General features: G+C 72.5%; 47 protein-coding genes, 1 tRNA gene and 2 pseudogenes (1 of these 50 running past the window's edge). 18 read left to right on the top strand and 32 right to left on the bottom strand.

Going from position 1 to position 50,668, the window contains the following annotated elements; all coding sequences use genetic code 11:
* Positions 1–69 carry the 5' end (the start) of an acetyl-CoA C-acetyltransferase gene (locus BM242_RS23960; protein WP_093841001.1) on the bottom strand. The gene continues 1,119 nt to the left of window position 1, outside the view, so 69 of the gene's 1,188 nt are visible here — the first part of the coding sequence; the start codon lies at positions 67–69; its stop codon lies beyond the left edge, outside the window.
* Positions 70–204: 135 nt separating this feature from the next.
* On the opposite strand from BM242_RS23960, the gene mce reads away from it, so the two are divergent.
* The 6 genes from mce (at position 205) to BM242_RS23995 (ending at position 8,232) form a co-directional block, all read left to right on the top strand.
* Positions 205–657 (top strand): methylmalonyl-CoA epimerase, encoded by a 453-nt coding sequence (gene mce / locus BM242_RS23965; protein WP_093841002.1) that lies wholly within the window; start codon positions 205–207, stop codon positions 655–657.
* 223 nt (positions 658–880) lie between these two features.
* Positions 881–4,210: a hypothetical protein gene (locus BM242_RS23970; RefSeq protein ID WP_175541553.1), complete on the top strand. Its 3,330-nt coding sequence runs from the start codon at positions 881–883 to the stop codon at positions 4,208–4,210.
* Between the two features lie 363 nt (positions 4,211–4,573).
* The gene (locus BM242_RS23975) at positions 4,574–5,521 is read left to right on the top strand and encodes a coiled-coil domain-containing protein (RefSeq protein WP_093841003.1); all 948 of its coding nucleotides are present in this window, start codon (positions 4,574–4,576) and stop codon (positions 5,519–5,521) included.
* Between the two features lie 99 nt (positions 5,522–5,620).
* Positions 5,621–5,923, top strand: coding sequence for a DUF6191 domain-containing protein (locus BM242_RS23980; protein WP_093841004.1), 303 nt, complete (start codon positions 5,621–5,623; stop codon positions 5,921–5,923).
* 154 nt (positions 5,924–6,077) lie between these two features.
* Positions 6,078–7,217, top strand: coding sequence for an ABC transporter ATP-binding protein (locus BM242_RS23985; protein WP_093841005.1), 1,140 nt, complete (start codon positions 6,078–6,080; stop codon positions 7,215–7,217).
* Positions 7,218–7,230: 13 nt separating this feature from the next.
* Positions 7,231–8,232, top strand: coding sequence for an ABC transporter permease subunit (locus BM242_RS23995; RefSeq protein WP_175541554.1), 1,002 nt, complete (start codon positions 7,231–7,233; stop codon positions 8,230–8,232).
* A 35-nt stretch (positions 8,233–8,267) separates the two neighbouring features.
* On the opposite strand, the gene BM242_RS24000 is transcribed toward BM242_RS23995, so the two are convergent.
* Positions 8,268–8,600 (bottom strand): ATP/GTP-binding protein, encoded by a 333-nt coding sequence (locus BM242_RS24000; protein WP_093841007.1) that lies wholly within the window; start codon positions 8,598–8,600, stop codon positions 8,268–8,270.
* A gap of 289 nt (positions 8,601–8,889) precedes the next feature.
* On the opposite strand from BM242_RS24000, the gene BM242_RS24005 reads away from it, so the two are divergent.
* On the top strand, positions 8,890–10,056 hold the full coding sequence (locus BM242_RS24005; protein ID WP_093841008.1) for an LLM class flavin-dependent oxidoreductase: 1,167 nt from the start codon (positions 8,890–8,892) through the stop codon (positions 10,054–10,056).
* Here BM242_RS24005 and BM242_RS24010 read toward each other — a convergent pair.
* Entirely contained in the window at positions 10,025–10,417 is a 393-nt protein-coding gene (locus BM242_RS24010) for an SCO5389 family protein (RefSeq protein WP_093841009.1), read from the bottom strand. The two genes, BM242_RS24005 and BM242_RS24010, sit on opposite strands and share 32 nt — an antisense overlap.
* Positions 10,418–10,681: 264 nt before the next feature.
* On the opposite strand from BM242_RS24010, the gene nucS reads away from it, so the two are divergent.
* A complete protein-coding gene (nucS, locus tag BM242_RS24015; RefSeq protein WP_093841010.1) occupies positions 10,682–11,374 on the top strand; it encodes an endonuclease NucS in 693 nt (230 codons plus the stop codon).
* Between the two features lie 22 nt (positions 11,375–11,396).
* Here the strand turns inward: nucS and BM242_RS24020 are convergent, their stop codons facing one another.
* The 3 genes from BM242_RS24020 to BM242_RS24030 all read right to left on the bottom strand — a co-directional run bounded on the left by BM242_RS24020 (position 11,397) and on the right by BM242_RS24030 (position 15,463).
* Entirely contained in the window at positions 11,397–13,994 is a 2,598-nt protein-coding gene (locus tag BM242_RS24020) for an ATP-binding protein (RefSeq protein ID WP_093841011.1), read from the bottom strand.
* Positions 13,995–14,112: 118 nt separating this feature from the next.
* Complete coding sequence (locus BM242_RS24025) at positions 14,113–14,406, bottom strand: STAS domain-containing protein (protein ID WP_093841012.1); 294 nt, start codon at positions 14,404–14,406, stop codon at positions 14,113–14,115.
* Between the two features lie 193 nt (positions 14,407–14,599).
* Entirely contained in the window at positions 14,600–15,463 is an 864-nt protein-coding gene (locus BM242_RS24030) for a 3-hydroxyacyl-CoA dehydrogenase family protein (RefSeq protein WP_093841013.1), read from the bottom strand.
* Positions 15,464–15,711: 248 nt separating this feature from the next.
* Between BM242_RS24030 and BM242_RS24035 the strand changes: the two genes are divergently transcribed.
* A complete protein-coding gene (locus BM242_RS24035) occupies positions 15,712–16,284 on the top strand; it encodes a cob(I)yrinic acid a,c-diamide adenosyltransferase (RefSeq protein ID WP_093841014.1) in 573 nt (190 codons plus the stop codon).
* Between the two features lie 33 nt (positions 16,285–16,317).
* Here BM242_RS24035 and BM242_RS24040 read toward each other — a convergent pair whose 3' ends face one another.
* Complete coding sequence (locus tag BM242_RS24040) at positions 16,318–16,920, bottom strand: hypothetical protein (protein WP_245834468.1); 603 nt, start codon at positions 16,918–16,920, stop codon at positions 16,318–16,320.
* On the opposite strand from BM242_RS24040, the pseudogene BM242_RS24045 reads away from it, so the two are divergent.
* Together BM242_RS24045 and BM242_RS24050 are read left to right on the top strand one after the other, a co-directional pair.
* Positions 16,861–17,448 (top strand): annotated as a pseudogene (locus BM242_RS24045) (LuxR C-terminal-related transcriptional regulator); the annotation flags it as partial. The gene BM242_RS24040 and the pseudogene BM242_RS24045 overlap by 60 nt on opposite strands.
* Before the next feature lie 132 nt (positions 17,449–17,580).
* The gene (locus tag BM242_RS24050) at positions 17,581–18,081 is read left to right on the top strand and encodes a rhodanese-like domain-containing protein (protein ID WP_217652580.1); all 501 of its coding nucleotides are present in this window, start codon (positions 17,581–17,583) and stop codon (positions 18,079–18,081) included.
* On the opposite strand, the gene BM242_RS24055 is transcribed toward BM242_RS24050, so the two are convergent.
* Positions 18,078–18,761 (bottom strand): TetR/AcrR family transcriptional regulator, encoded by a 684-nt coding sequence (locus BM242_RS24055; RefSeq protein WP_093841016.1) that lies wholly within the window; start codon positions 18,759–18,761, stop codon positions 18,078–18,080. The two genes, BM242_RS24050 and BM242_RS24055, sit on opposite strands and share 4 nt — an antisense overlap.
* 83 nt (positions 18,762–18,844) lie before the next feature.
* On the opposite strand from BM242_RS24055, the gene BM242_RS24060 reads away from it, so the two are divergent.
* The 5 genes from BM242_RS24060 (at position 18,845) to BM242_RS24080 (ending at position 24,781) form a co-directional block, all read left to right on the top strand.
* Positions 18,845–19,582: an SDR family NAD(P)-dependent oxidoreductase gene (locus BM242_RS24060; protein WP_093841017.1), complete on the top strand. Its 738-nt coding sequence runs from the start codon at positions 18,845–18,847 to the stop codon at positions 19,580–19,582.
* Positions 19,583–19,884: 302 nt separating this feature from the next.
* Positions 19,885–21,510, top strand: a complete 1,626-nt coding sequence (locus tag BM242_RS24065; protein ID WP_425443925.1) for a glycosyl hydrolase family 18 protein — start codon at positions 19,885–19,887, stop codon at positions 21,508–21,510.
* 162 nt (positions 21,511–21,672) lie between these two features.
* Complete coding sequence (locus BM242_RS24070) at positions 21,673–22,407, top strand: SDR family NAD(P)-dependent oxidoreductase (protein ID WP_093841019.1); 735 nt, start codon at positions 21,673–21,675, stop codon at positions 22,405–22,407.
* Between the two features lie 101 nt (positions 22,408–22,508).
* Positions 22,509–22,877, top strand: a complete 369-nt coding sequence (locus tag BM242_RS24075) for a hypothetical protein (protein ID WP_093841020.1) — start codon at positions 22,509–22,511, stop codon at positions 22,875–22,877.
* Between the two features lie 290 nt (positions 22,878–23,167).
* Positions 23,168–24,781: a glycosyl hydrolase family 18 protein gene (locus BM242_RS24080; RefSeq protein ID WP_425443926.1), complete on the top strand. Its 1,614-nt coding sequence runs from the start codon at positions 23,168–23,170 to the stop codon at positions 24,779–24,781.
* Between the two features lie 89 nt (positions 24,782–24,870).
* On the opposite strand, the gene BM242_RS24085 is transcribed toward BM242_RS24080, so the two are convergent.
* From BM242_RS24085 to BM242_RS24195, 23 genes are all read right to left on the bottom strand, one after another.
* On the bottom strand, positions 24,871–25,317 hold the full coding sequence (locus tag BM242_RS24085) for a DUF2550 domain-containing protein (protein ID WP_093841021.1): 447 nt from the start codon (positions 25,315–25,317) through the stop codon (positions 24,871–24,873).
* A 188-nt stretch (positions 25,318–25,505) separates the two neighbouring features.
* Positions 25,506–25,889, bottom strand: coding sequence for a F0F1 ATP synthase subunit epsilon (locus BM242_RS24090; RefSeq protein WP_093841022.1), 384 nt, complete (start codon positions 25,887–25,889; stop codon positions 25,506–25,508).
* Between the two features lie 116 nt (positions 25,890–26,005).
* Positions 26,006–27,448 (bottom strand): F0F1 ATP synthase subunit beta, encoded by a 1,443-nt coding sequence (atpD, locus tag BM242_RS24095; RefSeq protein WP_093841023.1) that lies wholly within the window; start codon positions 27,446–27,448, stop codon positions 26,006–26,008.
* Between the two features lie 3 nt (positions 27,449–27,451).
* Positions 27,452–28,381, bottom strand: a complete 930-nt coding sequence (locus BM242_RS24100; RefSeq protein WP_093841024.1) for a F0F1 ATP synthase subunit gamma — start codon at positions 28,379–28,381, stop codon at positions 27,452–27,454.
* Between the two features lie 4 nt (positions 28,382–28,385).
* Positions 28,386–29,957 (bottom strand): F0F1 ATP synthase subunit alpha, encoded by a 1,572-nt coding sequence (gene atpA / locus BM242_RS24105; protein WP_093841025.1) that lies wholly within the window; start codon positions 29,955–29,957, stop codon positions 28,386–28,388.
* A 113-nt stretch (positions 29,958–30,070) separates the two neighbouring features.
* Entirely contained in the window at positions 30,071–30,901 is an 831-nt protein-coding gene (locus tag BM242_RS24110; protein WP_093841026.1) for a F0F1 ATP synthase subunit delta, read from the bottom strand.
* The gene (locus BM242_RS24115) at positions 30,898–31,443 is read right to left on the bottom strand and encodes a F0F1 ATP synthase subunit B (protein WP_093841052.1); all 546 of its coding nucleotides are present in this window, start codon (positions 31,441–31,443) and stop codon (positions 30,898–30,900) included. The genes BM242_RS24110 and BM242_RS24115 overlap by 4 nt, the downstream gene beginning before the upstream one ends.
* Before the next feature lie 64 nt (positions 31,444–31,507).
* Complete coding sequence (gene atpE / locus BM242_RS24120) at positions 31,508–31,738, bottom strand: ATP synthase F0 subunit C (RefSeq protein ID WP_093841027.1); 231 nt, start codon at positions 31,736–31,738, stop codon at positions 31,508–31,510.
* A 114-nt stretch (positions 31,739–31,852) separates the two neighbouring features.
* On the bottom strand, positions 31,853–32,662 hold the full coding sequence (gene atpB / locus BM242_RS24125; RefSeq protein ID WP_245834470.1) for a F0F1 ATP synthase subunit A: 810 nt from the start codon (positions 32,660–32,662) through the stop codon (positions 31,853–31,855).
* Positions 32,663–32,915: 253 nt separating this feature from the next.
* Positions 32,916–33,431 (bottom strand): Cg1360 family ATP-synthase-associated protein, encoded by a 516-nt coding sequence (locus tag BM242_RS24130; protein ID WP_139238427.1) that lies wholly within the window; start codon positions 33,429–33,431, stop codon positions 32,916–32,918.
* 236 nt (positions 33,432–33,667) lie between these two features.
* Positions 33,668–35,026, bottom strand: coding sequence for an MraY family glycosyltransferase (locus tag BM242_RS24135; protein ID WP_093841030.1), 1,359 nt, complete (start codon positions 35,024–35,026; stop codon positions 33,668–33,670).
* 156 nt (positions 35,027–35,182) lie between these two features.
* Positions 35,183–35,833, bottom strand: coding sequence for an arsenate reductase/protein-tyrosine-phosphatase family protein (locus BM242_RS24140; RefSeq protein ID WP_093841053.1), 651 nt, complete (start codon positions 35,831–35,833; stop codon positions 35,183–35,185).
* Between the two features lie 59 nt (positions 35,834–35,892).
* Positions 35,893–36,540 (bottom strand): L-threonylcarbamoyladenylate synthase, encoded by a 648-nt coding sequence (locus BM242_RS24145; protein WP_093841031.1) that lies wholly within the window; start codon positions 36,538–36,540, stop codon positions 35,893–35,895.
* A gap of 104 nt (positions 36,541–36,644) precedes the next feature.
* Positions 36,645–37,526, bottom strand: coding sequence for a peptide chain release factor N(5)-glutamine methyltransferase (prmC, locus tag BM242_RS24150; protein WP_093841032.1), 882 nt, complete (start codon positions 37,524–37,526; stop codon positions 36,645–36,647).
* 65 nt (positions 37,527–37,591) lie between these two features.
* Positions 37,592–38,662: a peptide chain release factor 1 gene (gene prfA / locus BM242_RS24155; protein WP_093841033.1), complete on the bottom strand. Its 1,071-nt coding sequence runs from the start codon at positions 38,660–38,662 to the stop codon at positions 37,592–37,594.
* 164 nt (positions 38,663–38,826) lie between these two features.
* The gene (rpmE, locus tag BM242_RS24160; RefSeq protein ID WP_093841034.1) at positions 38,827–39,042 is read right to left on the bottom strand and encodes a 50S ribosomal protein L31; all 216 of its coding nucleotides are present in this window, start codon (positions 39,040–39,042) and stop codon (positions 38,827–38,829) included.
* A gap of 123 nt (positions 39,043–39,165) precedes the next feature.
* Positions 39,166–40,278, bottom strand: coding sequence for an LCP family protein (locus BM242_RS24165; protein ID WP_093841035.1), 1,113 nt, complete (start codon positions 40,276–40,278; stop codon positions 39,166–39,168).
* Positions 40,279–40,494: 216 nt separating this feature from the next.
* Positions 40,495–42,477, bottom strand: coding sequence for a transcription termination factor Rho (gene rho / locus BM242_RS24170; protein WP_093841036.1), 1,983 nt, complete (start codon positions 42,475–42,477; stop codon positions 40,495–40,497).
* A 515-nt stretch (positions 42,478–42,992) separates the two neighbouring features.
* Positions 42,993–43,937, bottom strand: a complete 945-nt coding sequence (gene thrB / locus BM242_RS24175) for a homoserine kinase (protein ID WP_093841037.1) — start codon at positions 43,935–43,937, stop codon at positions 42,993–42,995.
* 312 nt (positions 43,938–44,249) lie between these two features.
* Positions 44,250–45,341, bottom strand: a complete 1,092-nt coding sequence (gene thrC / locus BM242_RS24180) for a threonine synthase (RefSeq protein WP_093841054.1) — start codon at positions 45,339–45,341, stop codon at positions 44,250–44,252.
* A gap of 46 nt (positions 45,342–45,387) precedes the next feature.
* Positions 45,388–46,680, bottom strand: coding sequence for a homoserine dehydrogenase (locus BM242_RS24185; protein WP_093841038.1), 1,293 nt, complete (start codon positions 46,678–46,680; stop codon positions 45,388–45,390).
* Positions 46,681–46,814: 134 nt separating this feature from the next.
* Positions 46,815–48,206, bottom strand: a complete 1,392-nt coding sequence (gene lysA / locus BM242_RS24190) for a diaminopimelate decarboxylase (RefSeq protein WP_093841039.1) — start codon at positions 48,204–48,206, stop codon at positions 46,815–46,817.
* A 39-nt stretch (positions 48,207–48,245) separates the two neighbouring features.
* Entirely contained in the window at positions 48,246–49,040 is a 795-nt protein-coding gene (locus BM242_RS24195) for a DALR anticodon-binding domain-containing protein (protein ID WP_093841040.1), read from the bottom strand.
* A gap of 157 nt (positions 49,041–49,197) precedes the next feature.
* Here BM242_RS24195 and BM242_RS24200 point away from each other — a divergent pair.
* Both BM242_RS24200 and BM242_RS31240 read left to right on the top strand, forming a co-directional pair.
* Positions 49,198–49,269: transfer RNA gene (locus BM242_RS24200), tRNA-Arg, on the top strand.
* Positions 49,270–50,079: 810 nt separating this feature from the next.
* Positions 50,080–50,268, top strand: a complete 189-nt coding sequence (locus BM242_RS31240) for an HNH endonuclease (protein WP_175541555.1) — start codon at positions 50,080–50,082, stop codon at positions 50,266–50,268.
* 25 nt (positions 50,269–50,293) lie between these two features.
* On the opposite strand, the pseudogene BM242_RS24205 reads toward BM242_RS31240, so the two are convergent.
* Positions 50,294–50,668: pseudogene (locus tag BM242_RS24205) on the bottom strand (tyrosine-type recombinase/integrase); the annotation flags it as partial.

The following is a 50,668-nucleotide window of genomic DNA, read 5'->3' on the forward strand; positions in this document are numbered from 1 at the left end:
GGGCTTCAGCGAGCCGAGCAGCCGGCCCATCGGGGTCCGCGCGCCCGAGACGATCACTGAGGTAGTCATGGTGCGGCTCCTTGGGACTAAGGAGTGAACGAGGGTTCACCCGAGGGTACTGACCGGTCGGCAGGCGGTCATCCGCGCAGAACTGTGACAGTGGGCACGTTGCGCCATCACCGACTGTGGCGCTGCACTGGTCTCATGCTGACGCGAATCGATCACATCGGAATCGCCTGCTTCGATCTCGACGCCACCGTCGAGTTCTACCGTGCCACCTACGGCTTCGAGGTGTTCCACACCGAGACCAATGAGGAGCAGGGCATCCGCGAGGCCATGCTCCGCATCAACGGGACCGACGACGGCGGCGCCTCCTACCTCCAGCTGCTGGAGCCCACCAGGGAGGACTCCACCGTGGCCAAATGGCTGGCCAGAAACGGCGAGGGGGTGCACCACATCGCCTTCGGCACCGCCGACGTGGACGGCGAGGCCGAACAGATCCGCGGCAAGGGGATCCGGGTGCTCTACGACGAGCCGCGGATCGGCTCCATGGGCTCGCGCATCACCTTTCTCCACCCCAAGGACTGCCACGGTGTCCTCACCGAACTCGTCACCTCCGCCCCCGCGGACGGGACGGGTGAGGGCCAAGGCCACTGACGCGGGCTGCCCCGGCCGGTAGAGTGGCACGGCCGGGGCACGGGGCTTCTCTGCGTCCCGCGCTTGGCCGATGATCCGATAAGCGGGAGGTGCGTGCTGACGACGCACCCGACCGACCATGCCCGACGGGGCTCCCCGGTGCCGGACCGGGGGTTCCGCCGGGAGCCCGCCGGGGCTCATCGGATCATCACCGGAACAACCAGGGGACGGATGGGACCGCAAGGTGCGGGAAGTCGACCGCAGCGAGCGCACCGAGGCTGACGACGCCCTGACCCAGCTCGAAGCCGAGATGAAGCGGCTGCAGAAGGAGCGGGACAAGGCCGTCGACCACGCCGATGACCTCGGTTACCAGATCGAGGTTCTGCGTTCCAAGCTGCACCAGGCGCGGCGCGCGCTCTCCCTGCGGCCTGCCTACGGGGACGCCACCAGCCACGTCGAGCAATTGCTGCGCGCCGCCCAGCACCAGGCCGACCAGATGCGGGGCGACGCCGAGCGGGAGCTCCGCCAGGCCCGCGCCCAGACCCAGCATCTCCTCCAGGAGTACGCCGAGCGCCGCGGCCGGATGGAGGCCGAGCTGCACGCCGAGGCGGTCGGCCGGCGCCAGCAGCTCGACCAGGAACTCGCCCAGCGCCGGGCCACGGTCGAGCAGCACGTCAACGAGAACGTCGCCTGGGCCGAGCAGTTGCGCGCCCGCACCGAGGCCCAGGCCCGCCGCCTGCTGGAGGAGACCCGCACCGAGGCCGAGCAGACCCTGCGCCAGGCCCGTGCCGAGGCGCAGCGGGCGGCCGAGGAGACCCGGCAGCGGCTGGCCGCCGAGGCGCAGGCCGCCCGCACCGAGACCGAGGAGCTGCTGCGCCGGGCCCGCGCCGAGGCCGAGCGGCTGCTGTCCAGCGCCGCGGGGCAGGCCCAGGAGGCCACCGAGCACGCCGAGCGGCTGCGCGCCACGGTCGGCGCCGAGGCCGAGGCCGCCCGCCGGGAGGCCGCGACCGCCCAGCGCGAGGCCGAGGAGCGGCGCGCCGAGGCCGAGGAGCTGCTGACCGGCGCCCGGGCCGAGGCCGAGCGGCTGACCACCGAGGCCGGCGAGGAGGCAGAGCGCCGCCGGGCCGCCGGCGAGGCCGAGTACCAGCAGCGGTCGGCCACCGCCAAGTCGGAGATCGCCCGCATGGTGGCCGAGGCCACCAAGGAGGCCGAGCAGGCGCGCAGCGAGGCCGAGCAGGCGCTGGCGGACGCCCGGAGCGAGGCCGAGCAGGTGCTGGCCAAGGCCGCCGAGGAGGCCCGCAACCGCTCCGCCGAGGAGTCCGCCAACCAGCTGGCCGAGGCGGCCCGCACCGCCGAGGAAGTGATCAACAAGGCGGTGGCCAAGGCCCGGACCACCACCCGGGCCGCGGCCGAGGAGGCCGAGCGGCTGCGCACCGAGGCCACCGAAGAGGCCGAACGGCTGATCGCGGAGGCACACGACACCGCCGAGCAGCTCAAGGGCGCCGCCCAGGACGACACCAAGGAGTACCGGGCCAAGACCGCCCAGTTGCAGGAGGAGGCCCGGCGGCTGCGCGGCGAGGCCGAGCAGTCCCGCGCCGAGGCCCAGGCCGAGGGCGAGCGGATCCGCAGCGAGGCGCGCCGCGAGGCCGTCCAGCAGATCGAGGAGGCCGCGGCCAGCGCCGAGGAGCTGCTGGCCAAGGCCAAGGCGGACGCCGAGGAGACCCGCACCGCCGCGGTGGCCGAAGGCGAGAAGGTCCGCACCGAGGCCATCGAGCGGGCGACCGGGCTGCGCGCCCAGGCCGAGGAGGCGCTGCGCAAGGCCCGCACCGAGGCCGAGGAGACGGTCGCCGAGGCCGCCCAGCGGGCCGACCGGATGACCGCCGACGGCGAGCGGGAGGCCCAGCGGCTGCGCGAGGAGGCCCGGGAGGCGGCGCGCGCCGAGCGGGAGGCCGCCGCCGCCGAGCTGGAGCGGCTGCGCACCGAGGCCGAGCAGCGGGTCACCACCGCCGAGGAGGCGCTGTCCGCCGCCCGGGCCGAGGCCGAGCGGCTGCGCACCGAGGCCACCGGGGACGCCGAGCGGCTGCGCGCCGAGGCCACCGACCGCATCCGGGCCATGCTGGAGGCCGCCGAGGAGGAGGCCTCCCGGGTCCGCGAGCAGGCCGCCTCCGACGCCGCCCGCACCCGGGCGGAGGGCGACGAGGCCGCCGTCCGGCTGCGCGGCGAGGCCGCCGCCGAGTCCGAGCGGGTGCGCACCGAGGCCCGTGGCGCGGCCGACCGCATCCGGGCCGACGCCGCCGCCGCCGCGGAACGCACCGCGGCCGAGGCGGCGGACGCCCTGGCCGCCGCCCAGGAGGAGGCCGCCCGGCTGCGCCGGGAGGCCGACACCCTGCTCAACGACGCCCGCGAGGCCGCCCATCTCGAACGCTCCCGGGCGCACGAGCAGAGCGAGGAACTGCTCACCGCGGCCCGGGCCACCGTGGAGGACTCCGAGCGGCGGGCCGAGGAACTGCTCTCGGCGGCCGAGCGCCGCGCCCAGGAGATCCACAACTCGGTGGCCGGGCTGCGGGAGGACGCGGAACGGGAGATCGCCGCGCTGCGCGCGGACACCGATCTGGCCGTCGCCCGGATGCGCCGCCACGCCTCCGAGGAGAAGGAGGCCGCGGCGGCGCTGGCCGAGCGCACCATGACCGACGCGCTGCGGGAGTCCGAGCGGATGCGCGCCGCCGCCCAGGAGGAGCTGGACCGGGCGCAGGCCGAGGCCCAGGCCATCCGGGAGTCCGCCCGCCAGGAGGCGTCCCGGCGGCGCGGCGAGGCCGCCGCCCAGGCCGACGAGCTGCTGGCCAAGGCGCAGGAGGAGGCGACGCGCACCACCGCGGCGGCCGAGGAGCGGTCCGACGGCATGGTGGGCGCGGCCCGGCGGGAGGCCGCCCGGGTGCTGGCCGACGCGCAGGCCGAGGGCCGGCAGATCGTGGAGGCGTCCCGCGCGGACGCCGACAACACCCTGGAGGAGGCGCGGCGGGACGCCATCGCCATCCGGGAACGCGCCGCCGAGGTGCGCTCCCGGGTGGACGCCGAGGTGCAGGCGCTGCACGAGCGCGCCCGGCGGGAGGCGGCCGAGCTGGCCAAGGCGGCCGGGGAGCGCGTGGACCGGCTGGTCCGGGCGGCCGAGGAGCAGCGCGAGGAGGCCAGGGCCGAGGCCGAGAAGCGGGTCGCGGAGGCCACCGCCGAGGCGAGCAAGGTGCGGGTCGCGGCGGTGCGCAAGGCCGAGGGGCTGCTCAAGGAGGCGGAGGCCAAGCGGGTGCAGGCGCTGCGCGAGGCCGAGCGGATCCGGGCCGAGGCCGACCACGACACCCGCAAGCTGCGCGAGGACACCGACCAGGAGATCCGCCGCAAGGTGGAGGAGAGCAAGCGGGAGCTGGACCATCTCTCCCGCCGCCGGGCGGACATCAACGCGGAGATCTCCCGGGTGCAGGACGTGCTGGAGGCGCTGGAGTCGTTCTCGGCGCCGCGCGGCGGCAAGGGCGGGCCGGACGGAAAGGCGGTCGGCGCGGGCGCCGGCAAGCCGGGCGGCTGACCCGTGGCGCGGCGCCGCGCACCGTTAAGGCAACGATTCCGGCACAACTCCCGCGCGACCGCCCGGTATCGGCCCGTGACGGCCCGCCGGGGCTGTACTCCTGAGGCGGGAGCGCGCATGATGGCAGCCCGAACGGCTGGTCCGCATGCGGTGGCCGTCCCCGGCGGGCTCGGCCGAGCGGAACGTCAAGCCGCTCGTTTGAGCGCACGGGAGCGTACATTCTCCACACAGAACGTGGATCTGCTCGAAGACACGCCGGGTAGCCCCATAGGATTCCCCCCGAGGGCAATCCGAGTGTGTTCCGGCCGGACGCACTCTGACACCACCCCCGTCTACTCACCCGTCTGAGACGACAGGAACCCCATGAGCGACACTTCCTCCCCCTTCGGCTTCGACCTCGTGCGGCGTGGCTATGACAAGAGTCAGGTGGACGAGCGCATCGCGAGGCTGATCGCCGACCGAGAAAGCGCGGAGACGCGCATCGCGGCGCTGGAGAAGCGGATCGAGGAGCTGCATCTCGAAACGCAGACCGCCCAGGCCCAGGTCGCCGACGCCGAGCCCTCGTACGCCGGACTCGGCGCCCGCGTCGAGAAGATCCTCCGCCTCGCCGAGGAGGAGGCCAAGGATCTGCGCGAGGAGGCCCGCCGGGCCGCCGAGCAGATGCGGGAACTGGCCGAGGGCCAGGCCCAGCAGGTCCGGGACGACGCCGAGAACTACGCCGCCGACCGCAAGGCCAAGGCCGAGGACGACGGCGCCCGGATCGTCGACAAGGCCAAGGGCGAAGCGGCCCAGCTCCGCGCCGACGCCGAGAAGGACGCGCTCTCCAAGCGCGAGGAGGCCGACGCCCTCTTCGAGGAGACCCGCGCCAAGGCCGCCCAGGCCGCCGCCGACTTCGAGACCAACCTGGCCAAGCGCCGCGAGCAGTCCGAGCGCGACCTGGCGGCCCGTCAGGCCAAGGCCGAGAAGCGCCTCGCCGAGATCGAGCACCGCGCCGAGCAGCTCCGTCTGGAGGCCGAGAAGCTGCGCACCGACGCCGAGCGCCGGGCCCGCCAGACGGTGGAGACCGCGCAGCGCCAGGCCGAGGACATCGTGGCGGACGCCAACGCCAAGGCCGAGCGGATCCGCAGCGAGTCCGAGCGCGAGCTGGCGGCCCTCACCAACCGCCGCGACTCCATCAACGCCCAGCTCACCAACGTCCGCGAGATGCTGGCCACCCTCACCGGTGCCCAGGTCGCGGCTGCCGCGCTGGGCGACGCGGACGACGACGACAACAGCCTGACCAAGTCGGTGCCCGTCCAGCAGTCCCGCTGAAGGACCGCCCGGCGGCAGCGCCGCACCGCGCGTCCGCTCCACGCCCCCGGCCCCTTTTGGGCCGGGGGCGTTCCGGCTGTCGTACCGCAGACTCGGGGCATGGAGTTTCTCGTCTTCATGACCCTGCCGGGCCTGGTGATCGCGCTCACCGCGGTCGCGTTCGCCGACCAGATGCTGCTGCGGGCCGGCCGCCGGGGCCTGCTGCCCTGGCGGGACGGCCGGGTCTCCGCCACCGGCTTCGAATCCCTGCACGCCAGTCTGCTGCCCGGCAAGGAGCACGAGCTGCGGCAGCGGGAGACCGTCGCCCTGCTGCGGGACGAGGAGGGGGACGGAGCCCCGCCGCGCTCCCGGGTGGACCTGGCCGCCGGCACCGCCCTGATCCGGCTGTCCGGCGACGGCTGAGACCGGCTGCCCGGGCGGACGGGCATTGCTGCGGCCTGGTCACAAGGCCAGGCACCGGCTGGGAGACCGGCCGGGGGAGCGGCTAGGGTCTGGGGACGACGGGGGACGGGCACATCAGCCGCAGGCGTCCCCGCGACCGACCGCAGGGGCTGAGATGATCGAGGCAATCGGCCTGACCAAGAGCTACGGCTCGAAGACGGCCGTGTACAACTTGCACTTCCGGGTGCAGCCGGGGAAGGTGACCGGCTTCCTGGGCCCGAACGGCGCCGGGAAGTCCACCACCATGCGGATGATCCTGGGGCTGGACCAGCCGTCCGCGGGCAGCGTCACCGTCAACGGCCACCCGTACCGGAGCCTCCCCAACGCACCGCGCCTGGTGGGCGCGCTGCTGGACGCCGGCGCCCGGCACGGCGGGCGCAGCGCCCGGGCGCATCTGATGTGCCTGGCCCAGCTCTCCGGCATACCCGCGCGCCGGGTGGACGAGGTGCTGGGCGTGGTGGGCCTCCAGGAGGTCGCCCGCAAGCGCAGCAAGAGCTTCTCGCTGGGCATGGGGCAGCGGCTGGGCATCGCCGCGGCGCTGCTCGGCGATCCGCAGGTGCTGCTGTTCGACGAACCGGTCAACGGCCTGGACCCGGAGGGCATCCTCTGGGTGCGGAACCTGATGAAGAGGCTCGCTTCCGAGGGGCGCACGGTCTTCGTCTCCAGCCATCTGATGAGCGAGATGGCGCTCACCGCCGACCATCTGATCGTCATCGGCCGCGGCCAGTTGATGGCGGACATGCCGGTGCAGGACTTCATCGCGCAGAACTCCACCGGCTTCGCGCGGGTGCGGGTGGCGGGGGACGACGCGGAGCGGCGGGAGAAGCTGGCCTCGGCGCTGGCCGCCGCGGGCGGCCAGGTGCAGCCGGAGCCGGACGGCGCGCTCAAGATCACCGGCCTGGAGCTGCCGCGGATCAGCGATCTGGCGCACGAGGCGGACATCCGGCTGTGGGAACTGTCGCCGCACCACGCCTCGCTGGAGGAGGCGTATATGCGGATGACCCAGGGCGCGGTCGACTTCCGTTCCGTCCAGGACCCGCGGACGGGCCTGGCGGCGGCACCGCCGCACGGCCTGCCGCCGGGGCATCCGGGCCATCCGGGCCATCCGGGGCACCCCGGCGGCTGGGGCGGCCCCTATGCCCAGCCCCAGCCCGGCATGGGCGCGCCGCCCGGGGCCCCCTATGCGCCGCCGCCCGGCTACGGCCAGGCGCCGCCGGTCCCGCCCCAGTCCCAGCCCCAGCAGCCCGCCCAGTAGCAGGAGCCCCGCGATGACCACCCCGCCGCCGCATCCGCCGCAGACACCGGAAGCCGCGCCCCCGCCCGCCCAGCCGCCGCAGGGCCCGCCGGCCCCGGCCGCCGCCCCGGCCGCCCCGGCCGCCGCGGTGCCCCAGCCCGCCGGGCCGCCGCCGCAGGCACAGCCGCAACCGCAGCCACAACCGCCGCAGTCCGCGCCGGGCTACGCCGCGGCCCCGTCCTATGCCTCGCCGATCCCGGTGCAGCGCACCCATCTCGGTCACGCGCTGGCCTCGGAGTGGACCAAGATCCGCACCGTGCGCTCCACCATCTGGACCCTGGTGATCATGTTCCTGGTGGTGATCGGCCTGTCGCTGATCATCAACGCCGCGGTGAGCAGCGCCGACGACGACTCCATGCCGCCGCTCTTCCCCGGCTTCCTGGGCATCCTGTTCGGCCAGATCGCCATCCTCACCTTCGGGGTGCTGGTGGCCTCCACGGAGTACACCACCGGCATGATCCGCCCCACCCTGACCGCCAGTCCGCGGCGCGGGCGCATCCTCACCGCCAAGGTGATCGTCTTCGGGCTGATCGCGTTCACCTCGGTGGCCGTCGCCCTGGGGCTGTCCCTGCTGCTCAGCCTGGCCATCCAGGGCGAGGGCCAGGGAATCGACGAGATGCCGGGCGACGCCTGGCTGTCCGGTGTCCTGGGCACCGCCCTGTATGTCACCGTGCTGGGCCTGTTCGGGCTGGGGCTCGGGGTGCTGCTGCGCAGCTCGGCCGGTTCCATCACCCTGATGGTGGGGCTGATCCTGGTGCCGCCGATCGCCGCCTCGCTGCTGGGCATCGCCGAGAGCCTGCGGGACTTCGCCGAGAAGCTCGCCGAGTATTCCGCGCCCGCCACCCTGGCGGCGCTGTCCTTCGGCTACACCGACACCGAACTGTCCTCCGGCTGGGCGCAGGTGGGGGTGGCCGGCGCACTCGCCGCCGTCGCCCTGGCCGGCGCCTACGCCCGCCTCGGTCTCTCCGACGCCTGACGCCCGAAGGGCCCGCCGGCAGGCGGCCGGGCCGCTCAGAACCGCGGCGCGTTACGGGACCGCAGGGGCTTGGCGCTCCTGCGGTCCCGCGCGTTCCAGCACGCCTGGTGCCAGTGCCGGCGGTCGTCCACCGCGCCCTGCTGCTGCCAGGCCACCACATGCGGCACCCCGGGCGGGATCTCCTGGTCGCAGCCCGGGCAGCGGTAGTGCTTGACCGCCGCGCCGCCGCCGACCCGGCGGACCACCCAGTCCTCGCCCCGCCAGAACTCGGTCTCCTCCAGGCCGAAGCGGCCGGCCGGCCGGTCCTCCGTCTCCTGCCGCCGCCACTGCTTGCCTCGGCCACGCGGTTGATTGCGCCGGGGGGACACCTGACACCTCGGTTCGGTCGTGCGGCCGGGCGGGCCGGGCGGGCAACGGCGGTTTCCCGGGCCGTCCCGCGGCCGTGGCGGGCCGGGCGGAAGGACCTGCGGGAGAAAACGGTCGATCCAAGCCTACGCACCCATCCGCGGGAGCGGAAAACCGCAAAGCGGTGCGGAATGACCCGATCATCGGAAAAACTTTGCTTCAGGCGCGTGCCTTTGGCACGTGTCATCCGTTAATGCCAGTGAAACGCCCGGCGCAAGGTGGCGGCGGGCGGCGGAGAGAGGCAAAGGGGCCATGCACGCTGAGGCGTTCCGGGTCGGGACCTTCATACTCGCCGGACAGTTCCCGGATCAGGGACACGAGGAGGCGCTGGAGCGGGCCGTCGCCGCCGCCCTGGCCACGGAGGAGGCGGGCCTGGACGCGGTATGGCTGGCCGAGCACCACTTCGTGCCGTACGGGACCTGCCCCTCGGGGGTGACGCTGGCCGGCTATCTGCTCGGCCGCACCCGCCGGATCGGCGTCGGCACCGCCATCAGCGTGCTGCCCAACACCCATCCGGTGGCCCTCGGCGAGCAGGCCGCCCTGCTGCATCTCGCCTCGCGCGGACGCTTCACCCTGGGCGTGGGCCGCGGCGGCCCCTGGATCGACCTGGAGGTCTTCGGCGGCGGGCTGGACGCCCTGGAGAAGCACTTCCCCGAATCGCTGGACCTGCTGCTGCGCTGGCTGCGCGAGCCCGAGGTGGGCGCCGAGGGCGAGCGGTACCGCTTCCGCCCGGTGGCCGTGGTGCCGCGCGCCGCGGAGTGCGGCGCACCGCCCCCGGTCATCGTCGCCTGCACCTCCCCCGCCACGGTCCGGCACGCCGCCCGGCGCGGTCTGCCCATGCTGCTGGGCATGCACGTCGGCGACCGGGAGAAGGCGGAGATGGTCGCGCTGTGGCGGACGGCGGCGCTGGAGGCCGGGGTCTCCCCGGACCGCGTGGAGACCATCGGCCATGTGTCGGCCGGGGTGGTGCAGATCGCCGACAGCCAGAGCGAGGCGGTGGAGACGCTGCGCCGGTCGCTGCCCGGCTGGCTGCGGCTCGGCCTGGGCGCGCACCGCACGGTGGACGGCCGGGCGCGCACCATGCGCGATCCGCTCGCCTACACCGAACAGCTCTGCGAGCTGCATCCGGTGGGGCCGCCGCGGCTGTGCGCGGACCGGCTGGCCGCCACGGCCGAGCGCACCGGCATCCGGCGCTTCGCCCTGCTGGCCGAGGGCTCCGGCCACCGGGAGGTCACCGAGGACAATGTCCGCCGCCTGGGGCTGGAGGTCATGCCGCTGCTCGCCGGCGGCCGGGCGGGCGAAGCGGGCGGCGGCAGCGCGAAGGTCCCGGGGATGTCCGCCCCGGGACCCTCAGTAGAACGTAGGACACAAGCGGCGGCTGCCGTGCTCAGCAGTCACGCAGCTCCGGTGACTGGTTGAGAAGCTGGCTGCGCACCGACCGGAAACGGGCCAAGGTGGCATCGACCGAGGCATCCGGCGGGAAAACAGCGACGCGGTGGCAATTCTGGAACGCCAGGCGGACCCCGAAGTGCCGCTCCAGCGCGCCCCGGATGGCATCACTGGCCATGGCACGCAGCAACTGGCCACGGGCCTGCTCGTCCGGGGGCGGGACCGTGTTGTCGGCGAAATCTCCGCCGTCCACCTTCAACTGGGCCACCAGGGAGCTGATCATGTCCCAGGCGAAGGGCAGGGAGGTTCGGACACAATCGACAAAAGCCGTGTCATCGACTTCACCTCGCTCGGCCTGCTCCAGGAGGGCCGGTGAGACGTCGAGCGACATGGAGTTCTCCTCTCGGACCCCCGCCACGGGGGTCTGACGGACGGGATCGGCATCGCCGCCTGCCACCGCGTCATCGCGTGAACCCGGTCGGCGACACCCGGACCAACGGTAAGTGCGGCCCGGTCGCGATGTCAGTGGAATGGGCACATAACTCGCCAGCTTTGAATCACGCCAATCCCAGCCATATCCCTGACCACCGGGGCAACGGCCGGACCGGGGTCCGGCGTCGCGCCCCGGGGCACTCGTCCAGTAGCGTGATCCATCATGCGTCTTGTCATCGCCCGCTGTTCCGTCGACTACGCCGGCCGGCTCACCGCCCATCTGCCCATGGCGCCCCGTCTGATCTTGGTGAAGGCCGATCAGTCGGTGTCCATCCATGCCGACGACCGCGCCTACAAGCCACTCAACTGGATGTCCCCGCCGTGCACCCTGAAGGTGGCGGAGCCCGCGGGGGGCGACGGCGGCGGCCCCGAACCGGTGGTGTGGACGGTGGAGAACAAAGCGGGCGAAAAATTGATCATCACAATGGCGGAGGTCCTGCACGACTCCACGCACGAGCTGGGCGTGGACCCGGGCCTGGTGAAGGACGGCGTGGAGGCCCATCTCCAGGAACTGCTGGCCGACCGGATGGAGACGCTGGGCGACGGCTACACGCTGATCCGGCGCGAGTACCCCACGGCCATCGGCCCGGTGGACATCCTGGGCAAGGACGCCGAGGGCGGCACAGTGGCGGTGGAGATCAAGCGCCGCGGCGAGATCGACGGAGTGGAGCAGCTCACCCGCTATCTGGAGCTGCTGAACCGCGATCCCCGTCTGGCGCCGGTGCAGGGGGTGTTCGCCGCTCAGGAGATCAAGCCGCAGGCCCGGGTACTGGCCCACGACCGCGGCATCCGCTGCGTCACCCTCGACTACGACGCCCTCCGCGGCATCGAGGACGACAAACTCCGCCTCTTCTGAGCCCGCCGCTCCAGGCGCGGATTCAGACGAGCGCCGGCTCGCCGCTGTCCGTCGGGTCCGGGGACGGGCCGGACGAGACGGTGGTGCCGCCCTCGCTCCCCTCGTCGGTCCCGCCGTCAGCACCGCCATCCGCGCCCTCGTCGGTCCCGCCGTCCGCGCCCTCGTCGGTCCCGCCGTCGGCACCGGCGTCCGTGCCGCCATCGGCACCGGCGTCCGTGCCCCCGCCCGCGCCCTCATCGGTTCCGCCGTCCGCGCCCTCGTCGGTCCCGCCGTCCGCACCGGCGTCCGTGCCGCCATCGGAACCCGTGCCGGTGCCTCCCGGATCACCGGAGCCGCCCGTGGTGGTCGGACTGCCCGTGGTCGGGGTTCCGGGAGGGGTGGGTGTGCTGGTGGAGCCGGAGTCCGAGCCGCCGGAGGTGGACGAGGAGGAACCCGCCGTCGACGACGAGCCGCCGTCGGTGGAGCCGCCGCCGGTGCCACCCGAGGTACCGGATGTGCCGGTGGTTGCCGTGCCGCCGTCGCTGTCGTCGGAGCCGGCGGTCTCGCCGTCCGTCGTCTCTTCGCTTTCGCTCGGTTCGGCGGTGTCGGAGGGCGGGCGGCTGGTGGAGCTGTCGGAGGCGTCGCCGGTCATGCCGTCGTCCTGGGCGTCGTCGTCCGGATCGGTGAGCGTCGGGCCGGGCAGCGTGTCGTCGGTCGGGGCCTCGGCGTCCTGCGAGGTCAGGCCCAGGGTGACCACCGCGCCCAGGACCGCGAGCAGCAGTGCTCCGGCACCGGCCGCCGCCGCGTTGCGCCGGGTGCCGGTGACCGCCAGGCCCTTCAGGCCCGGGCGGCGCCCGCCGTCCGCCGCGTCCGGGTCCGCGTCGGGGCCGGGGAACGGGCCGTGCACCGGCTCCAGCAGTTCGGTGACGTCCTCCGCGCCGGGTGTCCCGCCCGTCGGCTCCGCGCCGGGGGCGGCGCCGTCCGCCCCGCCGGTGCCGGGCGGCAGCGCTGCCGGCCGGGCGGCGCCGGACGTCCCGGCCGGCAGCGCCGGCCGGGACAGGTCCTCGGCGAGCACCAGCGCGCGGCGCCCGGCGTGCACGCCGCCGTTGTCCGCCAGGACACTGCGCAGCGCGATGGAGGCCTCCAGCTCCGCCCGTGCCCGGTCCGGCTGCCCCTGGCAGATGGCCAGCACACCCAGCTCGTGGTGGAAATAGGCCTGGTCGGCGACGAGTCCGGCCGCCCGGGCGGCCTCCTGGCCGGTGCGCAGCACCCGCTCCCAGGCACTCCAGCGCAGTGTGGCGGCGAGCAGTCCGGCGGCGGTACGGGCCAGTGCGGAGACCGCCGAGCCGTGGCCGGCCCGCTGGGCGGCCTGCACCACGGCCAGCAGCACCCCCGTCTCGGCGGCGATCTCGGCGGCCACTCCCCCGCCGTCCTCGCCGCTGTCGTCGCGGGCGGCGACCGCGGCCGGGGAGAGCTGTCCCAGCCACCAGGTGTAGTGCTGGGCGGCGGTGAGCGCACGGCCGGCGGCGCCCTCGGCGAAGCCGGCACCCGCCAGGTCCTCGGCGACGCCCGCGGCCAGCCGGTAGTTGTCCCCGGAGCGGGTGATCAGGCCGGCGTCGGCCAGCAGGGCCTGTGCGGTGGCGGCGTCGTTGTCCGCGGTGAGCGCGGGCAGCTGGTTCAGACCGGGCAGTTCGCCGCCGAGCGCGAAGGCGACCCGCAGCATCTCGCGGGCGGCCTCGGTGAGGCCGCCGTCGGTGACCAGGGACAGCGCCGGGGAGCGGATCGTGGCGAGAGCGGGCGCGTCCAGTCCGCCGATCTGATGGTCGCGCTGGCGCAGAAGCGTTCCGGCTTGGACGAAACGCAGCGGCAGCCCCTCGCAGGCGAACCACAGATCCGCCGCCCAGTCGGCCTCGGCGTCGGTGAGCGGGCGCTCCACAAGCTGTTCCAGCAGCTCCAGGCAGCCGGTGCGGCTGATGCCCGCGAGGAAGACCTCTTCCATCCGGGACTCGCCGGCCGGCGCCGGCGTCCCCGGGGTGGCGGAGATCAGATAGGCGCACTCGGGGGTGGCGTCCAGCAGTTCGTCCAGGGCGCTGCCGCCGAACTCAATGTCGTCGACGATCACCACCGCGCCGATTTCGCGCAGCGCGGTGTGCAGTTCGGCCGGGCCCGGGCGGTAGCCGCCGGCCAGATGGATGGCCGCGTAGAGTTCGTGCTTGAGGTCGGTGAGCGTGCGGCGGTGGCCGCTGAGGCGGATCACGCCGTCGGGCGCCAGATCACCGCACTCGCGGGCCACGGCGGCCAGCAGGGCGGTGCGGCCGGTGCCGGAGGGGCCGGTGAGCCGGACGGAGCGGCCCCGGCCGATCAGCCGGGTGAGACGTTCCCGCTCCTCCTCGCGTTCCAGCAGCGGGGGGTGCGCGGGGCCGGAGAAGACGTCCGCTATCTCGGGGAAGCGGCGCGGGGATATCGGGCGCCGGCTGGGCGGACAGGGTTCTATCTGGCTGCCGTCGACCGGGTTGAGGGTGAGCAGGAAATCCCCCGCCACCAGCTCGACCACGCGCTCGGCGGCACCCTCGGTCTCCTCCGGGGCGTCCTGCGCTCCGGACCGGCCCCGGGACTGCGGGGACGAGTGGTTGGCGTCCATCCTGTCTATCCCTACTCACCAAGAACAACGCGACGGTGGATGTGCGGTGCGGGTGGAACAGTCATCAGTCGTATCACCACACACCCCCGCCGGGGCCGGGGGGAACCCCCTTACAGCCTCACGGCGCGATGGTGAGGATACGGTGCAGGCGGGTGGCGACCAGGACCCGCCGCATCTGCGGCGGCACCTCCCGGAGCACCAGCCGCCGCCCGCAGCGGCCGGCGCGGCGGTGCGCGCCCATGATCACCCCGAGGCCGGTGGCGTCCCAGGAGTCCAGCTCCCCCAGATCCAGCACCAGATCGCCCTGGCCCGCGTCCAGGGCGTTGTGGAGCGCCATGCGGGCGTCCGCGGCATTGCGCACGTCCAGGCGTCCCCCGACGACCAGCTCGGCGTGGTCGCCCTTGATGTGCATATCGCGCTCCCCAGACTGCTCGTGCCGCACCGCTCCACGTCCGTTTGTGTCGTCTAGTTGTGACGGAGTCCTTGGCGGAAAAGTTGCCCCATGTGGCTGATCCGATATCAGATTCACTCTTCCGTGTGATATCCAGACCGGAGCCGCACGGTGTGCGGTGTCTCTTCCGGCCGGCCCCGCTCCGTCGTCCCGGTCAGTCGTACGGGTAGAAGCCGCGTCCGCTCTTGCGGCCGATGTCGCCCGCGTCCACCATGCGGCGCATCAGCTCCGGAGGGGCGAACTTCTCGTCCTGGGATTCGGTGTAGATGTTCTCCGCCGCGTGCAGCAGGATGTCCACGCCGGTCAGATCGGCGGTGGCCAGCGGGCCCATGGCGTGGCCGAAGCCCAGCTTGCAGGCCAGATCGATGTCCTCGGCGGTGGCCACCCCCGACTCGTAGAGCCTGGTGGCCTCCACCACCAGGGCGGAGATCAGCCGGGTGGTGACGAACCCCGCCACATCACGGTTGACGACGATGCAGGTTTTGCCGGTGGACTCGGCGAACTCCCGGGCGGCGGCCAGGGCTTCGTCGCCGGTCCGCAGTCCGCGCACCAGCTCGCACAGGGTCATCATCGGCACCGGGGAGAAGAAGTGGGTGCCCACCACCCGCTCCGGACGGCTGGTCGCCGCGGCGATCTTGGTGATCGGGATGGCGGAGGTGTTGGTGGCCAGCACGGCCTCGTCCTTGACCAGCCGGTCAAGGGCGCGGAACACCTCCTGCTTGATGTCGAGCCGCTCGAAGACGGCCTCCACCACGATGTCCGCGTCGGCCGCGGCCTCCAGTTCGGTGGTGGTGGTGATCCGGCCCACGGCGGCCTCGGCGTCGGCCGTCCCGAGGGTGCCCTTGGCGGTGAAGCGCTCCAGGGAGCGCTCGATGCCCGCCCGGCCGCGGGCCAGGGCGTCCCCGGTGACATCGCGCAGCACCACATCCCAGCCCGCCTGGGCGGCGACCTGCGCGATGCCGGACCCCATGAGTCCGGCCCCGATGACGGCGAGCTTCCTACCCCTGGCCACGTACATCCCCTTTTCTCCGGGTTCTGCTCCGGGTTCTTCGGTGCATTCGTCGCAACGGCCCCTGCCCGGCCCGGACGCGCGCGTCCGGGCCGCAAAGGCGCGGATGTTCACGCTCGCACAGCGACCGCCTCCCGGCGGGAATCTATCGGCCGTGAGCCCTCCATGGGGAGAGATGGAGACACGCGTCACGTCTCACATCCTGGACAGCCGAAGGGTGCTGTCATGTCCCCGGGCCGCGCTCTAGGCTTCCGCGCATGGTCAATCTCACCCGCATCTACACCCGGACCGGCGATCAGGGCACCACGGCGCTGGGCGACATGAGCCGCACCGACAAGACCGATCTGCGGATCGCCGCCTATGCCGACGTCAACGAGGGCAATGCGGTGATCGGCACCGCGCTGGCCCTGGGCGAGCTGCCCGAGGAGGTGCGGACCGTACTGGTCCGGATCCAGAACGACCTCTTCGACGTGGGCGCGGACCTGGCCACCCCGGTGACCGAGAACCCCGAATACCCGCCGCTGCGGGTGGCACAGAGCTATATCGACAAACTGGAGGCGGACTGCGACCGCTTCCTGGCGGACCTGGAAAAACTGCGCAGCTTCATCCTGCCGGGCGGGACCCCGGGGGCCGCGCTGCTGCATCAGGCGACCACGGTGATCCGCCGCGCCGAGCGGTCCACCTGGGCCGCGCTTCAGGAGCACGGCGAGACCATGAACCAGCTCACCGCCACCTATCTCAACCGCCTCTCCGACCTGCTGTTCATCCTGGCCCGCACGGCCAACAAGGAGCACGGCGACGTGCTGTGGGTGCCCGGCGAGAACCGCTGAGCCCGGGCCGCCCGCACGGCCGCCGCCCCGGGCTCAGCCGGCCCGGTCGGCGGTCTTCGGCGCCTGCTTGGGGAAGACCGCATAGCTGAGCGCGATCAGCCCGTGCACCACCAGGGCCACCAGCGCCCGCGCCTGCCAGCCGCGCAGCACCTCCGCCCCGCCGTCCGCCCCGCCGGAGTCCGCCGTGACCAGGATCAGCCCCTCCAGCACGGGCAGCGCGATCGCCACCGCGCCCAGGGTCAGCAGCCACAGCCGCGCCTCGTGCCGGGCGCGGGCCAGACCGTACTTCGGCGGCCCGGGCGGCGGCGGGCCGCCCGCGAAACGGTACGCGAACCGGGCGTCGGCCCAGGCGATCACGGTGTGCCCGTAGGCCACCGTGAAACCGAGGTAGAGCGCGGCCAGCCCGTGCCCGGCCGAGGGCTCGGCACCGTGCGCCAGATCGACGGCGGTGGCGGTGAGCAGCAGCAGATCGATCAGCGGCAGCGAGTACAGCAGCACCCGGCCGGCCCGCTCCCGCCGCAGCACGTAGCGCACGGTCAGCCCGGCGGCCAGCACCACCCAGAATCCGGTCTCCGCCGCAGCGCCGGGGACATCGAGGTGGTCGCCGAGGCCGCGGACGGCGAGGAGGCGCTGCACGCCGCGCGGGAACACCGCCCGGACGTGCTGCTGATGGACATTCAGATGCCGCGGCTGGACGGCCTGACCGCGACCCGACGGGCGGTGGCCGGGCGGCTCGCCGACGTCCTGGTGCTGACCACCTTTGATCTGGACGAGTATGTCTTCGGTGCGCTGCGGGCCGGTGCGTCGGGCTTTCTGCTCAAGGACACCGAGGCGGACGCCCTCATCGACGCCGTCCGCACGGTGGCCGCCGGGGACGGCCTGATCTCACCGGCCGTCACCCGCCGTCTGATCGCCGAGTTCGCCCGCCGCCCGGATCCGGGCGCGCCGCGGCCCGCGGCCCCGGCCGCGGCCCTGGCCCCGCTCACCCCGCGGGAGCGGGAGGTGCTGGCCCTGGTCGGCGCGGGCCTGTCCAACGCCGAGATCGCCGCCCGTCTGGGCATGGCCGAGGCCACCGTGAAGACGCACGCCAGCCGGCTGCTGCGCAAGCTGGGCCTGCGCAGCCGGGTGCAGGCCGCCATCCTGGCCCAGGATCTCGGCCTGTGAGCGCCCATGCTGCCGGACCGCCGGGGAAACTCCGGCCGCGGGCCCCGAGTACCGGTCGATCCCTGGCCTTCCCGCCGGATGTCCGGGGTTCTTTTCTTCCGCCGGCCGACTACTCAGCGTAGCGTCTTCCCCATGACCGAGACCTTCGCCTCCGCCGCTGCTTCCGGCCCTTCGGTGAGCCCCGCCCTGCGGGTGCCGGCCGCCGGGCCGGCCGAGGCCGCCGCGTTCTTCCTCTCCCGGCTGACGTTCCAGGCCGATGTCAGCGATGTGCACCTGTCGCTGGAATCCGGGGCGCCGGGCTTTGTGCTGGCCGACTCGCGCTCGTCCGCGAGCTGGGCGCAGGGCCGCATCCCGGGCGCCGTGCACCTGCCGACCGCGGACATCCCGGCACGCGCCGGGGACCTGCTGGACCCCGCCGTGCCGGTGATCACCTACTGCTGGGGGCCGGCCTGTGACGGCGCGACCCGCGCCGCGCTGGCGCTCGCCCGCCTCGGCTACCGGGTGAAGGAGATGATCGGCGGGATGGAGTACTGGATCCGCGAGGGCCTCCCGGTGGCGACCGACACCGGCACCGAGCGCCGTGCCGCGGACCCGCTCACCGCTCCGGTCGCCGCGGTGACGTGCGGCTGCTAGGCACTGCCCGGCGGGTCATGTGGCCGTGAGGGCCCCACGTTGGTTCGTGCGGGCCGGTCTGCGTCCGGCGGCGAGGCGTTTCGGCCCTTCGGGCGGGGCAGGACCGCCAGTGCGGTGTCTGCGATGTTCCGCAGCGTCTCCGGGGCCAGACCGGCCTTGCCCACCGCCTCGATACCGCGGACCACGGTCAGCAGCAGTGCCGCCAGCCGCTCCGGATCCGCAGTGCTGTCGATGTCGCCGTGGCGCTGGGCGGCGCTGATCTCCATCCGCAGCAGGGTCAGCAGTGCCGTCATGGTCTCGGCCGACCGTCCGGCGACCGTCGGATCGTGCTGGGCCAGTTCCGCCGTCCCCTTGGCCAGCAGGCACCCGCGGCGCTCGGTGTCGGAGGCGGTGTTCGCCGCCATGAGGTGCAGGTATCCCGACAGCCGGGCCAGGGCCTCGGCGTCCGGGCCGCCGGTCAGCCGCCCTTCGGCCACCTCGACGACTGCGGTGCACCAGTCGTCGAACACCCGGTGGAACAGCCTGCCCTTGTCGCCGAATGCGCCGTACAGGCTGCCCTTGCCCAGACCGGTCGCCCGGGCGATGTCGTCCATCCGGGTTCCCGCATAGCCGGTCGCCCAGAACTGTTCCCTGGCCCGCTCCAGGGCCTGGCGTTCGTCGAATGCGCGTGGTCTCGGCATGGCCTCAGCCTAGTCATTCTTGACTCGATCGTCCATTACCGCCTACGTTATGGACGATCCATTCCACAATCGAAGGGTTCGACATGCCAGGCGTGCTGCAGGAGAAGGTGGCCGTGATCACCGGCGGGAGCAGCGGGATCGGGCTGGCCATCGCCCACCGCTTCGCCGGGGAGGGTGCACGGGTCTTCGTGACCGGCCGGGACATCGACCGCCTCGAAGCGGCGGTCAAGGAGATGGGCCCGGCGGCCACCGGCGTACGATCCGATGTCTCGGTCCTGGCCGACCTGGACGCGCTCTACGCGCGAGTCCGCGAGGAGGCCGGACGCATCGACGTGCTGGTGGCCAACGCGGGAGTCGTCGCGGACGCCGCGCTCGGCGCCCACACCGAGGCGAACGTCGACCTGACGCTCGCCGTCAACGTCAAGGGCCCGCTGTTCACCGTCCAGAAGGCACTCCCGCTCCTGGCGGAGAGCGCCTCCATCCTGGTCATCGGCTCCAGCAACAGCGTGCGCCCCAATGAACAGCTCGAGGTCTACAGCGCCTCGAAGGCGGCATTGAGCAACCTCGTGCACAACTGGGCCCGGCAGTCACGACAGCGCCGGTTCCGGGTCAACGTGCTCAGCCCGGGACCCACGCGGACCCCCGGCCTGCTGCGCGCCGCGGGGCCGGACGCCGACCGGTTCGCCGAGGCCGTCGTGCCACTGGGACGGCTGGCCGACGCCACGGAAATCGCCGACGCCGCCCTCTTCCTGGCTTCGGACGCCTCGTCGTTCGTCACCGGCGCCGAACTCTTCGCCGACGGCGGCTACATCCGGGCCTGAACGACGGCCGGTGGCGCGCATCCGGTTCCCCCGCAGCGATGGGGCGCACTCCCGGCAAGGAGAGCGTGGCCGCGGGCTTCCCGGCGGTTCCGGAATTCTTAACCGAGCCTTATGCCCGCCTCAAGAGAGGTCCAGACCCTTGCCCAGTGGTCTGGACCTCTCTACTGTCCGGTGGCGTCGGACGGCGTTCGCACCGGTAACGCCGCTTCCTTTCGCATCATCCGGACACAGGAGCACCGTTGAGCAAGGGCACACGGGCCAGGAGCAGACTCAAGGCGAGACTTGTCGCCGTCGCCGCGGCACTGGCCGTACCACTGGGCGGCATCGTCGTCCTGGCAGGCAACGCGGGCGCGGCGGGCGAGGTCACCGCCGCATACGCCAAGGGATCGGCCTGGGACACCGGCTTCAACGGCCAGTGGATCATCGAGAACGGCACCGACACGCCCACCGAGGGCTGGACCCTGGAGTGGGACTTCCCCTCCGGCACCGAGGTCACCTCCCTGTGGAACGGGGTCATGACCCGGGACGGCGACCACTACACCGTCACCCATGAGAGCTGGAACGGGACGCTGGCCCCGGGCGCCACGGCCACCGTGGGCTTCGGCGCCACCGGCGACGGCGAGCCGCTGAACTGCACCATCAACGGCCGCCCCTGCGCGGGCGACCCGGTGGACCCCGACCCGACCGGGGGCACCACCGACGGCGGCACCACCGACGGCGGCGGCTCGGCGGACGGCGGGACCACCGACGGCGGGACCGACTCGGGCGGCACCACCGGCGGCACGGACCCCGACCCCGACCCGGTCGAACCGGGCGCCCATGTCAACCTCGGCTACTTCACCGAGTGGGGCATCTACCAGCGCGACTACCAGGTCAGGAACATCGCGGCCTCCGGCTCCGCCGAGAAGCTCACCCACATCAACTACGCCTTCGGCAACGTCCAGGGCGGCAAGTGCGTGATGGGCGACGCCTACGCCGCCACCGACAAGGCGTTCACCGCGGCCGAGAGCGTGGACGGCGTCGCCGACACCTGGGACCAGCCGCTGCGCGGCAACTTCAACCAGCTCAAGAAGCTGAAGGAGCAGTACCCGCATCTGAAGGTCCTCTGGTCCTTCGGCGGCTGGACCTGGTCCGGCGGCTTCGGCGAGGCCATGCAGAACCCGGCGGCGTTCGCCCGGTCCTGCTACGAGCTGGTCAACGACCCGCGCTGGGACGGCGTCTTCGACGGCATCGACCTGGACTGGGAATACCCCAACGCCTGCGGCGAGAAGTGCGACACCAGCGGCCCGCGCGCCTTCGGCGACATGATGAAGGCGTTCCGCGCCGCCTTCGGCGATCAGCTCGTCACCGCCGCCATCACCGCCGACGCCTCGGCCGGCGGCAAGATCGACGCCTCCGACTACGGCTACGGAGCCGAGTACGCCGACTACATCTCGGTCATGGCCTACGACTTCTTCGGCGCCTGGGCGGCCCAGGGCCCGACCGCCCCGCACTCCCCGCTCACCCCGTACGACGGCATCCCGCAGGACGGCTTCACCGCCGACCAGGCCATCCAGAAGCTCAAGGCGCAGGGCGTGCCCGCCAGAAAGCTGCTGCTGGGCATCGGCTTCTACGGCCGCGGCTGGACCGGCGTCGGCCAGGCCGAGCCCGGCGGCTCCGCCACCGGCCCGGCGCCCGGCACCTATGAGCAGGGCATCGAGGACTACAAGGTCCTGGCCGCCCGCTGCCCGGCCACCGGTACCATCGCGGGCACCGCCTACGCCAAGTGCGGCAGCGAATGGTGGAGCTACGACACCCCGGAGACCATCCGCGCCAAGATGGCCTATGCCAGGCAGCAGGGCCTGGGCGGCGCCTTCTTCTGGGAGCTGAACGGCGACACCGCCGACGGCGAGCTCATCACCGCCATGCACACCGGCCTGACGCAGTGAACCGGTAGCGGCACGGCACAGCCCACGCATGCACCGGACCCCGGGACGGCAGCCGCCGGCCGCCCGGGGTCCGGGCCTGTCCGGGCCCGCCCGCCGAACCGTACTCCCCCGGGCCGCGTGTCATGATCACACCGCCGTTCGTCCCACACCGAGGAGGCCGTTGTGAGCCAGGAGCGAGTGACCGTCGTCAGCGGCGGAAGCCGGGGCATCGGGGCGGCGATCTGCCGCCGGCTGGCGGCCGACGGACACCATCTGGTGATCGGCTACCGTGCCGACCACGCCTCCGCCGAGGCCGTCGCCTCCGACGTCCGGCAGGCCGGCCGCAGGTGCCTGACCGTGCCGATGGACGTCGCCGACGAGGCCGCCGTCGACCGCCTCTTCGACACCGCCGCCGGGCTCGGCCCGGTCACCGGCCTGGTCAACAACGCGGGCGTCAGCGGCCCCAACGGCCGCCTCGCCGACGCCGACGCCGAGGGCATGCGCCGCGCCCTGGAGGTGAACGTGCTCGGCTATCTGCTCTGCGCCCGCCGCGCGATCCGCGACATGAACCGCAACGGCACAGGCGGTGCCATCGTCAGCATCTCCTCCACCGCCGCCACCCTCGGCAGCCCGGGCCAGTATGTGCACTATGCCGCCGCCAAGGCCGCCGTGGACGCCATGACGACCGGGCTGGCCAAGGAGGTCGCGGCCGAGGGCATCCGGGTCAACTGCGTGGCCCCCGGCACCGTCTGGACGGCCTTCCACGAGGACCCCGAGCGCCCCGCCAAGGTCGCCAGGATCATCCCCATGGGCCGCGCCGGCCGGCCCGAGGAGATCGCCGGCGCCGTCTCCTGGCTGCTCTCCGACGACGCCTCCTACACCACCGGTGCCGTCCTCCGCGTCTCCGGCGGCCTGTAGCACCGGCGACGGACGCCTCCGGCGGCCGGGAGTCCCAGACCCGGATGCCCGCCGGAGCTCCGCCGAGGCCGGAAACCGGACAGTTCCGGGAGACTGGCGGTGTGGAGGATACGGAAGCGGCGCTGTGGACGGCGCGGGCACTGGTACTGGCGGATCTGCGGGCCTGCGGGCTGGACCGGGCCGAGGTGGTGTCCAGGCTGGACGCGGCCCTGGCCCACCGGCGCTGGTGGGTGGGCCAGTGGCCGGAAGGCGCCGCCTTTGTGCCCGGTCTGCTGGCCCAGGACATACAGGACGCGCTGCTGGAGACGGCCGGGCGGTGGCCCGCGTGCCCGCGCTGCACGGTGCACGGCCAGGAGACCCCGCACTGCCTTGATGTGCAGCCGGAACTCGGGCCCGACCCGCACTGGACCTGCCCGGCGACGGGGGCCGTGCTGGCACCGGTCGGCCGGCTCGGCGAGGCGCTGACCTGACGCCGCGACCATTTTGGTCCAGACCTCTTGACCACTGGTCCAGACCTCTTTACGCTCCCGGATATCTGCTGTGAGCGCGCCATGACAACAATGCCTGCCGCGCGCTCACGGGCGGCGCAGATTCCCCCAGATCTGTCCGACCGACTCCGGGAGTTCCCTTGAAATCAAGGATCTCAGCACGGCTTCCCGTCCTGTGGCGCAGAGCCCCCCACACCCCACCGCACGGCCCGCGGATCCGGCGCCGGCTGGTCGCGCTGCTGGCCGTGCTCGCGCTGCCGGTCACCGGCCTGGTGCTGCTGGCCAGTCCGGCCCAGGCGGCCACCGCCTCCGCGACCTTCGCCAAGGTGTCGGAGTGGGACACCGGCTTCACCGGGCAATGGACCATCACCAACACCGGCGGCTCCTCGCTCGACGGCTGGACCCTGGAGTGGGACTTCCCCTCCGGCACCAGCGTCGGCTCACTCTGGAACGGGGTGCTGACCACCAGCGGCAACCACTACACGGTCACCAACGCGAGCTGGAACGGCACCCTGGCACCGGGCCAGTCCGCCACCGTCGGCTTCTCCGGCAGCGGCAACGGCAACCCGAGCGGCTGCACCATCAACGGCGAGCCCTGTGACGGCGGGGGCGGCACGGACGGCGGCACCACCAACGGCGGCACCACCGACGGAGGAACGACGGACGGAGGAACGACCGACGGCGGCACCACCGACGGAGGAACGACCGACGGCGGCACCACGGACGGCGGGACCACGGACGGCGGCACCACCGGGGGCAACGGCGAGCCGCCGACCGACCAGGTCAATGTCGGCTACTTCACCGAGTGGGGCGTCTACGGCCGCAACTACCACGTCAAGAACATCGACACCTCCGGCTCGGCGGCCAAGCTGACCCACATCAACTACGCCTTCGGCAATGTGACCAACGGGCGCTGCGTCATGGGCGACTCCTATGCCGCCATCGACAAGGCGTACACCGCGGCCGACAGCGTGGACGGCGTCGCCGACACCTGGGACCAGCCGCTGCGCGGCAACTTCAACCAGCTCATGAAGCTCAAGGAGAAGCACCCGCATCTGAAGATCGTGTGGTCCTTCGGCGGCTGGACCTGGTCCGGCGGCTTCGGCGAGGCCATGCAGAACCCGGCCGCGTTCGCCCGGTCCTGCTACGACCTGGTGCACGACCCGCGCTGGGACGGCCTGTTCGACGGCATCGACCTCGACTGGGAGTACCCCAACGCCTGCGGCCTGTCCTGCGACACCAGCGGGCCGGAGGTCTTCGAGGACATGATGCGGGCCTTCCGCCAGGTCTTCGGCAATGAGCTGGTCACCGCCGCGATCACCGCGGACGCCTCCTCCGGCGGCAAGATCGACGCCGCCGACTACGCGGGCGGCGCCCAGTACGCGGACTATCTGCACGTCATGACCTACGACTTCTTCGGCGCCTGGGCCGCCCAGGGCCCGACCGCCCCGCACTCCCCGCTGCACTCCTACAGCGGCATTCCGCAGGCCGGGTTCAACGCCGACGCCGCCATCCAGAAGCTCAAGGCCAAGGGCGTCCCGGCGGCCAAGCTCACGCTCGGCATCGGCTTCTACGGCCGCGGCTGGACCGGCGTCACCCAGTCCGCCCCCGGCGGCACCGCCACCGGCCCGGCGCCCGGCACCTATGAGCAGGGCATCGAGGACTACAAGGTGCTCAGGAACTCCTGCCCCGCCACCGGGCTGATCGCCGGCACCGCCTACGCCCACTGCGGCTCCAACTGGTGGAGCTACGACACCCCGCAGACCATCGCCGGAAAGATGGACTACGTCCAGCAGCAGGGCCTGGCCGGCGCCATGTTCTGGGAACTCAGCGGCGACACCGCCAACGGCGAACTCATCACCGCCATCAACAACGGCCTCGACTGACCGGCCCCGGCAGCACCACAGGCCGCAGCCGGGGAGACGGACCCGCCCGCCGTCTCCCCGGCTGCTCCATGCCCGCCGGGGGAAGCTGCTCAGGCGACGTTGACCCGGTGGCCCGGCGGGGCGGCCTCCAGCCAGGCGAGGAAACCGGTGAGGGCGTCCTCGCTCATGGCGAGCTCCAGATCCCGGGTGTCGTGACGGCAGGTGAGGACCATGGCGCCGGGCAGCAGGGCGAGTTCCTCGTCACCGTGCGGGCGACGGCGCTCCCGGACCTGGATCAGATCGCGCTCCAGCACCATCCGGGGGCGGAAGGCGTAGGAGAACACCCGGAACCACTCGATGTGGTCGCCGTTGTAGCGGGCCACGCCGTAGATCCAGCCCTTGCCCGTGGACTCGCCCGCCACCGGCGCCTTCCAGCGCGCCGAGCAGTCGAAGGTGCCGCCCGCCCGCTGGATCACGCGCCGGCGCACGCCGAAGGCGAGCAGGCCCAGAAGTATCAGCGCCAGGGCCGCGCCGCACACCGTCAGAGCGAGGACCATCCCGCCGACCTCCTCGCCTCCGTTGCGCCGCCCGCGCCGTCACCCGTGGTGCCGGATGGGCCGGACGGCAGACCGTCAGATGTGTTCCCTCGATAATGGGGGACGGATGACCATGAGCGCCGCTCCACATGATGTTGCACGCATCACGCGTCACGGCGCTCCCCGGGCATCTGTTCTCCGGGTGGTCCTCAGCGGGCGACGGCAGCCGCCTCCAGGCGGACCGCCGCGCGCCGCTCGGCGGAGGCGTCGGTCTCGGCCCTGGCCTCCTCCAGCGCCCGTTCCGCGCGCGCGACATCGATCTCGTCCGCCAGCTCGGCGGTCTCCGCCAGCAGCGACAGCTTACCGTCCGTGTAGGACAGGAAACCGCCGTGCACCGCGGCGACCACCGTGCCCTCACCGGTCTCACCCGTCGTCCGGATGGTCACCGGCCCGGTCTCCAGCACACCCAGGTACGGCTGGTGGCCCGGCATGATCCCGATGTCGCCGGCCGTGGTGCGCGCGACGACCAGGCCGGCCTCGCCCGACCACACCTTGCGGTCCGCGGCGACCAGCTCGACGTGCAGCTCAGCCACGATGGTTCCTCTCGGCTAGGGATGGCGGCGGGTGCGGGGCACGCACGGCGCACGGTCCGGCATCCCGGCCGCAACCGGCCGGATGCCCCGCGCCCGCCGGGGGTTCGGTGGCGCCGTCAGGAGACGCCGAGCCGCTTGGCCGCGGCCTTCAGGTCGTCCAGACCGCCGCACATGAAGAACGCCTGCTCCGGGAAGTGGTCGAACTCGCCGTCCGCGATCGCGTTGAACGCGGCGATCGACTCGTCCAGCGGCACATCGGAGCCGTCCAGACCGGTGAACTGCTTCGCCGCGTGGGTGTTCTGCGACAGGAAGCGCTCGATCCGGCGGGCCCGGCTCACCGTGAGCTTGTCCTCTTCCGAGAGCTCGTCGATACCGAGAATGGCGATGATGTCCTGGAGGTCCTTGTACTTCTGCAGGATCCCCTTCACCCGGGTGGCGCACTGGTAGTGGTCCTCGGAGATGAACCGCGGGTCCAGGATCCGGGAGGTGGAGTCCAGCGGGTCCACCGCCGGGTAGATGCCCTTCTCCGAGATCGGCCGGGACAGCACCGTGGTGGCGTCCAGGTGGGCGAAGGTGGTGGCCGGCGCCGGGTCGGTCAGGTCGTCCGCGGGCACATAGATCGCCTGCATGGAGGTGATGGAGTGACCGCGGGTGGAGGTGATCCGCTCCTGGAGCTGACCCATCTCGTCCGCCAGGTTCGGCTGGTAGCCCACCGCGGAGGGCATGCGGCCCAGCAGGGTGGACACCTCGGAACCGGCCTGGGTGAAGCGGAAGATGTTGTCGATGAAGAACAGCACGTCCTGCTTCTGGACGTCCCGGAAGTACTCGGCCATGGTCAGGCCGGCCAGGGCGATGCGCAGCCGGGTCCCCGGGGGCTCGTCCATCTGGCCGAAGACCAGGGCGGTCTGCGGGAGCACCCCGGAGTCCGCCATCTCGTGGATCAGGTCGTTGCCCTCACGGGTCCGCTCGCCCACACCGGCGAACACCGACACGCCCTCGTGCAGCCGGGCCACCCGGATGATCATCTCCTGGATGAGCACCGTCTTGCCCACTCCGGCGCCGCCGAACAGGCCGATCTTGCCGCCCTTGACGTACGGGGTGAGCAGGTCCACGACCTTCAGGCCGGTCTCGAACATCTCGGTCTTGGACTCGAGCTGGTCGAAGGCCGGGGCCTGGCGGTGGATCTCCCAGCGCTCGGTGATCTCGCTCTCGGCCTCGGGCTCGTTGAGCACCTTGCCGAGCACGTTGAACACCCGGCCCTTGGTGACATCGCCGACCGGCACCGAGATGCCCTTGCCGCTGTCGGTCACCGGGGCCTGGCGGACCAGGCCGTCGGTGGGCTCCATGGCGATGGCGCGCACCAGGCCCTCACCGAGGTGCTGGGCGACCTCCAGGGTCAGCGTCTTGGTCTCGCCCTCGGCGGCCGGGTCCGGGACCTGGACCGTCAGGGCGTTGTACATGTCGGGCATCGCGTCGACGGGGAACTCCACGTCGACGACCGGACCGATGACCCGGGCGACGCGGCCCGCCGCCGTGGCCGTCTCAGTAGCAGTAGTCATGGATTACCTGTCACTCCCCGCGGTCGCGTCGGCCAGGGCGTTGGCGCCACCGACGATCTCGCTGATTTCCTGGGTGATGTCGGCCTGACGGGCCTGGTTGGCAAGGCGCGTCAGGGTCCGGATGAGCTCCTCGGCGTTGTCGGTGGCCGACTTCATCGCCCGGCGGGTGGCAGCGTGCTTGGAGGCCGCCGACTGCAGCAGGGCGTTGTAGATCCGGCTCTCGACATAGCGCGGCAGCAGCGCGTTCAGCACCTGCTCCGGGCTCGGCTCGAACTCGTAGAGCGGGTGCGCCTCGCGTCCCTTCACAAAGGTCTCGGCCGACTCCTCGGCCGAGGTGCTGAAGGTCAGCGGCAGCAGCCGGAGCTGCTCCGGACGCTGGGTGAGCATGGAGACGAACTCGGTGTAGACGATGTGGATCTCGTCCACCCCGCCGTCCTCGGTCTTCTTCTCCACGGCGGCGAGCAGCGGCGCGGCCACCGCCTTGGCGTCGGCGTACTCCGGGCTGTCGGAGAAGCCCGTCCAGGACTCGGCGATCGGCCGCTCCCGGAAGTTGTAGTAGCCCACGCCCTTGCGGCCCACCACATAGTGGTCGACCTCCAGGCCGCGCGCCACCAGGGCGGAGGTGAGATGCTCCGCCGCCTTGATGGCGTTGCTGTTGTACCCGCCGGCCAGTCCGCGGTCGCTGGTGATCAGCAGCACCGCGGCCCGGCGCGGCCGGTCCACCTCGGTGGTGAGCGGGTGCTTGACGTCGGACGAGGCGGCCACCGCGGTGACCGCCTTGGTCAGCTCGTCGGCGTACGGCGTGGAGGCGTTCACCCTGCGCTGTGCCTTGAGGATGCGCGAGGCGGCGATCATCTCCATCGCCCGGGTGATCTTCTTGGTCGCGGTGACGGATTTGATCCGCCGCTTGTAGACCCTGAGCTGCGCTCCCATGGGCTCAGTCCTCGCCCAGCAGCTTGCCGTCCGCGGTCTGGTAGCCCTTCTTGAACTCGGTGACCGCCTCACGGATGGCCTGGACGGTGTCGTCGGCCATCTTGCCGCCCTCGCGGATGGAGCGCATCAGGTCGCTCTTGGCGCTGTGCATGTGCTCCAGCAGCTCCTTCTCGAAGCGCCGGATCTCCTCCGCCGGGACGTCGTCCATCAGCCCGTTGGTGCCGGACCAGATCGAGACCACCTGGTCCTCGGTCGGGTAGGGGTTGTACTGGTCCTGCTTGAGCAGCTCCACCATGCGCTTGCCGCGCTCCAGGGCCGCCTTGGAGGCCGCGTCCAGGTCGGAGCCGAAGGCGGCGAACGCCTCCAGCTCGCGGTACTGGGCCAGGTCCACCCGGAGCGAGCCGGTGATCTGCTTCACCGCCGGGTGCTGGGCCGAGCCGCCCACCCGGGAGACCGAGATGCCGACGTTCAGCGCCGGGCGGACGCCCGCGTTGAACAGGTCGGACTCCAGGAAGCACTGGCCGTCGGTGATGGAGATGACGTTGGTCGGGATGTAGGCCGAGACGTCGTTGGCCTTGGTCTCCACAACCGGCAGACCGGTCATGGAACCGGCGCCCATCTCGTCGGACAGCTTGGCGCAGCGCTCCAGCAGCCGGGAGTGCAGGTAGAAGACGTCACCGGGGTAGGCCTCGCGGCCCGGCGGGCGGCGCAGCAGCAGCGACACCGCGCGGTAGGCCTCGGCCTGCTTGGACAGGTCGTCGAAGACGATCAGGACGTGCTTGCCCTGGTACATCCAGTGCTGGCCGATGGCCGAGCCGGTGTAGGGGGCCAGGTACTTGAAGCCGGCCGGGTCGGACGCCGGGGCCGCCACGATGGTGGTGTACTCCAGGGCGCCGGCCTCCTCCAGAGCGGCCCGCACCGAGGCGATGGTGGAGCCCTTCTGGCCGATGGCCACATAGATGCAGCGGACCTGCTTGGCCGGGTCCCCGGTCTTCCAGTTGGCCCGCTGGTTGATGATGGTGTCCACGGCGAGGGCCGTCTTGCCGGTCTGCCGGTCGCCGATGATGAGCTGGCGCTGGCCGCGGCCGATCGGAGTCATGGTGTCCACGGCCTTGTAGCCGGTCTCCATGGGCTCGTGCACCGACTTGCGCTGCATGACCGTGGGGGCCTGGAGTTCCAGCGCCCGGCGGCCCTCGGTGGCGATCTCGCCCAGGCCGTCCACCGGGTTGCCCAGCGGGTCCACGACGCGGCCGAGGTAGCCCTCGCCCACCGCCACGGAGAGCACCTCGCCGGTGCGGCGCACCGGCTGGCCCTCCTCGATGCCGCCGAACTCACCGAGGACGATGGCACCGATCTCGCGCTCCTCCAGGTTCAGGGCGAGACCGAGCGTCCCGTCCTCGAACCGGAGCAGTTCGTTCGCCATGGCCGAGGGCAGCCCCTCGACCTTCGCGATGCCGTCACCGGCAACGCTGACCTTGCCGACCTCTTCGCGCGAGGCCGTGTCCGGCGTGTACGACTGGACGAATTCCTCCAGCGCCTCCCGGATCTCATCCGGCCGGATCGTAAGCTCCGCCATCTGGGTTCCCTGCTCTCCTTGTTGGGACCGTAAGGTTTGGTACGGCCCAACGCGGGCCGCTGAATGTTTGGGGGTGGGCGCGGACTCGGCGAGGATGTCCGGCCGCCGGGCGGTCAGCCCGCCAGCCGCCGGTTCACCTCGTCCAGCCGTTCGGCGACGGTGCCCTGGATGACCTCGTCCCCGATCCGCACCGAGATCCCGCCGAGGACCGACGGGTCCACGTCGGCGTTCAGCCGGATCGGCCGGCCGTAGAGCCTGGCCAGTGCGTCACCGAGGCGCCGGCGCTGCCGGTCGTCGAGCGGAACCGCGGTGACCACCACCGCGACCGAGCGGTTGCGCCGCTCCGCCGCCAGCTTGATCAGGTCCTCCAGTCCGCTTTCCAGACTACGGCCTCGCGGATGTTCCACGAGGCGGACCACCAGCCGCTCGGTCACGGCCTGGGACCGGCCGCCGAGCAGCCTGCGGACCAGGGAGACCTTGGCCTGCCGGGCCTCGTCCCCGGCCAGCCGGCCGGCCAGCGCGGAGCGCAGCCCGGGGTCGGCGGCGACGATCCGGCCGAACCGGAACAGCTCGTCCTCCACCGCCTCCAGCGCCCCGGCCCGCTCGGCCGCGATCAGATCGGCGGTGTCGGCCAGTTCCTCCACCGCGTCCACCAGGTCGCGGGGGGCGGACCAGCGGGAGCGGACCATCCCGGACACCAGATCGACGGTCTCGCCGCCGACCTGGCCGCCCAGCAGCCGCCCGGTGAGCTCGGCCTTGCGCGCACCGTCCTGCGAGGGATCGGTGAGCACCCGGCGCAGCGCGACCTCGCGGTCCAGCAGCGCGGTGACCGAGGCCAGCTCGGCGGCGAGCCCGGCCGGATCGACGGAGGTGGAGTCCGCCAGCACGTTCAGCCGCTCCCGGGCCGCGGCCCGGGCCTCGCGGCTCGCGGTGGCCCGGCTCATCGGGCCGCCTCGGCGGCCTCGGCGCGGCCTTCCAGCTCTTCGAGGAAGCGGTCGATCACGCGGCTCTGCCGGGCGTGGTCCTCCAGGGACTCCCCGACCAGACGGCCGGCCAGCTCGGTGGCGAGCCGGCCGATGTCCTGGCGCAGGGTCTCGGCGGTCTGCCGGCGCTCGGCCTCGATCTGGGCGTGACCGGCGGCGATGATCTCCTCGCGCTGCCGACGGCCCTCGTCGCGCATCTCCGCGATCAGGGTGGCGCCCTGCTCGCGGGCCTCCTCCCGCAGCCGCGCGGCCTCGTGCCGGGCCTCGGCCAGCCGCTCCCGGTACTCCTCCAGCGTCTGCCGGGCCTCGGCCTGCGCGGCCTCGGCCTTCTCCATGCCGCCCTCGATGGCGGCCCGCCGCTCCTCCAGCGCCTTGTTGACGGCGGGCAGCAGCTTCTTGTGGAAGACGAGGTAGATGATCCCGAGGGCGAGCAGACCGATGACGATCTCGGGCCATGCGGGCAGCAGCGGGTTCTGCGCTTCCTCCGCGGCCAGGTGAATCATCATGGTGCCCCTTCCGTCCGTCCGGCCGTGCGTCCGGCCGGGTGTGCGTGGGTGTCCGTCGTCATCAGTAGATGAACGGGACGACGAAACCGATCAGGGCCAGGGCCTCGACCAGGGCGAAGCCCAGCAGCATGTTCTGCCGGATGAGGCCGGCGGCCTCCGGCTGGCGGGCGATGGCCTGCACGCCGTTGCCGAAGATGTAGCCGATGCCGATGCCGGCGCCGATGGCGGCAAGGCCGTAGCCGACGGTGCCGATGTTGCCCTCGATGCCGGCGGCCAGGAGCTCAGTGGACATGCTTGTTGTTTCCTTCTCTTCTCAGGCCGGCGGGCGATGGTCCGCCGGTCCGTGACGGGGTTTGCCGGGACAGGTGTGGTCTGGTGGCCCGGGGCGGTGGAGCGCCCCCGGACGTCAGTGCGCCTCTTCCAGTGCTCCGGAGATGTAGGTGGCGGTCAGCACGGTGAAGACGTACGCCTGGAGAGCCTGGATGAAGATTTCGAACGCCGTGATGAGCAGGGTCATCACCAGCGAGGTGACGGAGAACAGGGCACCGATGTGCGGGCCCGCCATGTACCAGGCGCCGATCAGGAAGACCAGGATCAGCACATGGCCCGCGAACATGTTGGCGAACAGCCGGACCGCGAGGGTGAAGGGCCGCACAAAGACGTTGGACAGCAGCTCCAGCGGGGTGAGGATCACATAGATCCCCTTGGGCAGTCCGCCGGGGACGCACAGATTCCGCATACCGCCGGCGAACCCGTGGGCCCGGAAGGTGATCGTCATATAGGTGACCCACACCACCAGGGTGAGAGCGACCGGGAAGCCGATGATCGAGGAGACCGGGATCTGGGCCACCGGGATGATGGCCCACATATTGAAGGCCCAGACCAGGAAGAACAGCGACACCAGCAGCGGCACATACTTCTCGCCCTGCTTGCCGATCACCTCCCGGGCGATCCCGCGGCGCACGAAGTCGTACAGCACCTCCGCGACCATCTGGAGCTTGCCGGGCACCACCTTCGGCTTGGCGAAGGCCGCCCAGAAGAAGCCGATCACCACGGCGATGCTCAGCAGCGCGAGCAGCATCGGCTTGGTGAACTCCACCGGCCCGAGGGTGAAGATCGGCTCGAACTCGAAGGACCACAGCGAAGGCGCGGGATAGCCGCAGTCCCCGAACAGATGACAGTCGGTCTCGAAGGCGAGCAACTCGTCGCTCTTCACCTCGGACTCCTTCGGGCGTGAGGCATGGATACGGCAACCTCCTGTGTCGGCGTGGCGACACGCCGCGCGACGGCACTGGACAGGACAGGGCGGGGGAAGAGCGGCCCGGCATGCCGGGGGGACGGCTCGGCATCCGGGGACGGACCGTCCCGCCCGCCCCGTGATGCTCTGGCCTCCGCCGGGTTGTCGCGAGGGACGATAGCAGTCCGGCCGTCCGCGCTCGGCGGCCCCCCTGACCTGCGGGCCCCCGGACTCATGGGAGCTTCCGGGAGGGGGCGGCGGACGACGGGACGGACGCCGGTGCGCCGGCCCCGCCCGGCGGCTCGGCGGGCTCCGCGGACTCGGGCACCACATAGGCGGTCTTGACCCGGAGGTTGCTCCAGAGCTGTCCGCCCAGCCAGGCGACCAGGCCGGCCATCACTCCCGCGCCGAAGGCCCGTCCGTCCAGGAAGGACGCGTCGCGCAGCAGGACGGTGAGGATCATCAGGATGCCGACCTTGGCGACGTAGACCGCCATCGCGGCACCCATGAGGAGGTCCGGCCAGCGCTGCGCCACCTTGGCGAGCACCAGCTGGCCGGAGCCGAAGAAGGCGCCGGCCACCAGTACCCCGGCGACGGCGGCCAGGGCCGTGTCCGTTCCGCCGGTCACGGCTCCGGCCGGGGCCGCGAGAATCCCTGCCACGGCAGTGGGGATCGCGGCGCCACGGATGATCCGGGCGTCGTTGGACTGCATGCGAAGCCTCTCGGCACGGGGGGTACTGGTCGTCATCGACGAGCGCGTCCCGGGCGGAAGCTGCCGAGAACAGCACCTGAATGCCGGGACTCGTGAACGGTATCACAAACTTTTTGGTCTGGTCTTTACCCTCATCGTGTGCAGGAACTCACACCGGAGAGGTAAAGCCTGCCCCGCTGAGCAGACAAAACCGGGCACATCTGCTACATGCACCAAGCGCGCGCAACGCCACATCAAAGAACATGTAAAGCGCCTTGCCGGGTTCCGGTCCGCTACCGTCCCCGGTTGCGGACGGCAGCCGCGGACCGGCGCCGGGCGGTGAACCGGTGGCGCTCCCCCACCGCCGTCGCCCCGCCCAGCGAGCGCATCGGCACCCGTGACCCGTCCGGGGCGGGCTCCGTGCCGCCGTTGACCTGGGCCGGCGCCCGGTCGTGCGGCGCGGGCTCCGCCTCCGGCACCGGGCGGCGCCGCCGGTAGCGGGGCGGCACAAAGCGCTGCGCCCACTCCGGCACCCGCGGCCGGAAGCGCGGCAGCAGCAGGACGACCAGGCCCGCGGCGCTCAGCGTCAGAATCGTCGGGATCAGCCACAGGCTGTCCGAGCGGATGGAGAAGCCCACGATCGCGAAGGCGATCAGCGCCGACCAGAAGTACATGATCAGCACCGCGCGGCTGTGCGAGTGGCCGATCTCCAGCAGCCGGTGATGCAGATGGCCGCGGTCGGCGGCGAACGGCGACTGGCCGTTCCAGGTGCGCCGGACGATCGCCAGCACCAGATCGACCACCGGCACCGCGATGATGGTCAGCGGCAGGATCAGCGGGATGTAGACCGGCACCATGGCATAGACCGCGCCCCGCACCGAACCGGTGAACAGCTTCATCACATCGGGGTCCACCTGCCCGGTGACCGAGACCGCGCCGGCCGCCAGCACCAGCCCCAGCAGCATGGAGCCGGAGTCCCCCATGAAGATCCGCGCCGGATGCATGTTGTGCGGCAGAAAGCCCAGGCACATGCCGATCAGGATGGCCGCGAACAGGGTGGCGGGCGCGGCGGCGCCGATCCCGTGCCCGTACCAGAGCCGGTAGGCGTAGAGGAAGAACGCCCCGGCGGCGATGCAGACCATGCCGGCGGCCAGCCCGTCCAGCCCGTCCACGAAATTGACCGCGTTGATGGTGATCACCACCAGCGCCACGGTGAGCAGGGTGCCCTGGGTCTGGGTGAGCGCCACGGTGCCCACGCCCGGCACGGGGAGCCAGAGAATGGTCAGGCCCTGGAAGACCATCACACCGGCGGCGATCATCTGGCAGCCCAGCTTGACCAGGGCGTCCACGCCCCACTTGTCGTCCAGCACGCCCAGCAGCCAGATCAGCACCGCGGCCGACAGCAGGGCGCGCGGCTCGTCCGAGGTGCGGAACACCTCGCCGATGTTGGTGAGCTGCGAGGCCACCAGCAGCCCGGCGCACAGCCCGGCGAACATGGCGATGCCGCCCAGCCGCGGGGTGGGCTCGCGGTGCACGTCCCGGGCGCGGATCGGCGGCATGGCGCCCGCCGCGATGGCGAACTTCCGCACCGGGCCGGTGAGCAGGTACGTCACGGCCGCGGCCACACAGAGCGTCAGCAGATACTCACGCACGGGCTCCCCCGGTGGTCTCGGGATCTGTCGGCAGCGCGGCCCCGCCCCGGGCGGCGTCCGGTGCCTTCCTGGACGGCACGGCGGCCGTCCCCGGTTGCGCGCGCGGACCCGGTGCCGGCGGTCGCGGGCGGCGGGCCTTCGCTTCCGCCACACACCCTAATGGCCCGGCACACCCGTCAGCGCCGTCACCACCGGATCCAGCGCCGCGTGGATCTCCTCGCCGATGGAGCGGAAGTACGGAAACGGGGCGCCGTACGGGTCCGGGACCTCGTCGGCGTCCGCGGTGGGGGCCACCAGCCAGCCGCGCAGCGCGGCGGCGGCCCGGGCCAGCGCCCGGGCCCGGGCCACCACCCCGCCCGGCGCCTCGGCCGGCGGCAGGGTGGTGACGTCGATGGCCCGCACCAGCCGGGTGAACTCCTTGAGGGTGAAGGTGCGCAGGCCCGCGGAGTGCCCCATGGAGATGACCTGGGCCCGGTGGTCGCGGGTGGCGGTGAGCACCAGATCGGCCCGGATGACATGCTCGTCCAGCAGCTCCCGGCCGGTGAAGCCGCGGGGGTCGGCGCCGTACTCGGCCAGCACCCGGGCGGCGTGCTCCTCCATGGGCGCGCCCTCGTGGCCCCAGGTGCCGGCGCTCTCCACGATCAGGCCGCCCAGTCCGCCCAGGCCCCCCAGGCCGGTGGAGCAGGCGAGCCGCTCGGTCAGCGCGCGCACGGTCAGCCGCTCGGTCATCGGTGAGCGGCAGACATTGCCGGTGCTGACATGGAGGATGCGGAAGACCGCGCCGGGCGGGCCGATGGTGCCGGGTATGCCGTCCTCCGTGGGGTCCGATGGCCGCGGACCGCGTTCCCCCCGTGCGGTCCCCGGCGTCAATGTGACGTCTCCAGGCCGGGTACGACCTTGCGCAGCTCGTCGGCGCTGATCGCGCCGGCCCGCAGCAGCACCGGTTCCGGGCCGGTGACGTCCACGATGGAGGAGGGGATGTTGTCGGCCGTGGGGCCGCCGTCCAGATAGACCGAGACGGAGTCGCCCAGCATGTCCTGCGCGGTGTCGCAGTCCTGCGGCGCGGGCCGGCCGGTGAGATTGGCGCTGGAGACCGCCATCGGCCCGACGTCCTTGAGGAGTTCCAGGGCCACCGGATGCAGCGGCATGCGCACCGCCACGGTGCCGCGGGTCTCGCCCAGGTCCCAGGTGAGCGAGGGCTGGTGGCGGGCGACGATGGTCAGCGCCCCGGGCCAGAAGGCGTCGACGAGGTCCCAGGCGGTCTCGGTCAGGCCGGTGACCAGGCCGTGCAGGGTGGTGGGCGAGCCGACCAGCACCGGGGAGGGCATATTGCGGCCTCGGCCCTTGGCCTGGAGCAGATCGCCGACGGCGGTGCGGTTGAAGGCGTCCGCGCCGATGCCGTAGACGGTGTCGGTGGGCAGGACGACGAGGTCTCCGCGCCGGACGGCGGAGGCGGCCTCCCGCAGACCGTGGGTGCGGTCTGCCACGTCGGTGCAGTCGTAGCGCCGTGGCATCAGTGGTGCTCCTTCGGCAGTGCTGGTTCTGCGGTCGTTCGGTGCGGTGCGGGTGTGCTGCGGTGCGGTGCTGCTGCGGTGGGTGCGCGGGCGGCCCGCGGCGTTCAGGGGGTGACCCGGCGGGCCGTGGTGAACCGCGGTCTGCCGGCCAGATCGGGGTGGTCGGCGGCGTCCGCCCAGCCCCGGTCCTCGGTGAAGATCCACGGCACCTGCCCGCCCTGGGTGTCCGCGTGCTCGATCACCACCACGCCGCCCGGGCGCAGCAGCCGGTGCGCGGCCACCTCCAGGCCGCGGATCAGCTCCAGGCCGTCCTCGCCGGAGAAGAGCGCCAGTTGCGGATCGTGGTCCCGGGCCTCGGGCGCCACATGCTCCCATTCGGTGAGCGGAATGTAGGGCGGATTGGAGACCACCAGGTCGACCTGGCCGTCCAGGGCGCGCAGCGCGGTGCGGGCGTCGCCGTGGTGCAGCCGCACCCGGGACCGGTCGGCGGAGCGCTCCACATTGCGCAGCGCCCAGCCCAGGGCCCGCTCGTCCAGTTCCACGGCGTGCACCCGGGCCCGCGGCACCTCCTGGGCCAGGGCGAGCGCGATGGCGCCGGAGCCGGTGCACAGATCGACGATCAGCGGCTCGGCCACGTCCATGGCGCGGACCGCGTCTATCGCCCAGCCGGCCACCGACTCGGTCTCCGGGCGCGGGACGAAAACCCCCGGCCCGACCTCCAGTTCGAGGTAGCGGAAGAAGGCCCGGCCGGTGATGTGCTGGAGCGGCTCACGGGCCTCGCGGCGGGCCACGGCCTCCCAGTAGCGGGCGTCGAACTCGGCGTCGGGCACGAGATGCAGCTTGCCGCGGTCGGTGCTGTGCACGCGGGCCGCCAGCTCCTCGGCGTCGAACCGCGGGGAGGGGACCCCCGCGTCGGCCAGCCGCTGGGTGGCCCGCGCCACCTCGGCCAGCAGCAGCGAGCGGGAGGAGCGGGATGACGGCGTCACGTGTCCATCCTAGGGCGGGCGGGATGCGGGCCGTTCCGTCGGCCGGCGGCGGGGGTCGGGCGGGTTCAGGACTGCTCGGCGAGCTTGGCGGCGGCGTCCGCGTCCACGCACGCCTGGATCACCGCGTCCAGATCGCCGCCCAGCACCTGGTCGAGGTTGTACGCCTTGTAGCCCACCCGGTGGTCGGAGATCCGGTTCTCCGGGAAGTTGTAGGTGCGTACCCGCTCGGAGCGGTCCACGGTGCGGATCTGGCTGCGGCGGGCGTCGGACGCCTCGCGGTCGGCCTCCTCCTGGGCGACGGCCAGCAGCCGGGCCCGCAGAATGCGCAGCGCCTGCTCCTTGTTCTGGAGCTGGCTCTTCTCGTTCTGGCAGGAGACCACGATGCCGGTGGGCAGGTGCGTGATGCGCACCGCCGAGTCGGTGGTGTTGACCGACTGGCCGCCGGGACCGGAGGAGCGGTAGACGTCCACGCGCAGGTCGGCCGGGCTGATCTGGACGTCGACCTCCTCCGCCTCGGGCAGCACCAGCACACCGGCGGCGGAGGTGTGGATGCGGCCGGCGGACTCGGTGGCCGGGACGCGCTGCACCCGGTGCACCCCGCCCTCGTACTTCAGCCGGGCCCACACGCCCTGGCCGGGCTCGGGGGCGCCCCGGGTCTTCACCGCGACCTGGACGTCCTTGTAGCCGCCGAGATCGGAGCCGGTGGCGTCCAGGACCTCGGTCTTCCAGCCGGCCCGCTCGGCGTAGCGCAGATACATCCGCAGCAGATCACCGGCGAACAGCGCGGACTCGTCGCCGCCCTCCCCGGCCTTGATCTCCAGGATGACGTCCTTGTCGTCGTTCGGGTCGCGGGGCAGCAGCAGGCGCCGCAGCTCCTCGGTCAGCTCCTCCTGGCGGGCCTGGAGGAGCTTGACCTCGGCGGCGAACTCCGGGTCCTCGGCCATCAGCTCCCGGGCGGCGTCGATGTCCCCGGCGTTGTCCTTCCAGGCCCGGTAGGCGGCGATCACCGGGGTCAGTTCGGCGTAGCGCTTGTTGAGTGTGCGGGCCCGGGACTGGTCGGCGTGGACCGCGGGATCGGCCAGCAGCCGTTCGAGGTCGGCATGCTCGCCGATCAGTTCCTCGACCGCCTCAAACATCGGTGGACTCCGTTGCTGCAGACATGAGTGAAAGACGGAACAGACGTACCGGGCCGGGGGCGCCGCGGCGCACCCGTGCCGACGGGCCGCGGGCCGCGCAAACGCGCGGTCCCGGCCGTCCCCGTGGGGCGGCCGGGACCGGCGCTGCGACGCGGTGGTCGGCGTTACTTCTTCTTGTTCTTGCCGAAGCGCGCCTCGAAGCGGGCCACACGGCCGCCGGTGTCGAGGATCTTCTGCTTGCCCGTGTAGAACGGGTGGCACGCGGAGCAGACCTCCGCGCGGATCTGCCCGCTGGTGACGGTGGAGCGGGTGGTGAACGAGTTGCCGCAGGTGCAGCTCACCTGGGTCTCGACGTACTCGGGGTGAATGTCGCGCTTCAAGGCATCTCCTAGATCTCGGGAGGGCGCCCGGGTCGCTCCGCCGTGCGCGTCGCGTGAACCGGGGCCGACGTCCCAGTCTGCCAGGACCGGGCCGTGTCATTCAAAACGGCCCCGTGCCACCCGCTATTCCCCTCCGTCCCGCCCCTGCGGGACCGCGCTGACCTCGGGCGACGGCTCCCGTTCCGCGACCGAGCCGCGCAGCGCCGAGGCGGGCACCGGCCGGTCCTCGCGCAGCGCGTCCCAGACCTGCCCGGCCTGGGGTTCCAGCGGCACCACCCGGTTGGGCTCCATCGGGTCGGCGGTCACCGGCAGGGTGATCAGGTCCAGGTCCTGCGGGCCGAGCCCGCGCAGGGTGCGGCCCAGCCCGGCGAGCCCGGCCACCGAGGCCAGATCGCTGTCGGTGGTGACCGCCGAGGTGGCGGCGGAGGCCAGCTCGTAGAGCCGCTTGGGGCTGCTCCACAGGTCCAGGCCGCTGATCCGCTCGGCCAGCGCCTCCAGGAAGATGTGCTGGAGGTCTATCCGGGCCAGGTCGCTGCCGTCCCCCACGGCCTTGCGGGTGCGGACCAGGGCGAGCGCCTGCTCCCCGTCGAGGTGGTGGGTTCCGGCCGGCAGGTCGAGCTTGCTGTCGGGGTCGCGCAGCGGCTCGGTGAGCGTGACGGTGACCCCGCCCAGGGTGTCCACCAGGCCGGCGAAGCCCTCGAAGTCGATCTCCAGATAGTGGTCCATGCGGATACCGGTCACGGCCTCCACCGTGCGCACCGCGCACACCGGGCCGCCGAGCGCATAGGCCTCGTTGAACATGGCCCGCGCCACGGCCGGCGTCCGGCGGCCGTCGGCGTCGGTGCAGGCCGGGCGGGGCAGAAGGGCGTCCCGCGGGATGGACACCACGGTGGCGCCGGCCCGGTCCCGGTGCAGGTGGACGACCATGGCGGTGTCCGCGCGGGCCGGGGGGCCGTCCTCGGGGTCGTGCGCCCCGCGGGCGTCGGAGCCGAGCACCAGCAGGTCCAGCGAGCCGTTGTCGTCGTCCTCGGGACGGCCGCCGCCGGAGATGTCCACCCCGTCGATGTTGCCGCTCAGCTTCAGATACAGCCCGGTCCCGGCGGCGCCGGCGACCAGCAGGGTGCCCAGCACGGCCGCCGCCACCAGCCGCCAGGTGCGTCTGCGGCGCCGCCGGAGGGAGCCGACGGCGGTGGAGCCCGCCGGGACGGGCCGGCGGTCGTCCGCGCTGCCGTTCATACGCCCAGGTACCTCTCCCGGCGGGCGGGGCGCACTCCGCCGCCCCGGCCGGCCGGTGCGTTTGCCCCGAACAGCCGATCTCCGCCAGTGTCGCCCGGGGGCGCGCCGGCCGCCTCCCGGCAGCCGCGAGGGTCGCCGTCACCTGCGGTGACGGCGGCCCTCCTGGTACGGCGCCGGGGCGGTCAGGCCGGCTGCCCGGCCGGTGTTCCCTCCCCGTCAGTCCCCGTTGCCCGGGGTGGGGGTGTTCTTCTGGATCTGGAGCAGGAACTCGGGGTTGGACTTGGTCTGCTTCATCTTGTCCAGCAGCAGCTCCACGGCCTGCTGCTTCTCCAGGGCGTGCAGCACCCGGCGGAGCTTCCAGACGATGGCCAGCTCCTCGCCGCCCATCAGGATCTCCTCCTTGCGGGTGCCGGAGGCGTCCACGTCCACGGCCGGGAAGATCCGCTTGTCGGCGAGCTTCCGGTCCAGCACCAGCTCCATGTTGCCGGTGCCCTTGAACTCCTCGAAGATCACCTCGTCCGCCCGGGAGCCGGTCTCCACCAGCGCGGTGGCCAGGATGGTCAGCGAGCCGCCGTCCTCGATGTTCCGCGCGGCGCCGAAGAACTTCTTCGGCGGGTAGAGCGCGGTGGAGTCCACACCGCCGGACATGATCCGCCCGGAGGCCGGGGCCGCCAGGTTGTAGGCACGGCCCAGCCGGGTGATGGAGTCCAGCAGCACCACCACGTCATGGCCCAGCTCCACCAGCCGCTTGGCCCGCTCGATGGCCAGCTCGGCGACGACCGTGTGGTCCTCGGCCGGGCGGTCGAAGGTGGAGGAGATGACCTCGCCCTTCACCGAACGCTGCATGTCGGTGACTTCCTCGGGCCGCTCGTCCACCAGCACCACCATCAGGTGGCACTCGGGGTTGTTGCGGGTGATCGAGTTGGCGATGGCCTGCATGATCATGGTCTTGCCGGCCTTGGGCGGCGAGACGATCAGACCGCGCTGGCCCTTGCCGATCGGCGCCACCAGATCGATGATCCGCGGGGTGAGCGCCCCCGGGTCGGTCTCCAGGCGCAGCCGCTCCTGCGGGTACAGCGGGGTCAGCTTGTTGAACTCGGGGCGCTGGCGGGAGACTTCGGACGACATGCCGTTGACCGAGTCCAGCCGGACCAGGGCGTTGAACTTCTCCCGGCGCTCACCCTCGCGGGGCTGGCGCACCGCACCGGTGACATGGTCGCCCTTGCGCAGGCCGTTCTTGCGGACCTGGGCGAGGGAGACATAGACGTCGTTCGGGCCCGGCAGATAGCCGGAGGTGCGCACAAAGGCGTAATTGTCCAGGATGTCCAGGATGCCGGCCACCGGGATGAGCACGTCGTCCTCGGTGATCTGCGGCTCGCCCGACTCCTCGCGCCCCCGGCGGCGGCGGTCGCGGTAGCGGCCGCGGCGGCCCCGGCGCCCGCCCTCGAAGTCGTCGTCCCGGCCGTCGCGGCCGTCGCGGCCGTCCCGGCCCCGGCCGCTCTGCTGGCCCTGGCCACCGCCCTGCTGGCCCTGGCCACCGCCCTGCTGGCGGTCCTGCCGGTCCTGGCGGTCCTTGCCGCGCCGCTCCCGCTTGCCCTGGCGCTCCTGGCCGTCCTCCCGGCCGCCGCCCTCGCCGGCCCGCGCCTGGTCCCGGGAGCCCTCGGTCCTGGGCTCCGCCGCGGTCCGCGCGGACTCCCGCTGCGCGGCCTCGGTGACGCCCTCCGCCTGGACGGGGGCCGTCCCGCCGCCCTGCTGCTGGGCCGGCTGGGCCGGCTGGGCCGGCTGGGCCTGGGCCGCGGCGGCCTGCTCCCCGGTGCGCGCCCGGGAGGTGGCCCGGCGCTTGGGCTTCTCCGGCTTCTCGCCGGCCGGCGCGGCGGTCTGCTCGGCGGCGGCCGGGGCGGCGGACTCGGCGGGCCTGCCCTCGGCGCCCGCCCCGCCGTTGCCGCCGCCGACGGCGGCCTGCTTCTCCTTGATGACCTCGATCAGTTGGCCCTTGCGCATCCGCGCGGTGCCCCTGATGCCAAGGGCGGACGCAACCTGCTGGAGCTCCGCCAGCACCATGCCCTCCAGGCCGGTGCCGGAACGCCGACGCCGCGGGGCGCGGCTGGGGGCAGCGTCCGTGCTGGACGCGGTGGCATCACCGGAGGTCTGGTCTGCGGTGTCGGCACTCACGCCCATCAGATCGGTGGTGTCGCTCACGAAGGGTCCTTCCCTGGAGCGGACGTCGGCCTGTCTGGCTCGGCGACCGGTCGTGCTGTCCGGCTGCGGTCCCGTCGGTGAGGTCCGTCGGACCGGGCCGGGCGGTGGATTCCGCCGTTCCCTGTGTGTGGCGGAAGGAATGGGTTTGACGGTTGGTGCGGGGCGATCGTCACGGATCGTTTTGCACCGGCTCCGGAGCATGCTCGGCACTGCCTGGCAGGCTGCTGAGGCAGAGGAGGCTCCCGAAGAGAGGCGGTCCCAGCGAAGTGGGGCCAGGAATAGCGTGCCGTCCCTGGATGCGTCCGGTGGCTGTCGTCCCCCGCCGGAGCGTCCCGAGCGGGAGAACCCGCATGGTCGGTACGCGTAGACCTTGAGATTAACACTACCGGATGCCGATGCATTCCCCCTTCCTGCCTACCCTTTTCCCCGCCGCTTCATGTGCGCGCCCGGGCGCCGGCCCGGGCATGCCCGGCGCCCCGCCCCGCCGGGCCGCCGGGAGCAGGTTCTCCCGCGCGTCACCGGGCGGTTTCACCCGCTCCGGCCAGCGGCAGGACGCTTGCCCCGGTCAGGTCCAGGGAGAGCCGGTTGGCCGTCCAGCCCTCCCCGGCGAGCCGGGAGATCTTCTCCGCGTCGCCCTCCTGGACGAGGGCCAGCACGGTGGGTCCGGCGCCCGAGATGACGGCGGGCACGGCGTCGGCGCGCAGCCTGCGCACCAGTTCCATGCTCTCCGCCATGGCCGGTTCGCGGTAGTCCTGGTGCAGCCGGTCCTCGGTGGCCGGGAGCAGAAGTTCCGGGCGCCGGGTCAGCGCCTCCACCAGCAGGGCGGCGCGCCCGGCGGTCAGCGCGGCGTCCACATGCGGAACGGTGCGCGGCAGCAGGCCCCGGGCGGTCTCGGTGAGCAGCGGCCGGGCCGGCACGAACACCACGGGCACCACGGTGGCGGCCGGGTCCATCCGGATGGCGCGCACCGAGCCGCCGGCGCCGGCCTCGCCCCAGGCCAGGGTGAAGCCGCCGAGCAGGCAGGCGGCCACATTGTCCGGGTGGCCCTCCAGTTCGGTGGCCAGTTCCAGCAGCGTCTGGTCGGTGAGCCGGTGTTCGGCGCCGGTGGTGACCGCGCGGGCGGCCAGCAGCCCGGCGCAGATGGCGGCGGAGGAGGAGCCCAGGCCGCGGCCGTGCGGAATGCGGTTGGCGCACACCACCTCCAGGCCGCGGGGCTGGCCGCCCAGCACGTCGAAGGCGGAACGCATGGCCCGCACCATCAGATGGCTCTCGTCCCGCGGCAGGGTCCCGGCGCCCTCGCCCGCGATGTCGATCTCCAGCCCGGTGTCCGCCACCCGCACCACGACGTCGTCGTACAGCCCGAGGGCCAGGCCCAGGGCGTCGAAGCCGGGGCCGAGATTGGCGCTGGTCGCGGGTACGCGGACCCGGACGGCAGCGGCGCGGAAGGCGGGATGAGCCATCGCTCGGTGACGCTCCTCGGTGTCATGCGTGTGCTGGGCCGGGCGCCTGCGCGCACGGCCAATGCGGTGCGGGACGCGCACGGGTGCGCGTACCCCTGCCGGTCCCCCCGACGGGTCGCGGTGGTGGACGGCCGGCCGGCCGGCCGCTACGGGCGGATCCCCGAGGGGCGATCCACGGCCGGCAGATTCACACCGGAACACATACCAGCCTATCGAAGGAAGGTTCCGCCGCGATACAGGGTGCCCGCAGCGCGGACACCCGTGTCGCGAACGTGCGTCTGTGCGACCGACGGCCCTTGCCTGCGGTGCGGCTCAGGCCAGGCCGAGCCGGTGCGCGGCGGCGTCGGCGTCGACCGGGACCGTCACCGGGCGGGGCGCGCCGGCCACCGCCCAGTCCGGGTCCTTCAGGCCGTTGCCGGTGACCGTGCAGACGATCCGCTGACCGGGCTCGACCAGGCCCTGGTCGGCGGCCTTGATCAGGCCCGCCACCGAGGCGGCCGAGGCCGGCTCCACGAAGACGCCCTCCTGCGAGGCCAGCAGCTTGTAGGCGGCCAGGATCTGGCGGTCCGTCACCTCGTCGATCAGCCCGCCGGATTCGTCGCGGGCGGCGAGCGCCTGCTCCCAGGAGGCGGGATTGCCGATCCGGATGGCGGTGGCCAGGGTGGACGGGTCCTTGACCGGCTCGCCGCGCACGATGGGCGCGGCGCCGGAGGCCTGGTACCCGAACATCCGCGGGGTGCGGCTCGCCGGGGCGCCCAGCGGATGGGCGGCGTCCGCGTACTCCCGGTAGCCCTTCCAGTAGGCCGTGATGTTGCCGGCGTTCCCCACCGGGAGCACATGGATGTCGGGCGCGTCGCCCAGCATGTCGACGACCTCGAAGGCCGCCGTCTTCTGCCCCTCGATGCGGTCCGGGTTCACCGAATTCACCAGCGCCACCGGGTACTTGTCCGCCAGCTGGCGGGCCAGCGTGAGGCAGTCGTCGAAATTGCCGTCGACCTGGAGGATCTGCGCCCCGTGCACCAGCGCCTGGCCCATCTTGCCCAGCGCGATCTTCCCCTGCGGCACCAGCACCGCGCACACCATGCCCGCCCGCACCGCATAGGCGGCGGCGGAGGCCGAGGTGTTGCCGGTGGAGGCACAGATGACCGCCTTGGCGCCGGTCTGCTTCGCCCGGGAGATGGCCATCGTCATGCCGCGGTCCTTGAAGGAACCGGTCGGATTGGCGCCCTCGACCTTGAGGTGCACCTCGCAGCGCGTCAGCTCCGACACCACCTGCGCGGGCACGAGCGGGGTGCCGCCCTCGCGGAGGGTGACCACGGGCGTGTGGTCGTCGACCGGGAGCCGGCTGCGGTACTCCTCGATCAGCCCGCGCCACTGGCGGCTGGTGGCCTGCTGTGCGTCCATGACGTCCACTGCTTCCTTCTGTTCCCTTGTCGGGGGTGAATCGGGGCTACTCCCCTTCGACCCGCATGGTGCTCGCCACATCACGCACCGTGTCCAGCCGGCGCAGCGCCTCCACCGTCGCGCCGAGCGCGGCGTCGGTCGCCTCATGCGTGACGATGACCAGCGAGGCCTCCCCGTCCTTGCCCTGCTGGCGGACGGTGTCGATGGATACGCCGTGCTCGGCGAAGCTCAGCGCCACCTGCGCCAGCACACCGGGCTTGTCCGCGACATCGAGACTGATGTGATACCGGGTGGTCACCCGCCCCATCGGGCTCACCGGCAGCTGCGCATACGCCGACTCCCCGGGGCCGCGGGCACCGCCGAGCTTGTTCCGGCAGGCGGCCACCACATCGCCCAGCACCGCCGAGGCGGTGGGCGCCCCGCCGGCCCCGGGCCCGTAGAACATCAGCCGGCCCGCGGACTCGGCCTCCACGAACACGGCGTTGTACGCCTCGCGCACCGAGGCCAGCGGATGGCTGAGCGGGATCATGGCCGGATGGACCCGGGCGGTCACCGACCGGCCGTCCGCCGCCCGCTCGCAGATCGCCAGCAGCTTGACCGTGCAGCCCATGCGGCGGGCGGAGGCGATGTCCCCCGCGGTCACCTCGGTGATGCCCTCGCGGTGCACATCCTCCAGCCGCACCCGGGAGTGGAAGGCGATACCGGCCAGGATCGCCGCCTTGGAGGCGGCGTCGAAGCCCTCCACATCGGCGGTGGGATCGGCCTCGGCATAGCCCAGCGCGGTGGCCTCGGCCAGGGCCTCGCCATAGCTGGCGCCGGTGGACTCCATCCGGTCCAGGATGAAGTTGGTGGTGCCGTTCACAATGCCGAGGACGCGGTTCACCTTGTCCCCGGCGAGGGACTCGCGCAGCGGGCGCACCAGCGGGATGGCCGCCGCGACCGCCGCCTCGAAATACAGATCCGCCTGGTGCTTCTCGGCGAAGGCGTGCAGCGTGGGGCCGTCCTCGGCGAGCAGCGCCTTGTTGGCCGTGACCACGCTGGCACCGGCCTCGAAGGCCGCGGCGAGCAGCGACCGGGCGGGCTCGATGCCGCCGATCACCTCCACCACCACATCCACGTCCTCGCGGGTGACCAGGCCCAGCGCGTCCGTGGTGACCAGCTCCCCGGGCACGCCCTCGCGCGAGCGGCCGGCCCGGCGCACCGCGATTCCGGCGAGCTCCACCGGGGCGCCCACCCGGGCGGCGAGATCGTCCGCATGCGTCGTCATCAGGCGGGCCACCTGTGAGCCGACCACTCCACAGCCCAGCAGCGCCACCTTCAGCGGACGCGTACGCACCATTCGCTCTCGCCTTTCAGCTCACTCACGTGAATATCAGTCTCACGCACCGGACTGACACCGCCGCCCCCCGGTTCAGTATGCGAGATCTGCCGCTCCCGGCAGCCCCCGCGGCCGGGCCGGCTCCCGGCCGGCGCTCAGCCGGCATCGAGCCGGAGCAGGTCCTCCTCCGTCTCCCGCCGCACGATCACCCGGGCCTGGCCGTCCGCCACCGCGATCACCGGGGGCCGCGGGACATGGTTGTAGTTGCTGGCCATCGAGCGGCAGTAGGCCCCGGTCGCCGGCACCGCCAGCAGGTCCCCGGCCTCCACGTCCCCGGGCAGATAGGCGTCCCGCACCACGATGTCGCCGCTCTCGCAGTGCTTGCCCACCACGCGGGCCGGCATCGGCGCGGCCCCCGAGGCCCGGCCGACCAGCCCGACCGTGTAGTCCGCGTCGTACAGCGCGGTCCGGATGTTGTCCGACATCCCCCCGTCGACACTCACATAGGTCCGCAGCCCCGCCAGCGGCTTGACCGTGCCCACCTCGTAGAGGGTGAACGCCGACGGCCCGGCGATGGCCCGCCCGGGCTCCACCGCCAGCCGCGGCACCCGCAGCCCGGCGAACTCGCACTCCCGGGCCACGATCTCGCCCAGCGCCTTGGCGATCTCCCGCGGCCCGCGGGGATCGTCGTCGGAGGTGTAGGCGATGCCCAGGCCGCCCCCCAGATCGATCTCCGGCAGCTCCACGCCGTGCTCGTCCCGCACCTCGGTCAGCAGCCCGACCACCCGGTGCGCCGACACCTCGAACCCGGCCATGTCGAAGATCTGCGACCCGATGTGGCTGTGCAGGCCCACCAGCTCCAGCGCGTCGCGGTGCGCCAGCACCCGGCGCACCCCCTCGGCCGCGTCGCCCCCGGCCAGCGCCAGCCCGAACTTCTGGTCCTCATGTGCGGTGGCGATGAACTCGTGCGTATGCGCCTCCACCCCCACCGTCACCCTGACCAGCACCTTCTGCCGCACCCCGGCCAGCCGCGCGGCCACCGCCACCCGCTCGATCTCCTCGAACGAATCCACCACGATCCGCCCGACCCCGGCGCCGACGGCGCGCTCGATCTCCGCCACCGACTTGTTGTTGCCGTGCATGGCGATCCGCTCCCCGGGCATCCCGGCGGCCAGCGCCACCGCCAGCTCGCCGCCCGAGCACACATCCAGGTTCAGCCCTTCCTCCCTGAGCCACCCGACCACGGCCCGGCACAGGAACGCCTTGCCCGCGTAGAACACGTCCGCCCCGGCGAACGCCTCCCGCCAGGCCCGGCACCGCTCCCGGAAGTCCTGCTCGTCCAGCACATACGCCGGCGTCCCGAACTCCTCCGCCAGCTCCCGGACCCCGATCCCGCCGATGGAGACCACCCCGTCGTCCCCGCGGCGGGCGGTCAGCGGCCACACCTTGTCGTCCAGGGCGTTGAGATCGGCGGGCGGCGGGCTGTAATGGCCCTCCGGAAGCACATCGGCGTGACGCGGCCCGGCCGGGTGCGCAGAACGGCTCATCTCTTCTCGTCCTCTTGGTTTGTGTGCGCCTGCCCGGCGCTACAGATGATCGGGAGCACTCACGCCCAGCCGGTACAGGCCGTCCGCCAGCACCGTCCCGGCGGCCTGGGCAAGGGCCAGCCGGGCGCGGTGGACGGCCCGGGGTTTCTCGTCCCCGGCCGGCAGCGGCGGCCGTTCCTCCGCCGCCCGCAGCGCGGCGTCGGCCACCCGGGCCAGATACCGTGCGACCCCCGCGGCCCCGCCGCGGGCCGTCTCCCGCACCCGCGGCCACTCGCCGAGCAGCCCGGCCAGCGCGAGCTCCGCCCCGCCGTCCAGCTCCCCCGCCTCCGGCCGCCCCATCCCGAGCCTGGCCCCCTCCCTGACCAGGGCGCGGCACCGGGCATGGGCGTACCGCACCTCGAACAGCGGGTTTCCCTCGCGCTGCACCAGCAGCCCGGCCGGGTCGCCCCCGGCCGCCGCCCGCCACGCGCGCACATCCCGCGCCGGGTCCTCGGCCAGCACCGGCGCGGGCGGGCGGGCCAGCGTCTCCGCCACGGCGGCCCGGACCGCCGCCCCGCCGGAGGTCCACACGTTCACAAACCCCGGCCCGGCCACCTCGGCCCGCACCACCCCGGGCACACCGGCCAGCCCGTCCCGCACCAGCCCGGCCACCTCCCGCGCCGGGCGGCCGGCCTCGGCGGCCAGCCGCAGCGCGATCCCGGTCGCCCACTGCGCGTCCCCGTGCGGGGGCCGCCGCACCCCGGCGTCCGCCGGCACCTCGGCCCGCAGCACACCGCCGCTCACCGCACCGCGCACGGCGCGCAGCACGGCCTCGGACAGCTCGGCGGGGGTCACGCCCCCAGCGTACGGAAACCCGCCCCCTGCCCACCTCCCGATTCCACCCCCTGGACCCCTCGGCCCCACCCGCCCCACCACCCCCACCAGAAGTGGTGCGCAAGCACCCTCCCCAAGCTGATAGTGTTCTTCCGTCGCCGCAACCAAGGCCGACACCGCCCCCGTAGCTCAGGGGATAGAGCAACGGCCTCCGGAGCCGTGTGCGCAGGTTCGAATCCTGCCGGGGGCACCCCGCATGAGGTGCCCAAAGACCCCGCGACCAGCGCGTATGCCGGTCCGGGGTCTTGTCGCATGCGCAGCCGAACGCTGCCAGAAGCAGCCCCATGCCAGTGATCACGTAATGACCACGTAATGATCTTGGAGTCTCTTCCTCCAGGTCAGCGCCGCTTTCCGCACCACAGGACAGCACCGCGACAAGGATGTACAAGCGAGGCCCCGGGGAGTACCTTCCTCGCTCTACCCAGGCACGACGTGCAGACCAGGGACCGAACGGGGTGGGGCGGGCATGAGGACCGGTGCGTGCGCGGTTTGCGGCGTTGAGCTGCCCACGCAGAAGGCTGGCAGGCCACGTAAGTACTGCTCGAAGAAGTGCGCCCAGAAGGGCTATGCGGCGGTCACTCGCCGGAGACCGCGCCACAAGAAGACATGCAGAAGAGCAAACTGCATCACAGAAGCAAGACACCGCAACTTGTGCATGTTCCACTATTCAGAGGAAATCTGGACTGCCCGCAGTCGCGAAATGTGCAGCGAGTACAAGTGCAAGGAGCCGGCGGTCGCACGCGCCTACAGAAGAGAGCTGTGCCATCAGCACTATCTGAGGCGCTTTAGCTGTTACCTGGAAAGTCCGTCCCCTGAAGCGATCGTGCAAAGCCTCCGCGGGCCGCTCAAACTATGGCGCGCTCGCCGGAGATGGTACAGACACGAACAGAGGCGCCACAGGCTGACCATCCCTGGCTACGACAAGCGCCGAAAGTTGACGCTGCACGTCGTCTGCCTGCGCGGCCAGTTAAAGTGTCACCTGTGCGGTGGCCCTCTCGACATGCTTGCCAGCGTGCCCGCTCTTTGCGCCCCAACCCTGGACCATGTGATACCCCAAGCACGCAGAGGCTCCCACAAAGAGAAGAACCTACTTCCTGCCCACTTCTCGTGTAATGCAGCGCGCGGCAGCAAAGCACTTAAGGGTTCAATACTGCACCAGAAAAGAATGAGCAGCGGAACTCACTTTTGAGTCCCGCTGCTCGTATTGCTCTACGCTAGTCTTCTCCCAGACCTCTCAAGATTCGGTCGTTCATTTCTGCTTCCTGCCCGTCGATGCATTTGGCGTAGATCTTGAGCAGGACCTCCACGGAGTGGCCGGCGCGGGCGGCGACCTCCGGGGCCGGGACTCCGGAGTTGAGCCACTGGGAGACTCCGGCGTGGCGGAGGTCGTAGGGGCGGGCCGCCAGGACGGAGGCCGCCTGCGTGGGCGGGAGGGCGAGGTGTCTGGCCTGTTTCCAGGCGCGGGAGTAGGAGGACGCGGCGATGACGTTGCCCCGCTCGCTGGAGAAGAGGCGGCCGTCTTCCGCCGTGCCGAACTCCGCTATGTGCTCGCGGAGCATGCGGACCAGGGGCGGCGGGATCGGGACCTG

This window comes from Streptomyces aidingensis (assembly GCF_900112355.1).
GTDB classification, from domain to species: Bacteria; Actinomycetota; Actinomycetes; order Streptomycetales; family Streptomycetaceae; genus Streptomyces; species Streptomyces aidingensis.

What these genes read in the sequence shown, in the direction of transcription:
- mce (WP_093841002.1), top strand. Translation starts at nt 205, where the DNA reads ATGCTGACGCGAATCGATCACATCGGAATCGCCTGCTTCGATCTCGAC.
- BM242_RS23975 (WP_093841003.1), top strand. Translation starts at nt 4,574, where the DNA reads ATGAGCGACACTTCCTCCCCCTTCGGCTTCGACCTCGTGCGGCGTGGC.
- BM242_RS23980 (WP_093841004.1), top strand. Translation starts at nt 5,621, where the DNA reads ATGGAGTTTCTCGTCTTCATGACCCTGCCGGGCCTGGTGATCGCGCTC.
- BM242_RS23985 (WP_093841005.1), top strand. Translation starts at nt 6,078, where the DNA reads ATGATCGAGGCAATCGGCCTGACCAAGAGCTACGGCTCGAAGACGGCC.
- BM242_RS23995 (WP_175541554.1), top strand. Translation starts at nt 7,231, where the DNA reads ATGACCACCCCGCCGCCGCATCCGCCGCAGACACCGGAAGCCGCGCCC.
- BM242_RS24005 (WP_093841008.1), top strand. Translation starts at nt 8,890, where the DNA reads ATGCACGCTGAGGCGTTCCGGGTCGGGACCTTCATACTCGCCGGACAG.
- BM242_RS24010 (WP_093841009.1), bottom strand. Translation starts at nt 10,417, where the DNA reads ATGTCGCTCGACGTCTCACCGGCCCTCCTGGAGCAGGCCGAGCGAGGT.
- nucS (WP_093841010.1), top strand. Translation starts at nt 10,682, where the DNA reads ATGCGTCTTGTCATCGCCCGCTGTTCCGTCGACTACGCCGGCCGGCTC.
- BM242_RS24020 (WP_093841011.1), bottom strand. Translation starts at nt 13,994, where the DNA reads ATGGACGCCAACCACTCGTCCCCGCAGTCCCGGGGCCGGTCCGGAGCG.
- BM242_RS24025 (WP_093841012.1), bottom strand. Translation starts at nt 14,406, where the DNA reads ATGCACATCAAGGGCGACCACGCCGAGCTGGTCGTCGGGGGACGCCTG.
- BM242_RS24030 (WP_093841013.1), bottom strand. Translation starts at nt 15,463, where the DNA reads ATGTACGTGGCCAGGGGTAGGAAGCTCGCCGTCATCGGGGCCGGACTC.
- BM242_RS24035 (WP_093841014.1), top strand. Translation starts at nt 15,712, where the DNA reads ATGGTCAATCTCACCCGCATCTACACCCGGACCGGCGATCAGGGCACC.
- BM242_RS24050 (WP_217652580.1), top strand. Translation starts at nt 17,581, where the DNA reads ATGACCGAGACCTTCGCCTCCGCCGCTGCTTCCGGCCCTTCGGTGAGC.
- BM242_RS24055 (WP_093841016.1), bottom strand. Translation starts at nt 18,761, where the DNA reads ATGCCGAGACCACGCGCATTCGACGAACGCCAGGCCCTGGAGCGGGCC.
- BM242_RS24060 (WP_093841017.1), top strand. Translation starts at nt 18,845, where the DNA reads ATGCCAGGCGTGCTGCAGGAGAAGGTGGCCGTGATCACCGGCGGGAGC.
- BM242_RS24085 (WP_093841021.1), bottom strand. Translation starts at nt 25,317, where the DNA reads ATGGTCCTCGCTCTGACGGTGTGCGGCGCGGCCCTGGCGCTGATACTT.
- atpD (WP_093841023.1), bottom strand. Translation starts at nt 27,448, where the DNA reads ATGACTACTGCTACTGAGACGGCCACGGCGGCGGGCCGCGTCGCCCGG.
- BM242_RS24100 (WP_093841024.1), bottom strand. Translation starts at nt 28,381, where the DNA reads ATGGGAGCGCAGCTCAGGGTCTACAAGCGGCGGATCAAATCCGTCACC.
- atpA (WP_093841025.1), bottom strand. Translation starts at nt 29,957, where the DNA reads ATGGCGGAGCTTACGATCCGGCCGGATGAGATCCGGGAGGCGCTGGAG.
- BM242_RS24110 (WP_093841026.1), bottom strand. Translation starts at nt 30,901, where the DNA reads ATGAGCCGGGCCACCGCGAGCCGCGAGGCCCGGGCCGCGGCCCGGGAG.
- BM242_RS24115 (WP_093841052.1), bottom strand. Translation starts at nt 31,443, where the DNA reads ATGATTCACCTGGCCGCGGAGGAAGCGCAGAACCCGCTGCTGCCCGCA.
- atpE (WP_093841027.1), bottom strand. Translation starts at nt 31,738, where the DNA reads ATGTCCACTGAGCTCCTGGCCGCCGGCATCGAGGGCAACATCGGCACC.
- BM242_RS24130 (WP_139238427.1), bottom strand. Translation starts at nt 33,431, where the DNA reads ATGACGACCAGTACCCCCCGTGCCGAGAGGCTTCGCATGCAGTCCAAC.
- BM242_RS24145 (WP_093841031.1), bottom strand. Translation starts at nt 36,540, where the DNA reads ATGCCACGGCGCTACGACTGCACCGACGTGGCAGACCGCACCCACGGT.
- prfA (WP_093841033.1), bottom strand. Translation starts at nt 38,662, where the DNA reads ATGTTTGAGGCGGTCGAGGAACTGATCGGCGAGCATGCCGACCTCGAA.
- BM242_RS24165 (WP_093841035.1), bottom strand. Translation starts at nt 40,278, where the DNA reads ATGAACGGCAGCGCGGACGACCGCCGGCCCGTCCCGGCGGGCTCCACC.
- thrB (WP_093841037.1), bottom strand. Translation starts at nt 43,937, where the DNA reads ATGGCTCATCCCGCCTTCCGCGCCGCTGCCGTCCGGGTCCGCGTACCC.
- thrC (WP_093841054.1), bottom strand. Translation starts at nt 45,341, where the DNA reads ATGGACGCACAGCAGGCCACCAGCCGCCAGTGGCGCGGGCTGATCGAG.
- BM242_RS24185 (WP_093841038.1), bottom strand. Translation starts at nt 46,680, where the DNA reads ATGGTGCGTACGCGTCCGCTGAAGGTGGCGCTGCTGGGCTGTGGAGTG.
- lysA (WP_093841039.1), bottom strand. Translation starts at nt 48,206, where the DNA reads ATGAGCCGTTCTGCGCACCCGGCCGGGCCGCGTCACGCCGATGTGCTT.
- BM242_RS31240 (WP_175541555.1), top strand. Translation starts at nt 50,080, where the DNA reads ATGCTTGCCAGCGTGCCCGCTCTTTGCGCCCCAACCCTGGACCATGTG.